This window comes from Spirosoma sp. KCTC 42546 (assembly GCF_006965485.1).
Classification (GTDB): domain Bacteria; phylum Bacteroidota; class Bacteroidia; order Cytophagales; family Spirosomataceae; genus Spirosoma.
The window spans coordinates 6934426-6992096 of sequence record NZ_CP041360.1; the positions used below are offsets into that span (position 1 = coordinate 6934426).

Genomic DNA, 57671 nt, shown 5'->3' on the forward strand with positions numbered 1-57671 from the left:
TAGAATAGGCTTCTATCCGTATTGAGTAGTTCCAATGTATCGAAATTGTTGACAATCTGGCTTTTCGTTTCTATCCACAAGAAGAGTATTCACGTAGTTCAACCTCTCCAAACTTTATAAAATTTGGTAAAACCTTTACAAGCCAATACATCAGGAAGTTGGTGAATGAGGATCATTGGTGCCAACTAGAACTTTATCGCCCACCCGAATGGCTCCTCCGCGAATCACCTTTGCGGTCATTCCGCCGTGCCCACGCATCGCGTTATAACCACCAGGTCCTAAAGCTGTCTCCATTTTGGAGCAGGGATGGCATTGCCCCGTGATCTCAAGAACAGTTTCCCCAATCTGGATTTGGTGATCTTTCAGAGCGAGTAGATTCAGCCCCGATACAACTATATTCCGACGTACCAAGGCTGGGTCAAGTACATCGTGTCCTGTTAAAGCCGCTACAACGGGTAAATGTTCGGCCTGAATAAGCGTTACATGACGATTACCACTTCGCCCGCTGTAGTGGTCGCCAATAATGCCTTTATTGGTAGAGATGGTAATTGCCTCAACTACCTGCACCGGCACACGTCGTTCAGGCCGAATACCGATCCATTCTATCCGACCGGGGCGGGGGAATACGTCAAATAAGTCTTTTATGTTGTTCATCGTCTGACCGGGATTTAGCTGATTTATAGATTAAAACTGATTTTGTCTCAAACTGATTCGCCTGAACGAAGCGCAGTACAAAATCTTGTAAATCTATAAATCAGCTAAATCCCGGTCAGATATAGTTTACGTACGAATTCACAAAAGACCCATCATCAAATAAATCGACGAGGGCGTACCCGGCTGCGGTATGGTGGTACTTGCCAAACCACCAGGCTCCGCTAACAGCACCGTTGCAGAAGTACGAAACACCATTATAATCGACCCGATCTGTTAAATGAATATGGCCGCTGAGGGCGGCCTTTACGTTGGGGTGACGATGAAATAAATCGGTAATACGAACGGTATCGCTATGCATCCAGCGAGCCGGTACACTCCAGCTCTCATCGGAAAAACGTTGTCCATCGAAGAACACGCAAGCCGCCAGAATTGGCACATGGGAGACAATCAGAATTGGTATCTCAGCAGGGGTATTTTTCAGATCATTTTCGAGCCAATGGAACTGTTCATCATCTAAACAAGCCGTATACCAGCTACCATCCGCTTTAGGCTGTACACTATCTAAGACTACAATATGCCAGCCGTTTTGGTCGAGACTATAGTATCGTTTCGTCATAGCCAGCTCGTCCATTGCCCATTGACGACCAGCCTCAAAGCAGATTTTGGTTTCCTGCCGACACCAGATGTCATGATTCCCTACGCAACTCAACAACGGCAAAGCATTCTCACTTTTAAGTACATCCTGGTAGAGCCTCCACTGTCGGCTAACACTATCTTTACTCCGACCGTGGGCTTCCATAATGGCATCGCCCCCGTTAATGATCAAGTCGGGCTTATCGGCTAATCCCTGTACGTGATGCAGGCACTTCTCAAAGCCTTTGGCCGCCCCAACCAGCGGTTGCATGTGTACGTCTGTGAGATGCGCAATCCGTAAAACCCGTTGCTTTGGCTTTACTCCCTGAGCGCTACACAACTGATGACCTGTAAGAGCGATAAAGCCCGCCCCCATTTGCCTGACTATATCCCGGCGCTTCATGCAAGCCTGTATTGGTTTGCGCAAAGTACGGCTGTAGCTATGTCCTGTTGATTATCCGCACTTTATGCTTTTGTTAGGAAATTAGCGGGTTGAGAGAGGGATTTGTTTACATTGTCGGAAACGGGATTTAGCTGATTTAGGGATTTACAGGATTTTGTTTTATAGATTCTTCAAAGATGCGCAGAGCAAAATCAGTTTTAATCCGTAAATCAGCTAAATCCCGGTTCTGACTTATCTACCAAACTTCAGCGTCGTTCCAATTCGGAAGCCCAGACCCTGATACTTTGCATCCTGCCACTGCGAGATGACTTCGACCCGGAAAAAGGGCAGTACCTGCGGAATGAGCCCGTCCAGGCCGTAACCCACTTCGGTATAGTTCTTTGACGCTGGTGTATATAGGTAGTGGACGAATAGATTTTCTTTCAGCCCGATCAATCGCACAAGCGTTAACTGGGTAATGAAAAACTTTCGAAATTCGGCCAGCACGTGCGCTTCGGCAAAATGCCTGCCCGTGCTGTACTGATAATAAGGCAGTAAACGGTAGGTTGATACAACATCGCCCTGCTGGAAGAAAAACTCGTTCCCCGCAAAGTGCTTGAAATCAGGGAAATAAACCTTCCGATCATTTAGGAATGTACCCGCGCTGAGTTGGTAATTCAGTTTACTCCGAATCCCCGTTTCAAACGAATGACTGATGCTCCCCTGTATAAAATCATAATCGACCGCATCGGCAGACCCATCTGATATGCCCTTTCGGTAATTAAGGGTTAATAAAGGTGAGTCATTATCCCGTCGGGCCGTACGCCGGCCGTTGCGTATCGTATACTGAGTTGCGCCCAGTCGGGCCGATGCGGTTAGGTTTAGGATCAGGGCATTGTGCGTAGGGAAACCGGTACTGCCTACCTCAGCGTTGTCAGGGCGGTTTGAGGTGTACATCCGGTTGCGCCAATCAATCCACGGCTTGAGGTCTTCTTTGTAATTCGCCAATTCAGTACGTCGGGCATATTCCAGACTACCCGATAGCGATATCCGGTTCTTAAACGGTGACGCGCTTACACTTAAATTCACAAATTCTTTCTGATAGAGCTTTATGAAATTCTGCTCAAACAGAAGTGTTGTCAGCGAGTTCAGAAACGGACTAATAGGGTTATCTGGATTAAACTGGTACAGGTATCGGCCACCCGTCAAACCTACCTTCGTCGATTTGTACTGATAACTAGCCTGTCCATAGCCTACCAATGCCTTCCGGCCAAACTGATAGCGGCCTGTACCACCAATGTTCCACTCGCCCAGCGGAATTTGCCGGAATCGGCTCACGGAATCCACTCGCTTCCGATAACGCAGATTTAAGGCTCCCTCCACACTATACCCCTCTACGGTATTGTATTCAATGCGGGTAAGTGGGCTGGTGTATAGCAGAGAAGTCTGTTTCGATAATCGCCATGTATGCCCAAATAGTACCTGATCAAACCCAAACTTATTCGGCGATTTTTTCTTTTGGGTGGAATCCCGCTTGGCGAGTCCACGCTGGGTTGTATCAACAGTACCAGGCACCTTTATCTCACGTGTTAAACCAAGGCTGTCGGCTTTTCGGTAGCTTTTGATTTCGGCAGTAGTTAATGGAACAGACCGTAACGAATCCCAGTACACATTGGAGCGTTTGCGCGCCAGTGAATCAACAACCAGCGAATCATCACGCACAACGGTCACATCTTCTTTCCGATTCTTGCGCGCCTGTTTCTCCTGCTTTTCGTATTCTTTCACCATCTGACGAAGGTTTTTCGTCGAGAACTCCTTTTGTTTCTTCACTAGCTCATCGAAGTTCTTGCCTTTGATGTCGCCTTTGGCCAGAACCTGAGCCGGTGGTGCTTTCTTCTCGTCGGCCACCTCAATGTCCTCCACGAACGCAGGATTTACCACGAATTCACTGAACGTCAGGCTCCTGATGTAATAACCAGTAGCTTTTATGCCCAGATACGAGCCTTTGCCTTCATAACGCTGGTTGGTTGGCATCCAGACGCCCTGTACCGGACTGCATATGTGGCGCATCGTAAACGAAATACCAATATTGTTTACGGTTTCAAGTTGCAGGCTATGAATGGCCCAGGTATTTTCAATAATGTAGATGGTTCCTCGAAACACTCCTTCTCCATATTGCCGGGGCGTTACCTGAATTTTGCTCACTTCTACCGTTCGTCCATCGGGTCCAGGCTCACGGAATGTGCCTTTGTACTCAAATTTGTAGTAGGCAAACGCTTTCGGCGACAAGGGAGATACAGCACCTGCAACGGTTGGACTATAGAAACTAGCATTGAAAAACTGGCTTGGGTTCAGAAAATCGCCCTGCGAGTTACGATTGGCAATAATCCGCTGGCGATAGGTATTGGGCTGACTAAACGATACTTCCGCTACGGTTTCATTCAGCAAGGGGACACCCACTTTGAAATTGGCCTCTTTCTCGGCTTCTTTTAATTGTTTCCGAAAAGCCATTTCGGCCAGATTTGGGAGGTCGATGACGGTAAAAGACGACTTTGTATAAACCCGCGCCTTAAATCGTTGTACCTGAAGCTGATGAAATCGACTTTTGGCAATAGCCCGACGCATAATGGTATAAGCAGGATCTTCGTTTCCCGCTTTAGTCTGTACCTCAGCCAGGCGTAATGCCTGCTCTTCCAGCGTTGCGTCTAGCGTGGTAAAGCCAGCTTCTATTTCTGCTGATTTCTGGATAGTCTGAAAACCCAGATATTGAAAAACAATATCATATTTACCGGGTGCCAGCACGATTTCATAACGGCCTTCTGCATTGGTGATGGTGCCGTTTTTAGTGCCCTTCACAATCACTGCCGCAAACGGCAATGCCTCTCCCTGGGCATTTTTAACCGTGCCCCGAAGGCCAGTTTGTGCTTGTCCACCTATTGAATAAAAGCAGGCAACCAGAATAAGTAATATGGACTTCATGCAGCTATAAGCTTTGTTAATAACGCGAATGTATTCGTTTAATGAAGGATGCGCTGCTTTTTTTGATGAATGACTATTTTCATCCACAAGCAGAACTACTTAGCTTTTAAAGGCAAGATGCAATTAAGCGCGCTAACGTTGGCTGCACTTTTGTTAAAAAACTATAATCTGTCTTACGTATCTTGCTTCAAACTCCTCACAATCTGACTTGTATGCAAAAATCAGTATACTTCTTCCTCAAATTATTCATTTTTTCACTAGTTCTCACCTCCGCCATTGCCCAGTCATCTTCGCCATCCATTGTCTTACCCGAACGCGAACGGGCGCGGATCATCGACGAAATTCTGGACGATCGGTTCACTAATTTTTTACCCCAGCTCATGCGTCGCGAGGGGATCGACATGTGGGTTATTATCTCCCGAGAGTATAACGAAGATCCCGTTTTGCGGACCATGTTGCCGAGCACCTGGCTTTCGGCTCGCCGACGAACGATTATCGTCTTCTTCGATACTGGGAAAGAACGGCCCGCCGATGCGGTTGAGAAACTGGCCATTGCCCGTTACGATGTGGGCAACTTGCTAAAAGGAGCTTGGGACATCGACGTTCGACCAAACCAGTGGGAAGCGCTGGCAAAGATTATTGAGGACCGTAAGCCGAAAAAGATTGGACTGAATATGTCTACCAACTACGCGCATGCGGATGGGCTCTCTTTTTCGGAACACGATGAATTTGTAAAAAAACTACCTGCCGACTACCAAAAACGGATTGTATCGGCGGAGAAATTGGCTGTTGGCTGGCTCGAAACCCGAACCGAAAAAGAGATGGCTATTTACCCGCTCATCTGTCGGTTATCGCACCAGATTATTCAGGAAGGATTTTCGGAGCAGGTCATTCAGCCTGGTGTTACCACCACAGATGATGTGGTTTGGTGGTTCCGCCAGCGGATTACCAATCTTGGCCTGGATACCTGGTTTCACCCAACGGTAGATGTGCAACGCTCCGATAAGGAGGACTTCAATCATCTCCGTACATTCTCCAAGCGCCCGGATAAACAAGTGATCATGCCGGGCGATTTGCTCCATGTTGATTTTGGCATTACCTACCTCCGCCTGAATACAGATCAGCAACAACACGCCTACGTGCTGCGTCCCGGCGAAACGGACATTCCTGAATCCATCAAAACGGCGTTCAAACAGGGGAATCGCCTACAGGATATCCTAACGGAACAATTCAAGATGGGAAAGACAGGGAATCAGATGCTGTTGGCGGCTTTGGACCAATCGAAAAAAGAAGGAATTAATGGCACCATTTACACGCACCCAATCGGTGTTCATGGTCACGCAGCTGGTCCAACCATTGGTTTGTGGGATCAGCAGAAAGGCGTTCCTGGCCCCGGCGACTACCCGCTCCTTGCCAATACGGCCTATTCCATCGAGCTCAACGCTGCCGTCGAAATTCCTGAATGGAAAAAAGTAGTGCGTATTATGCTCGAAGAAGACGGCTTTTTCGACGGCCAAACATTCCGCTATATTGATGGTCGGCAAACGGAGATTTATACCATTCCGAGAAAGTTGGGGTATGTGAAGTAACGAATGAGACGCAAGGGATTGCAAATCCCTCACGTCAGCAATCTTAGCCGTGGTGTCGGTTACTTCTAACCGACACGTTAGGTTTCTCAAAACCTACTGTAATTCGTTAGGTTTTGAGAAACCTAAAATGTCAGATGTTAGCATCTGACATCACTATGGGACTTCAATTCCTTGCGTTTCTACATTACTTCACCGGCGCACCATCCCGAATTTCTTCTGTGGCGGTTGTAATGAGCGAATCCCCTTCGGTTAACTGACCGAAGATTTCGATTTTATTGTCGGCTTCCAATCCTTTTTTCACAGGTACCCACTCCGCTTTATGATCCTTAACCCGGATCACGAAAACGCCCGTCGTTGCGTTAACGATAGCCGATTTCGGCACAACAAACGTACTCGTTTTCGTAGGTAGTGGCAGGTTTACTTCAGCTACCATACCGGGTAGCAGCTTCTTATCATTGTTGATCACATCCACTTCAACCCGCTCCGACCGTAAGCGTTTGTCGAGCGCGCCCGATAAGCGTTTTATCTGGCCGGTAAATTTCTTATCGGGAAATGTTTTGACCGTAAAGCTCACTTCATCATTCTGATCAACATAGCCCGTGTAGGCTTCAGGGACCGAAATAACCAAACGAAGCCTCTTTTGCTCGGTCAATACAAACAAGGGAAATTCTGACCCTTTGCCTGATGGTCCGATGTAGGCACCTGTGCTGGCATTACGGGCACTGATAATTCCGTTGAACGGCGCTCTGATTTCCAGGTATTTCTTTAAATCGGCCACTTCGCGGTAAGCCGATTTAGCCGCTTCCAGTTGGGCGAGGTCGGCATTACGTTTCGCCAAGGCGAGATCAACATCATTCTTTGAAACGGCACCGGAGAATTTGCTGGCCTCTAAAACCCGCTCATAATTAGCCTTACTGCCAATGGAAACGGCCTCCTGTGCTTTAAGGCGCGATTCCGCAGAACTTAATTGGGCGCTTAGCTCAGGTGCTTCGGCTAACGCCAGTAATTGGCCCTGTTTCACTTCAGACCCAACATCCACATTCAGCGATTTAATAAAGCCGCTCACTTTAGCGTAAATATCTACATCGCGAAATGCAACCAATTCACCGGGGATGTGCAGGGAAGAAGAGAGCTTACCTTTTTTCAATGAAAATACCTCAGCAGCGGCCACTGGCGCATCAGCCGTTTCGGCTTCTTTCGCTTCTGCTTTGCTTTCGGAAGAATGACAATTCGTTAGCACACTGGCCAGCAGCAGACCGCCTGTAAGGATAAGCAGACCACGCACTGGTTTATTGATTAGCCGTTTCATACGAGGGAGAAATGTAATATTTACTGTCTTTATCTTCGGGATCAAGCGACACCGATTCGGTTGTTGTTTTGCCCTGTACCCAGGCAAAGGCCAATGGTAGAATGAATAAGGCCGCAAACGTTGAGGCAATCAGACCACCGATAACAGCCCGGCCCAGCGGTGCTGCCTGCGAGCCGCCTTCGCCTAAACCCGATGCCATGGGAATCATACCAACTACCATGGCTACGCTGGTCATCAGAATAGGCCGCATACGCAACGACGCGGCTTCTCGTGCCGATAGCATGGCATTCCCATTTTTCATTCGCAGTTCTTCGGCATTGGTCACCATCAGGACGGCGTTGGAGATGGATACCCCCACCGACATAATCATACCCATGTAGGATTGAAGATTGAGCGTTGAGCCGGTCAACATCAACAGCGTCAATGAACCGACCAATACCGCAGGCACCGTACACAAAACAACCAGGGATACCTTGAATGACTGGAAGTTGGCCGCCAGCATCAGGAAAATAACGACGATGGCAGTGATCAGACCTGTTTGCAGACTATCAAGGGTGTCGATAAGTACCTGAGTTAACCCCTGCATTTTCACGGTTAAACCACGAGGCAGTTCGCCGAGCGAGTCGATGGCTTTCTGAACATCGCGGGCTGCGGTGCCTAAGTCGATATCATTCAGGTTGGCCGTTACAGACAGTACTGGTATGGCACCAATGTTATCATTCTCCCCATAAGTCGTTCCTTGTTGAAGAGTCGCCACATCGCTCAGAACCGGGCGATTTGAATTTGGCAAAACCGGTATTTCGCCTAAATCATTGACACTGGTCATTTGACCTTCTGGAACCTGCACCTGCACGGTATAGGATTGACTCGATTTCGGGTCGATCCAGACGCTCTTCTCCGTATAGCGCGACGACGATGTAGCAGCAATCAATGAACGGGAAATCGCCGATATATCGGTGCCTAGCTGAGCGGCCCGTGTCCGGTCAATGTTTATATTAATAGCGGGAGATTTCGTAGCCTGACCAATCTGAACATCCCGCAGATAGGGGATTCTGTTCAGTTTAGCGATTACCTTATTGGCATATTCTTCGTTCTGCTGTTTGTTCTTTCCAGACAGTTTAACTTCAATAGGCGTTGGTGAACCCTGGCTGAGAATCTTGTCTGTCAATTCAATGGGTTCAAACGAAAGCTTGACATCAGGCAGCGCCTTTTTCATGCTGGCTCTGAATTTATCTTTCAACTGATCCAGATCAACATCGTAATCTTCTTTCAGACTTACCTGCAAAACACCTTCCTGTGGTCCGGCCATGAACAGGTAAATGGGGCTCGTTGAAAACTGGGCTCCGTGCATCCCAACCATAGCTGACGTAATCTCAATATTTTCCTTGCCAACCAATTGATTCAGTACATCAATCGTTTTCAGCATCGTGGCTTCGGTCTTTTCGAGTCGGGTACCGTCGGGTTTGCGAATACGAACCTGAAACTGCCCTCCGCTTACTTTTGGCAATACATCGCGACCAATAGAGGTAATAAGTAAAAGCGCAATACCCAATGAACCAGCCACATAGATCAAGACAATAGGCTTACGATAGACAAGCGTACGGCCAATGAATCGCACAAAACGCGCCCTAATCCGCTCGAAGAAACTGATCTTACCATCGTTATCGAGGTCGATACGGTGCGCTAGCTTTTTCTTTTCCTGTAGTATATCATCCTGACTGTGGTTACCATTTACAGGTAGTTTTCCATTAGGTTTAATCAACTGCCCATTTGCCTCCTGACTGTGGCTCCCATTTAGACCTGCTTTTCCATTACTAACCGGATGGTGTTCTTTCATCATCCAGTTGGCCAAAACCGGCACTAAGGTTTGCGCCATTAGATACGATGTGATCATTGAGAAACCAATGGCCAAAGCAAGTGGCAGGAACAACGCCCCCGGAATACCCGTCATCGTAAATGCGGGCGCAAATACGGCAAGAATACAGAACAGAATCAGCAGTTTTGAAAAGGCAATTTCTTTACAGGCATCCCAAATAGCTAAGGCCTTGGGTTTACCCATATCCATATGCTGGTGAATATTCTCGATCGTTACGGTACTCTCATCGACCAGAATCCCGATGGCGAGCGAGAGACCACTCAACGTCATAATATTAATCGTCTGTCCAAATAATGACAGGAACAAAACCCCCGAAATAATACAGGTTGGGATGGTAATGATTACGATCAAAGCGCCACGCACATCACCCAGAAAGAGTAGTACCATCAGCCCCGTTAGAATGGCACCAATAGCTCCTTCCGTCATCAGGCTTTCTACGGCGTTGATTACATATACCGATTGGTCGAAGGTGTAGGTCAGCTTTACATCTTCCGGTAATAGAGCCTGAAAACGGGGCAGGGCAGCTTTCAGATTCTGAACAACCTCCCAGGTAGACGCATCCGCCGACTTGGTGATGGGTAAATACACGGAGCGCTTTCCATTGACCAATACGTAGCCCTGGGTAATATCGGCCCCATCTTCAATAGTGGCAACATCTTTCAGATACAGGTTTTGAACCGTTCCGGTATAGAGTGGAATATCGCCGAAATCCTGAATATTCTTGACGGTTGTATTCGCGGGGGTAAAGTAATTGAAGTCGCCAATGCGCACGTTTCCGGCAGGCGTTGCCTGGTTATTGATCCGTAAAGCAGCCACCAGTTGATCGGGCGTCAGATTATGCGCCCGCAACAGCTCAGGGTCTGCTTTAATAACAATGGAACGAGCATTACCTCCAAACGGAGCGGGCGATACCAGACCTGGAATAGACGTGAACCCGGACCGGATATAGACGTTGGCCAGATCCTGCAACTCATTATTACTGCGTTTCGGGCTGCTGAGTACTAATTGACCAACTGGTAAGGTAGAGGCATCGAAACGCAAAATAAAGGGTGGCTGTGAGCCGGGCGGGAAACTGGACTGGGCCCGGTTCGAATACGCAGATACCTCGGCAGCCGCCTGCGCCATGTTTGTACCTTCGTAAAACGACAGCTTCAAGAGCGTAATGCCCTGAATATTTTTCGTTTCAATACTCTTTACCCCCGACACGTAGAGTAACAGGTTCACATACTGTTTCCCAAAAAACGACTCCATCTGGTTGGGTGTATACCCACCAAATGGCTGCGAAATGTAAATGACCGGTAAATTCAGGTTTGGAAAAATATCAATCTTGATCGAACGAACGGCACCAATGCCGAAGTAGAATAAGCTGGCTACGATAACCAGAATCGTAATTGGCTTCCGTAACGCAGAGCGGATTAAATTCATCTTAAATTAAATTCATCTTAAATTCTTAACTCGGTTGAGCTAATCACACGATTTCCTTTTCAACGTTCCTCTAATTCAAAAAGGAGAATCCGACAAAACCCAATTTTTTCCATAATACATCACATACACAGATATATTACAGGGAAAGTTAACGAATTTGTCTGGTAATTTCACTGGTCTCATTGCGCTCTTTCAGAGGTATTTACGCGATGGCCTATTGAGCAATCTATCCAATTGCTATGTCATATCTAAGTAAAAACACCTACGAATACGGCCTTATTTTAATCAATAAAGTGTTGTATAAATCAGGCAAAAGCTAATAAAGGTTGACCTTACAACCCGCCTGTTTTTCAAGTAGTTTAGTCAAGAAAACTACCCAACTAAATCAGCTATTTATTTTTATACCTGCTGGTTTATCCAGCTTAATGATATACAAAAAAAGTGTCGGGTTCTTCAACCCGACACCGCTGTAAACCGAACACCGTACGTTGACTAAGCCAACCGGTTGATACAGTTCAAATCTTCGAACGCAATTTTCAGGCGTTGCACCATGCTTTCTTCGCCTTTACGCAGCCACACACGTGGATCATAATATTTTTTGTTGGGCGAATCAGAGCCTTCGGGGTTACCCAACTGCGATTGCAGATAACCTTCTTTCGACTTGTAGTATTTCAGGATACCTTCCCACATAGCCCATTGCATATCGGTATCGAGGTTCATTTTCACCGCTCCGTAGCGGATAGCTTCCCGGATTTCTTCGCGGCTCGAGCCTGATCCACCGTGGAATACGAAGTTCACAGGCAGTGGTCCCGTATTATAGTGCTCCTGAATGTATTTCTGCGAATTGTCCAGAATGATCGGCGACAGCTTCACGTTACCTGGCTTATATACGCCATGCACGTTTCCAAAAGCAGCAGCAATGGTGAAGTTCGGCGAGATTTTGCTCAGTTCTTCGTAGGCATAAGCCACTTCCGAAGGCTGCGTGTAGAGTTTAGAATCGTCAACATCGGAGTTGTCAACACCATCTTCTTCACCACCGGTAACGCCCAATTCAATTTCGAGGGTCATGCCAATTTTTGCCATCCGCTCAAAGTATTTCGAGCAGATTTCGATGTTCTCTTCAATCGGCTCTTCCGACAGATCAAGCATGTGCGACGAATACAGGGGCTTTCCTGTTTGATCAAAATGCTTTTCGCCAGCGGCCAGCAGACCATCAATCCAGGGCAGGAGTTTCTTCGCGCAGTGGTCGGTGTGCAGAATCACGGGTACGCCATAAATTTCGGCTACGTGGTGAACATGCAAAGCACCTGAAATGGAGCCAGCAATGGCCGCTTGTTGTTTATCGTTAGGCAGGCTTTTGCCAGCATAGAAAATACCACCACCATTCGAGAACTGAACAATAACCGGGGAATTTACAGCTTTAGCTGTTTCCAGTACGGCATTTACAGAGTCAGTACCGACAACGTTGACGGCAGGCAGGGCGTAATCATTTTCGTTGGCGTGACGGAAAAGTTCGGTAACGCCTTCGCCGGTTACAACGCCGGGGGCAAAACGGGTGGCTGCTTCGCTCATAATTAGGGATTATTTTTGGATTCGTTCAAGAAATAGTTTACCGAAAGTTCGACCGGCTAACCTATTTGATTTCAGTGGGTAAAGTTGGGAATATTAGCGGAATATTGCTACGATCTGTTGATATTGCCCCATCTACAATCCAGTTCATCGAATGACCTGAATGATACCCTCTCTGGTAAACGAATCCGGAAAGTCAATGCCTTTCCCATTGAGTCGATACACATACAAACCGCTCGTAACAGGCTGGCCACCATAGGTACCATCCCAGGTTGTCCAGCCCCCTAGCGACGATACACCATCGGTGACCTTATAGATCTGTTCGCCCCAGCGATTATAAATGGTTAGCGTCATATGCTCGGCCCCCGAGCCATAAATAACCAGCGCTTCGTTCATTCCGTCCTGATTGGGCGTAAACGCATCGGGAATAGTAACAACGGGCGGCATGGGAGGGCAGTTGGCAGTAACCTTTACGGAATCAATTGCCTGGCAACCAGCGGATGTACGCACCATTACTGTGTAGGTACCGTAGGTGTATACCTTTAAAAGTCGATCAGCTCCAATTGGTTTTCCGCCACTTGTCCAGGTATAGATTACGTCCGGCAACAAACCAGCATCCAGTTCCTGATAGCCATTGCTGGTGCTAGCCAAACAAGTAGTTATCTGGTGCGAGCCTAGTTGTAGCTTGGGAATAGGATTAAGCGCTACCGTAACCGCAGTCTCGCTTTTACATCCCGTAGTTGTACTAGATGCCGTTAGCTGATATTGCCCACTTTGTCGCGCCAGGGCAGTTGTTCCCGTTATAGAACTGCCATCCGGGAATTGCCAGCGAAAGGCATCCCAATCGGTGGTAGGAACAGCCCGCAGGCTGAGCGTATCCCCGCAAGCTGAGCGAGTTGATGTCGTCAACTGAAAAGGTGCGGGTGCTGTAAACGTGGCCGTTACTTCTTTTTCAGCAAAGCAGGTGGCATCGTCGGGATCGGTGACCCGCACCCGGTACGTTTGGCTGCCACTAATGCCAGACACCGTTAACGAATCCAGTCGATCACGAGCGGATGTAATGCCAAATCCGGTCCATTGAAAGCTCCCCCCGCTCGCATGGGCATTAAGTAAAAACGTACCACAGGAGTCAGGAACGAGTTTAGCGGTAGGATTTGCCTCAACCAGAATAACCCGAATCTCATTGGAAGTTACCTGTATGTCCTGGCATTTCGTTTCGCGCACCTTCAGGCTATACGTCCCCGTTTTAGCGGGCGTCAGTGTGGGCTTATTGCCACCCGCAACGGCAACGCCATCAACATACCACTGATAAATCAGGTAATTGGGATCGAGGTTAATAATCTTCGATTCCAGTAAAAAATTATTGCAGCCACCCGGTTTTTTAAGCGAGATGCTGACCTCAGGTGGCAGTTGTTTTACTTCGTCGATCACAAACGGCATACCCGCCAACGCTTTTCTGCCACTCAGACTAACAGCCTGTGACACCAACCCGCACCCGGTTCCAGACTGATTGGGTTGATTAATGGTTAACAAATAGTTTTCTCCGGGCAGGGCTCCATAGATTTTATCATCAGGCCCTAGTTGTAAAGCGCCAATCCCTTTTGAATAGCTAGTTTGAGCCTGCACCGTCAGCGTTGTGTTAACGGATAAACCAGCCACGTTGATCTGGTAAATCTTTTTACTGAACATGGTAGAAAGATAAAGCAGGCTGTTATCCGGCGAGAACTCCAGTCCATAAGCGCCAACTGTTTCAGCGCTTTCCAGTTTTACGGGATTGGAGATAGCACCCGTTTTATTATCAAAATCGAATACTTCCAGAAACCCGCCCTGAATACTATCCGAAACCGCAACCGCCAGCTTTTTACCATCGTGCGACGGTTTCATATAGCCTTTATTCTGTTGCCGTGTTCCATGTCCTGCGCCAGACAGGGATTGATGCGTACTGCCAACTTTATATACCGTAGGCGTCAGGATCAGGCCGTTGTCATTGAGCAGGTAAACCCGGAACGTATTACTCCCGAATTCATGGGTAATAATCCAGTGATTCAGGTTGTTACAATGCTTGATTACCGTAATTTTTTCTGTGGAAGGCAACAACAGTGGCTTATTTTTATAGGTTAGCCCCCCTAGTCCAGATCCCAGATTCATATCAACATACGCGTACTGCATTCCGGTATTCTGGTTCTGAGTACCCAGCGAAAACACATAAAATTGTTTGGTACTGTTCTGATAGGGCACGATTAGTACCGATTGTGTTGTCTGACTATTGCCTCCCAAGCCCGTAGCACCGGGCATGACTTCGTGATTTCGGTTCCAGATGGTACTGCCGTCGGTGTAAAAAAGTAGTTGACCGTTCTCATCCGACATGCTGGCACATCCTTCCATAGAACGCAATTTTCCATCCGTTACAGCCTGAGGAGTTCCACCATTGAAGGTAACCCCTGCCCCATCGCCAAAATACCAGTTGGAATAGCTTTTAACAGGTTGTGCGTTTACGGGAATCCAGAGGCAACAGAGCGGTAGCAGGAGCATGAATAGGCCTGTTACACCTAGTCGCCCTAACCGAGGTTGGTAAAAGAAGTCTTTCACGTATATCGCTGAGTAAACTTGACCAAAAGGAAGTATGAGCAAAGACAACCTGAAATTGAATTTCTACTTATCAACGTATGACCCTTTTCCGGAAAAATTAGTTGGAGGCTGTAGGCATTAAATTTATCGGCAGAAGTGAATTCTGATGGTAGTTTACCAGATACTATTTACTTGCTATTACAAAACCCGAAAACTAGTAGTTACTCTTTCCCTGAACCATTTTTTCTACCAACTTTGAGCTACTAAACTAAACCCGCTGAATTCTTGAAAACTCTCTTCTTCTGCCCCATGTGGGGTATGGAAAACCTGTCGTATACGGAGGCCGCCAAACGAGTAAAAGCAGCCGGCTACGACGGCATGGAAATTGCCGCTGGGCCAGACAAACGAAATGAAGCCGTTCAGGTCATGCATGATAACGGTCTGGAGCTCATCCTAATGGCCTTTGGGGGCGGGAGCAATTTCGCGGAACACAAGAAAAAGTACCAGGATGATCTGCTGAACATTGCGTCGTACAAACCTTTGTTCATCAACGCGCATACAGGTCACGATTACTTTACCTTCGAGCAAAATGCTGAGTTGATTCAGACGGCCGCAGCGGTTCAGGCACAAACTGGCGTTCGTATTCTACACGAAACCCATCGGGGTCGATTCTCCTACAGTGCACCGGCCATTCAATACTACCTGCTCAAACTACCAGACATGCGCCTTACCGCCGATTATTCGCATTGGGTGAATGTGGCCGAATCGTATCTGGCAGATCAGGCCGGGAACGTGAACCGCGCTATTGCCGTCAGCGACCACATCCATTGCCGGGTGGGCCATCCGGAAGGACCGCAGGTAAACGATCCGCGCGCACCCGAGTGGAAAGACGCCCTCGAAAGTCATGCCAAGTGGTGGGATGCCATCCGCGATCGGCTACAGAAAGCCAACACCCCAACCCTAACCATCACCTGCGAATTTGGCCCGGCGGGGTATCTACCCACCTTGCCCTACACCCAGCAACCCGTTGCTAGTCAGTGGGATGTAAATGTGTTTATGAAGGACTATTTGAAAAAAAGATGGCAGGTATAAGGAGTTACGGTTTGTGATTTACGGGTTACGTTCGTTTACAGTATGATTTTTGCTCTAGATCATAAACTATAGTACCTGCGGGTTGAAAATTTGCAAAAGGTATATGAAAGGAATGTTTTTTAGACAGGATTAAACAGGATTTTTGGGCAATTGAAATCCTGTTTAATCCTGTCCAAAGAATAAGACACAATCTGTGCCCATACTCAGCCAACTAAAACTTGTCCTGCACCCTTCGTAATTCGTACTGCGTAAATCGTAAATTTGAGTATATGATTCGTATCCTATACATACTCTGTCTGTTGTTGATTGTTGCCTTCCAACCCGTGCGGGCGCAACTGGAACAGTCATTACGTATTGAAATCCCCTCCGACCCAGACGAAGCTGAATCGTTCGATGTAACTCCGCTGAACGAACGGGGTGTCCTGATGACCATTCGGACGGGCGGTTTTTATGATACGACGCCTGCAACACTCAATTTCAAGAAATACGACATTAATCTAAAATTGCTCTGGCAAACGTCGTTTAAGCAGGATATAAAATATAAATCTGTGTCAACGTACAACAACGACCAGTACGTTTACCACCTTTTCCGTGAATACGATACGGATCAGTTTCAATTCCTTCGGCTGCATCTCGATGATGGTGTCATAGAGACATACGAAGGTCGCTTAATCGACCAGTTTGATATTCATCAATTCAAAGTTATGGGCGGTCAGGCCTATGTGGGTGGCTACCATCACGGGAGGCCCGTTGTCATGGCGTTCTCTTTCTTCGACCAGTCTACTAAGGTCCTGCCTGGCATGTATGTTAATCGAATGGAAATCAGCAGTCTGGAAATTGATGAAGCCAGACAGGAAGTTAACGTGCTGGTCCACTCGCTTAAGCGTCATTGCAAATTCTCGATCAGAACCTATAATTACGACAGCAAATTACTCCGCACACTGGATTTCGACGGAGCTGAAAATGCGCTTGTCTCGGGAAAACTGTTACCCGTCAATGACCATGAGTCGCTCTTAGTAGGTAACTATTCAACCGACTGCACCCCCTATTCGCAGGGCATTTATGTAACCCGCATTCGACATGGGGAATCTGGCAATACCGCTACTGATGAACCGACTACCGAGATTCAGTACATTGAATTCTCACAGCTCCAGAATTTCTTCAATTATTTAAAACCCAATCGTCAGCAAAAGCTGCTGGCACGGGCAAAAAAGAAGAAAGATGAAGGTAAAGATTACAAATTCCGCTACCGGCTGCTGGTTCACGATTTGCAACCAACGGCTGATGGACTCACATTGGTAGCCGAAGTATATTTCCCACAATATCGGGGTAGTGCCTTAGGATATGGTGGCTATTTACGTGGAGCCGACCGGTATGAGGGGTATCGGTACACGCACGCCTTCATCTGCGGCTTCGACAAACAAGGAAAACTCCTTTGGGATAACTGCTTCCCAATTAAAGAACTGCTCAGTACTGACCTGACCGAAATGGTACAGGTATCGCAACAGGGCGACCGCATGGTACTAGCTTACCCTAGTGATGGAGAGATTACGACTGAGGTAATTCAGGGGAATAAAATTCTGAAAGAAACTGAGAAGTTCAAGCTCCTGACCAATGCAGAGAATGAAAAAGTAACGTTCTCAGCGCAGGATAACCTGATGGCGTGGTACGGTCGTCACTTTATAGCCTGTGGTTTTCAGAAAATTGCTCCATCCAAACACGTTTCCACCCAACGGGAAGTGTTTTACCTGAACAAGCTGACCTATAGCGAGGAAAATCAGCCAGCGAAATCAACCAGCGTTAAGACCCGAAAAAGCGACGGATCAGAACGATAAGCAGGTTCAGGATAATACTAACCACAATGCAAGTAACAATAGGAAAATAGAAACCACCCCCATTTTTCCCTTCTATACGAATATCGCCCGGCAAACGGCCTAACCAGCCTAGTTTGTCGCCAAAAAAGTACACGATCAGGCCAATTAAGACAATGACAGCTCCGGCTAGTATGATGTATTTACCGATTGATGGGTTCATAGTAGTAGAATGACAAAAAACAGGCTTCTAAAATAAATACAATATTAATAACCCCTCACTTGCTTTTTCGGTAATTTCTCCTTAATTTTGCACCAGATTTTACAAGCGACATCCGTCGCGTCTCTGTTACTCTCCTTTTTACACGCTGAGTTTAGGTCTGACAGAGCCAATGTACGGATGTACAGGATGGGTTTCTGGGTGGACGCTTCATGAGTGAAGCTTTTGCGCGTGGGCTAATCGTCAATCGGTCGTATCGGTATAAGCCGCAGAGTCGGCACCGGTCGTTGTTCGTTTCCCCCTTTTGATGAGGGCGGGGGAAAATTGGGTCCTAGTTGGGTCGTTGGGCAGCTTCGTTCGTTGGGCAATTCTCGCAATATCGCGCCGTTCACTGGCACACACTCGTCTTCGTTTGGATGATTTATTTTATTTAATCATTTCCAATTAATGAAAACGAAAACAACCAAAGCCGTTGATCAAAACGATCTTCTGGATATTGAAAAAGTAGCAGCCGAAATGGCCGCTAGCGCAGTTTCTCCCGTTACTGAAGTTAAAACGGCGAAAGTCCCTAAAAAGAAAGTTGCTAAACCAGGCATCGAACTTACACCAGAAATCAATGCGGAAGATACTGCCGTTGAGACCGTTGTTGAAGGCATTGCCGATAAAGTAGTTATCGTTGCGGATGCGCCTGTTACAACGGAAGCTGAAGCAATAACACCCGTTACCACTAACGCTCCCGTAGTGGAAGTGGCTCCTAAAGTTGATCCAAATCAAATTTTATTCTCTAGTTTAGCTATTTCGCCCGAACTATTACAAGCCGTAACCGACATGGGCTTTATCAGCCCATCGCCGATTCAGGCCGAAGCGATTCCACCCATTCTGGCTGGTCGCGATGTGATTGGACAGGCGCAAACCGGAACAGGCAAAACAGCTGCGTTTGGTATTCCTGCACTTGAACTGATTGATGTTCAGGATCGCTCGGTACAAACGCTGATCCTCTGCCCTACCCGCGAATTAGCGTTACAGGTAGCCGAAGAAATTAAGAAACTGGCCAAACACAAGCGGGGCGTTCGTATCGAAGCGATCTACGGTGGTGATTCCATCGAACGGCAGATTCGGTCGCTCAAAAGCGGTGTTCATATCGTAATTGGTACGCCAGGTCGTGTTATGGATCACATGGAGCGTAACACCCTCAAACTCGACAACGTTAAGATGATGATTCTTGACGAAGCCGATGAGATGCTGGACATGGGCTTCCGTGAAGATATTGAAAGCATTTTACAGGACATGCCCGAAGAACGGCAGACGATCCTGTTCTCGGCCACGATGTCGAAACCAATTATGCAGATCACGCAAAAATTCCTGCAGGATCCTGTGCTGGTGAAAGTGGTTAAGAAAGAATTGACCAACATCAACATTGAGCAGGTCTATTTTGAAGTGAAACCAAAAGCGAAAGTTGAGGTAATGTGCCGTCTGATCGACATGTACGACCTGAAACTGCTGCTGGTATTCTGTAACACCAAACGTAAGGTTGACGAAATCGTAGAAGATCTGCAAATCCGTGGTTATCAGGCAGAAGGCTTGCATGGTGATCTGCGCCAGTCGCAACGGACCAACGTAATGAGCAAGTTCCGGGCCGGTACAACCAGTATTCTGGTAGCTACCGACGTAGCCGCTCGGGGTATCGACGTTGACGATGTAGATGCCGTTATTAACTTCGACATTCCGCTCGACGAAGAATATTATGTACACCGCATTGGCCGGACGGGCCGCGCTGGCAAATCGGGCCGGGCGTTCTCGATGGTGGGTCGCGATGAGAAATATCGTTTCCGCGAAATTCAGTCGTACACGAAAGTACGGGTTGAAAAAGGTGTAATCCCATCCTTTGAAGATATCGTTGGTGTGCGTAAGGCTCGTTTCATCGAGCAATTGCAAGAGACGATTAAGGAAAGCAAAGACCTGAATCTGTACGACGATTTACTGACGCAACTGCATCATACCGGCTTCTCGACCGAACAGATCGTAGCAGCCCTGGTGAAACGCAGCATGGGTCTGGAGAAAAACGAATTCGCTGATCAAAATCTAGGCCTTGAAGATGATCGCCGTCGTGAAGAACGAGGTCGTGGAAATGACCGTTACGCTGATCGTGGACGCGGTGAAGGCGGTGGCCGTTTCGAGGACCGTCGGGGTGGTGGCAATCGCTTTGGCGAACGCGACGACCGGGGGGCACGTTTTGGCCGTAATGACGGACCAGAGCGCCCACGTTTTGCCGATCGGGATCGTAATGAGCGTTCAGGCCGTGATGGTGAGCGCAAGCCTTATTTCGATCGGGACGACAAACGGGTTCCCCGCGAGCGTGAAGCCAATATGACCCGCCTGATGGTGAGCATTGGCCGCAAGGACTTCGTTCGTCCGGGCGATATTGTAGGTGCCATTGCCGGTGAAGCCAATATTCCAGGCAACAGCATCGGAAGCATCGACATCTTCGACAAATTCACGTATGTGGACGTACCGAAAGATGTTGCCAACCGCGTTGTTGACGTAATGGAAGGGAACACGATTAAAGGTCGCCGGGTAAATATTGAAATTGCACGGTAAGCACTAATTTCTGAGTTCATAAAAAACGCCAGGCTGTTTCGACAGCCTGGCGTTTTTGTTTTTATCAATTTGAAGATCCTACCGATGCAACGTCTTGACTGTAGCCTTGTCTTTGTGAGTAAGTAGCGTGGAGCACGGTGCATGGAGTTAGGTTTAACCCCGCTCCATGCACCGTGCTCCACGCCAAACCCCAAACATATGCTACGCAGCTACATCAAAATCGCCTGGCGCAACCTCTGGAAAAACAAGACGTTCTCCTTCATCAACATTCTGGGACTTGCCTTAGGTATGGCCTGTAGCCTGCTCATTATGATCTGGGTACAGGATGAACGACATATGGACAGGTTCCATAAAAACGATAGTCGTCTTTACCGGGTGATGGAAAATCAACACTACACGGGCGTTGTCAATACGTTTGCTTCCACACCGGGCATTCTAGCCGAAAACATCGTTAAAGACATTCCAGAGATCCAGATGGCCAGCCAGATGCTTTGGGAGAATACCCCCTTATTTACAGTGGGGAATACCTTTGAGAAAGAAAAAGGACGCTTTGTACAGGGAGATTTTTTGACGATGTTCTCATTTCCACTCAAAGAAGGCAACCCCAAAACAGCACTCAAACGCCCCGATGGACTGGTCATCTCCCAGAAACTAGCCGACAAATATTTTAAAGGGCAGGACCCAATGGGCAAAACTGTTCGGATTGACAATACCGACGATGTAATGGTAACCGGCATATTGGCCGACATGCCAGAATCGTCCTCGCTGAAGTTCGATTTCCTGATGAGCTATGACCGCTGGCAAAAAACCAATAAATGGGCAAGAGAATGGGGGAACAATGGTCCCCGCTGTTATGTATTACTGGCCCAGAATGCATCTGTCGATAAGGTAAATGCCAAGATTAAAACCTACATCAAGACTAAGAACAAAAACAGTAATGTTGAGCTGTTTCTGCAAAATTACGGTGAGTCGTACCTGTATTCGAATTGGGATGCGGGCAAGCAAAACGGAGGCCGGATCGAGTACGTAAAAACATTCTCCATTGTCGCCATTTTTATTCTGGCCATTGCCTGCATCAATTTCATGAACCTAGCCACGGCTCGCTCTGTCAAACGATCCAAAGAAGTGGGGGTTAGGAAAGTAGTTGGCGCTTACAGAAACAGCCTGATTGGTCAATTCCTTGGTGAGTCGATGCTCATCACTCTGCTATCCCTGGTATTCTCGGTGTTGATCGTTCTGCTCATATTACCCGTCTTTAATACCCTAACTGAGAAGCACCTTTCGCTCGATTTTTCCAATCCCACATTCCTATTGCTACTTCTTGCGTTAGCGGTTCTAACAGGTCTTGTATCGGGAAGTTATCCCGCTCTGTTTATGTCGTCGTTGAATCCCGTGGTCATCCTGAAAGGAGCGCTGAAATTTAAAGCGAGTGCTACCTATTTTCGCAAGGGGTTGGTAGTCCTTCAGTTTGGGCTTTCCATCATGCTGATTTTGGGTACCATTGTCGTATATCGCCAGATTCAGTTTATTCAAACCAAAAATCTCGGCTACGACCGCGAAGGGCTGCTTTATATGCCGTTAGAAGGAGATTTAGCCAAAAATTTCCAAACGTTCCGGCAGGAATTGGAACGAGAACCGGGCATTAAGTCGGTCACCTGTGCTCAATCGGACCCACTCGAAGTAGGTAGTTCGACGCAGGGCGTTAAGTGGCCTGGAAAAGATACCACCCAACTGATACTCTTCAGCCAGAATGCTATTTCGTACGATTATGTAAAAACGATGGGCATTAAACTGCTCGATGGTCGCGACTTTTCGCCCGACTTTAGCACCGACACAAGCAACTACCTCATTAACGAAGCCGCTGCCCGAAAAATGGGTTACAAAACACCCGTGGGCAAGGAAATGACCATGTGGGATAAAAAAGGAAAGATCATTGGCCTAATGAAAGACTTTCACTATAACTCCCTTCATTCGGCCATTGAACCATTGATTTTACATTTACAGCGTGGCGTCAATGATACAACCAATTACTGGGGAAGTGTATTAGTCCGCACACAAGCGGGGCAAACGAAACAGGCTGTCGCGAGTCTGGAAGCTAGTTTTAAGAAATTCAATCCGCACTTCCCGTTCAAATACTCCTTTACCGATCAGGAATTCGCGAACTTGTACAAGGCAGAAAACACGGTTAGCAAGCTTTCAAGTTATTTTGCTTTTCTGGCCATTTTCATTTCCTGCCTGGGCCTGTTTGGATTAGCCACGTTCACCGCCGAGCAACGTACGAAAGAAATTGGCATTCGAAAAGTACTGGGGGCCAGCGTTCCCAACCTCATCGGCATGTTGTCGAAAGAGTTCATTCTCTTAGTGCTACTGGCAGCCTTCATTGCGTTTCCGCTGGGTTGGTATTTTTTAAGCGGCTGGCTCGAAAAATACGCTTATCGGATCAACCTGGAGTGGTGGTATTTTCTCGTAGCCATCATGTCGGCGGTACTGATCGCCTTGTTCACCGTTAGTTTCCAAAGCATCAAAGCTGCGCTGATGGACCCGGTGAAGAGTTTACGAACCGAATAATGTAGAGACGCAAGTATGCGTCTCTACTCGTAATAATAGCCGAAGATGATTCCCATTTCATCCTCGCTGGTCAGGCCAAAACTGACAGCTTTCGTTGTGGTGTTGTTGTACGTAATTTCGGAAGTGAGCCCTTCGCCTTTCAGTAGGCTGATGGGCGTTGCGAACGTGATTATATCAGGATGTTCCCAGTCCGTTGAGGTATAAACCACCTCACCGTCACGCGTGCCGCCTTTGATTTTTATGACAAACTTCTCACCTAGCTTGTGCATATGAGAGGTTAGCGTCAGAACCTTACGAGGCTTATCGAACGTAAATGATTTCGTCATTGTAACGCGCGTATTGGCCGGAAGCGTAAGATTTGTATTACTCAGATTTAGGGTCTGCACAACCTTCTGTACAGTCGACTTATCAACTGTGTACAAATTTATCTGTGCTTCGCCTTTCATAACTGTTGTCGTTTTATTGACAAAGTGCGAATTCAGATCGAGCGATGCTCCAGCCGGAATAAGCAGAGCGGTTCCGGCCGGAAACACATAATCCTGATACTGAGCCTGCGAACCAGCGAAATACACATGGTTCGACATGGAAATAGCCGTCAATAGATTAAGTGAATTATCCGGGTTACGGAGATCACGAATGTCATTTAGATTCGGGAGGGTACTTTTATTCTGAAAATCGTACGCAACAAAATGGTGGCTTCCACTGCGCATCTTGGTTTCGTACCGATTCACATAAATGTCCTGCGTATTACCAACCAGCCGACGCGTAAATAGCTCCCGCTCAAAGTTTGGCTGGATATCGAACAAAGGTACAGCCATCTGAAAACCCACTCCAACTGCCGGAACGGGTAAGGGTTCATAGGTAGTTACCGTAATCGTTTTATCATCTAACAATTTGGCATCGGCTACACTGTCTGTCTTAGGCGCTCCCGCTTCAATCCAACGCCGAACAAACTCAATTTGCCCATCAGGTAGGGTTGCACCACCTAACGGCATTGGATTACCATACTGCTTCCCCGAATGGTGACCAGCCGAAATATTCAATTTATGGTATAGTAAGCTTTCCAGCGATGCAAACGCTTTTACCCGCTTGAGACCATCTGCTTTGGCATCACTATTTTTAGGATCAACGCCCACTAAGTTTTCGTAAGCGACACCCGCAGCCAGTACAAGCCCATGTTGGATGAATGTGGCGTCTTTTTCGGACAAATGGCAGCCCGATGTAGCGCAGGAAGGGGTTAGTATCTTCTGCTGAATCAGATCGAAAGAGGCCATTTTAGCAGGATCTGGAGAGTCTGTAGCCGATTTAGTACAAGACACCAGATTCAGCAGCACAGCCGAAACACCAATACTCAGGCCTAAGCGCGTATAAGTCAGGAAGTTCATAATTGGTTTAGGCACAAATGTCCTTTCGAAAGATAACGTAATTCGAAAGAATTTCCGTTAACTATTCATTAAAACTGTAGGACAAAATCCTGTTTCGGCTGTTCCTGCCGAAAGAAAACCAAGCCTACCCAGAACAAATCAACGGTTACGCTGACGCTTGAGTGTGCTTTTATATAGGCCCATGCCTGCTCCATTTCTGCCGACCAATGAATGTCGTCGAATACAAAAACGGTATCATTATGGATATTCGTCAGGCATGTTTCAAAATAACGTACAGTGGGTTCGTAGCGGTGATTGGCATCGAAAAAGACAAAGTCAATTGGCGCTAGGTTGACCACCGCAGAAGCCAGTGTTTCGTCTAGGTTACCCACAACGATATCCACATTCTGAACACCTAAGTGGGTGAAATTCTGCCGGGCAATGGCCGCGGTTTCCGGGCAACCTTCAAACGTGAGTACATGCCCATTGCATGATTTTGTCGCTTCGGCCAGATAAGCGGTCGTCATCCCCAATGATGTCCCCAGATCAACAATTGTCTTCGACTGAAACCGCTGAATAAGCCGGAATAACAACCGACCAAAGCGGGCGGGCTTCTGGGAATTACGGGCAATATCACCAATCGTCCGTTGGCGGGATGGATTCACTTTAGAACCCGCACCAAAATCAGCAATCGTAATGAGCTGTTTGCTCTTACGAAGTTCCTTTCGTAGTGCCTGAATAGGGGTAAATACCGTATTCGAAGCCCGTTTAGCCCGAATAACCTCTGTGTATAAGGAAAAGAGAAAAGGGGAATGAAGCGAATGTTCGTCGCGGGCGCGACTTAGGTAACGAAGATAAGCGGTAATCAAAATGAATAATAGATAATGACTAATGGATAATGAAGGCTAGCAGCTCTACATGAATGTCAATGGAGCCAATCATTACTCATTGACCATTGTTCATTATCCATTGTACATTAATTTAACTTATAAGGTACAACCATCGTAAATTCGGGAATACCAATGCGGAGTTGTTTCCCGTCAATCATCCGTTCGACCAGATACGTACCCGTCATTTTCCCGATACTGGACCGAAGGTTACAGCCCGATACGTATTCATGCACCTCGCCTGGCTCCAGGACAGGCTGTAGCCCCACAACACCTTCGCCTTCAACTTCGCGAACCGTTCCGTTCGAGTCAAAGATCAACCAATGACGACGGAGCAACTGAATAGTATAGTCGCTGGCGTTTTCAATGGTAATACGGTAGGTAAATACGTAATGGGCCTGAAGCGGACTTGAGTAATCGGCCTGATACTCGGTCTTCACGCTAACTTTTACGCCTTCTGTGACTGACGAAACCATAAATTTAGTATCGTTTGCAACCTTAAAACGAAAATTAAGTTGATTAGTTTTGTTACGCAAGAACTGCCATGAAAATATTTTCAAGGATCAGGTTCTAGCGCTCGTAGGCGTATAATGCCTTATCACCTTTATCAGTTCCCTTCATGAACGTATCCATTGCCGAATCGTGGAAAATCCACCTGCAAGCTGAATTCAACAAACCTTATTTCATTGAACTTGCCGAGTTTATTCGGCATGAATATAGTACGCAACGTGTTTTTCCGCCCGGCCGATTGATTTTCAATGCCTTTGACAAATGTAGTTTTGATAACACGCGCGTTGTTATTCTTGGTCAGGACCCATACCATGGCGAAGGGCAAGCCAACGGCCTCGCCTTTTCGGTAGCCGACGGAATCACGAAGCCCCCCTCATTAATCAATATATTTAAGGAAATACAGGACGACCTGGGCAAACCGGTGCCTAAGTCTGGGAATCTCGAACGCTGGGCCAGTCAGGGTGTTATGCTATTAAACGCTACCCTTACCGTGCGTGCAGGGCAGGCGGGGTCACATCAGGGGAAAGGCTGGGAAACGTTCACGGATGCGGTTATCAAACTAATCTCCGACGAAAAACGCCACGTTGTTTTTATGCTTTGGGGCGCTTATGCTCAAAAAAAAGGCGCAATCATCGACGGCAAAAAGCACTTGATTCTGAAAGCCAAGCACCCCTCCCCTATGGCGGCTAATTATGGTGGCTGGTTTGGCACCAAACACTTCAGTCAGGCCAATGCATACCTGGAGAGCAATGGACTGGCTCCTATTGAATGGTAGGTTTACGGTAGTCGGTTTATAGCTTTCAGTGTATGTAGACCAGCGCGAACAATACTGAGATATCGGCCATCATAAACCATATACCGAAAATCAGTGCGACTTATAATCTGTTTGTAAACCTGTGCAGATCCAGTTAGCCAGCGCCTGCCGATTATCGGCGAGTAAAAAACGCTGTTGATCTTTTCCATTACGGATATTTCCCAACTCAATAAAAACGGTAGGCGGGTGGCTATTTTTAACCACATACAAACTACTCCGATCCGATACGGTGCCTAAATAATTACGCGTAGGCTGGCTGCGCTTGTAGCCAGATTGGAAACTTTTATGAATATGTTTAGCTAACTTTTTTCCCACCTTACTATTTTCATGGTGGTAGAAAAAGACGTCAATGTTCTGGCCTTCGCTTCGGCTATCGACATGAATAGTCACCATACGCTGGTAAGCCTCCCGATGTTTTGCGTGTAATTTATTGACGGCATCCGTACCCTGACGCAGCCGCAAGGTCTGGTTTAATGGAATCGTTTGATTAGGATAGGTAACCTCATCATGATCCAATTTTAATACACTCCCATCTCGAATTCCATCATTCGGATCACGGACAATCATGTAGGTAGTAGCGCCGTGCTCCATGAGGGCGCGAGCTAATCGGATCGTTACGTCATAGGCATACTCATCTTCAGGCAACACATATTTCCCGTACCGCCCAATGGCACCAGGATCTGGCCCGCCATGTCCCGAAACCAAATAATATACCGCCCCTTTCAGTTTCTGATCTTTAACGGTCACATGAGTTGATCCCGGTAACGACGTGGGCAATAGAGAATTTCTCTTTTTTTCAGCCTTTGCTGCGTTCAGTGTCTTACTCGATTTATGACGGACTAACCGCATCTTACGGCTTACAGATGCTTTTCGAAGCGTTTTCGCTACTCGGCTCTTACTATGATTTGTCCGGGCAATAGCGTGACTACCTTTTCCTTTGGCCAACGCCAAATGAGATTCTCCAGGACTCAGCATTAAAATCAGGAATATTACAGTCCAGATACAGTTGCCGTCATTCGATTTCATAACTAAAAAATTGTCAACGTATAGACTTATAAACGAGTCAATTAGTCACCAAATTATGCGTAAGCCAAACCCCCAGATTTGCGACAACGTGCGTAGGCAAATCTGGGGGTTTAGCTTATCGTATGCTTCAGTCTTGTTAATCAATCGTCCGGAACAGGCGATTCCATCGGATTTTATTCCAGATGTTAGCCGGATTAGGGTCGAGTGACATCCAGACAAATACGGCTTTACCCACGATGTGATCTTCAGGGACAAATCCCCAGAATCGCGAATCAAGTGAGTTGTCGCGGTTATCGCCCATCATGAAGTAGTAATCCTGTTTGAACGTATAGGAGGTTATTGACTTCCCGTCGATTTTAATGCTCGTTGGCGCTACTTCAACCTTGTCGTTTCCTTCATAGAGTTGAATAACTGGTCCGTATAGGGCAATAGTCTGCGCATTAAGCTGAATCGTTACGTCTTTTTTCGGAATCGTGATTGGGCCAAAGTTATCGTGGTTCCATTTGAACGTTGGTGTGCCGTAAATCATAGGAGCCATTTCACCCGGCTTTTCAGACATTGGTTCAATGCCTTTCACCCAATCAAATCCCTTGAACTTAGCAATTACCTCCTGAGTGGTATTAACGCTGTAACCCACCATTGTTGAGGTTTTGGTCGAGTCGTTATATTGCTCCAGTGGCTTCCAGTTTTCCGTTGGCTGGCTGGGGTCACGATAATCATTTACGATATCGTACTTACGGAAGAAATTCGCATCCAGCACTTCTGTCGTTTTAATGAAATACTTCTGCTCAGAGCGCGGAGGAGTGGGAAATGGTTTTCCGTTCACAAACACCTCGCGTTGCCGTACTTCCAGTACATCGCCTGGAATACCAATGCACCGTTTGATGTAGTTGGTTTTCAGGTCAACGGGATAATCAATATTGTCGTTCAGGTATTTAGGTGGCACATTGAATACAACGACATCGCCATTCTTAACGTGGGTAAAACCGGGTAGCCGATACGATGGCAACTGAATAGCTGTACTGTAGGATGGAATATCCGTTCCCCAAATTTTCTGGTGGGTAAGCGGAACCTGTAGGGGTGTTCGAGGAGTACGGGTGCCGTAATGCAGCTTGCTTACGAACAGGAAATCGCCAACCATCAGGCTGTTTTCCATCGAGGGGGTTGGAATGGTGAAGGCTTCCATAAACAGCCACCGAATCAACGTAGCAGCCACGACGGCAAATAAGACGGAATCGAACCACTCCCGAATGGGCGATTTCTTCGCTTTAGCCGGTTGCACTTCGGCTCTGGTTTTAACTTCAGACATATTTACTACTGATGAATTATGACGGGGTGGCATCGGCATCCGACGCCCACGCGGTGATAAATGAGGTATCGAAACTATAAGACTCCTGTAAATCAGTAACGAAATTACGAAGATATGGCGATTTTATTGGGCCATTTATGCATAATTCATCATTACCCCAGTAAGTCATCCATGCCAAACACGCCCTCACGGCCCACCAGCCACTCGGCAGCAACCACGGCGCCAAGCGCAAATCCCTGCCGACTGTGGGCCGTATGGGTAATTTCTATTCGATCCACATCCGATTCGTACCGAACGGTGTGCGTACCGGGCACGGTTCCTTCGCGTAATGACTCAATTTCGATGGCATCATCACCCACAGGGGTGGGTTCGTGCCCATATTCATTGTTGATCCAGCGACGCTTGGTGGGCAAGTGCTCCATTACACCCTCCGCCAGTGTGATGGCCGTTCCGCTTGGGGCATCCTTCTTTTCGGTATGATGAATTTCGGTCATCGACACATGATACGATGGATAGTTCCGCATGAACTGCGCCAACGTTTTATTCAACCGAAAAAATAGGTTAACCCCTATGCTATAGTTGGATGCATAGAAAAACGCGCCTTTGTTATCTCGGCATAAGGCTTCAATTTCCGTGCGGTGACTGAGCCAGCCCGTTGTCCCACAAACTACTGGCCACCCCCGCTCCAGACAATAGGTTATATTTTCGGCCGCCGACTCTGGTGAGCTGAATTCAATAACGACATCAACCTCATCAGGTTCCAGATTGGCTAAATCTGCGTGATTATCGGCATCAATGCGTCCTGCGATCTGGTGCCCCCGTCCGAGCGCAATCTGCTCGATCGTTTTACCCATTTTGCCGTAGCCGAGTAGTAGAATGTTCATAGATAGAGGGAGGAGGGAAGAAGGAGGAAGGAAGAAAGGGAGAATAATAGATAGTATTACTTTTCCCTTTCCTCCTTCCTCCCTTTTCTCCTCTTATAATTCATTTAAATGTAAAGGCTACCCGCACGCCTGGCACAAAACCCGATCCAGGCACGGGCAGTATGTTGGGTTCAACGAGCATCGAGATGTCGTCGGTTAAATCAAAAGTTTTTAAATGAGCCGCTACATTGGCTTCCACAATACTGACGGCATACAAAACTACGGACAACAGAATATTTAAATCCCGATAACGTCGATAGGTGTCATAAGCATTCTTAGCACCCGCCGATGTATAAAAGTATTGCTGACCAATAAGGACTTTGTCTGGTAGTGGCTTGTATTCAGCATCTACAGTAAGCGCCTGTGTGATCCCAGTCGGAAATAAAGTAGGATCCAGAGTAACAGGGTACGCTGGCGCTACAAGCTCCTTGTAGAGTAGCCGGCGATATCCCACTTCTGCTTCTTGCGCAAGAGCTCGGTATCTGACGAATAGATAACCCATTACACCATAGCCAGCGTACACAAAGGGCATTTTATAATACTGTCGATTGTAGGCCTGGCCCAACGCAAGCACAGGAATGAGTGCGCGTATGGTTGCCTTTTTGGGGACAATCTTATGAATTTGGGCTTCCTGCTTTGCCGTTACACGGAGTGTGTCGGGACCGTCCAATGAGGTTGAATCATCATCTGGCGTCAGTACAGATTTACCCACCTGAACCGGTACACCATTTCGTCGGATGGTGTTAGGAATGGTATCGGTCGCCGAGCGCACTTGCCGGGTCGAGTCAATAGCAACTGGTGTCAGTGCTGGCTTGATAGCAGGGCGCTGCGCAAAGAGCGGTCCGGCCATTAACAGCAACAATAGGAAAACAACGAATGAGGTTGAAAACGGCTTCATAAACAGACAACGTACAAGACTTCTCTGGTTCGTCCGTTTGATCCCCCTTTTAAAGTAATTTAACACGATTGCGTCTACGAGCTTAGCTCTGCGAGTTCAGTACCTCCAGAATTTTAGTCAGTTCTTCCTGAGAAGTAAACGGAATCTTAATTTCACCCTTATGTTTCTCATCGGCTTTTATGGATACGCGGGTACCAAAAAGCGACGACAATTTAAACTGAAGACTCCGCATTTCCTGTTTGGGTAGGGTAACTCGCCGGGTACTTGTCAGTTCGTGCGCATCGTCAGATAGATTCCGAACGGCTTCTTCAACTTTACGTACCGACCATTCTTCATCAACAGCCTTCGTAAAAAGCCGGATTTGAGCGTCGGGATTTTCAATATTGATAATAGCCCGGGCATGGCCCATCGAAATCTTATTGTCACGAAGCGACGCCTGAATAACCGGGGGTAACTTCAGCAATCGGATGTAGTTATTAACGGTTGTACGGTTTTTACCAACGCGTTCGCCGAGCTCTTCCTGCTTCAGGCTGCACTCGGTAATGAGTCGCTGATAACTAAGGGCAATTTCAATGGCATTGAGGTTTTCACGCTGAATGTTCTCGATCAACGCCATTTCCAGCATCTGCTGGTCATTGGCCGTACGAACATAAGCCGGAATACTTGTCAGACCCGCAATCTTAGACGCCTGCAAACGGCGTTCACCCGCAATAAGCTGATACCGCTCTTTCCCTAACTGCCGAACCGTAATGGGCTGAATAATACCCTGAGTTCGAATGGAGTCAGCGAGTTCCTGAAGCGCTTCAACATCGAATCGGGTTCGGGGTTGAAACGGGTTTGTTTCAATCAGTGCCAAGCCAATTTCGGTCATGGTACTAATCGACTCAAACGGCGACGGCTTCGACTGCCGACTAACCGATTCGCTATCGTGCAATAAGGCACCCAAGCCACGGCCCAATCCTATCATCTTCTTATTCGGTGCTTTGGTGTTTGCGTTGTCCATGTACTTATGGATTTACGATTTACGAATTACGAATTACGATGTGTGTCGCGTAAGCCTAAATCACACATCGTAATTCGTAATTCGTAAATTCTTATGCTTCCTGCGGCATCAAGCCATTCTTAATCAGAATCTCTCGGGCCAGGTTCAGATAACTGACGGCTCCTTTGCTGTCGGCATCCTGCGCCAGGGCCGGAACGCCAAAGCTGGGCGATTCGCTCAGCCGAATGTTACGCGGAATGATGGTACTGAATACCATCTGCTGGAAGTGGCTCGTGACTTCGCCTACAACCTGATTTGACAGACGAACACGCAAATCATACATCGTCAGCAAAATGCCTTCAATAGCCAGATGTGTGTTTAGCCGCGACTGAATAATCTTTATGGTATTGAGCAGTTTGCCCAACCCTTCGAGCGCAAAATACTCGCACTGAACCGGAATAATGACCGAGTCAGCGGCAGTCAGGCTATTGATCGTAATGAGACCTAATGAAGGCGAGCAGTCAATAATGATGAAGTCGTAGTCGTCCCGAATGCTATCGAGCGTTGTCTTCATCTTATCCTCCCGGTTCTGAAGGTTGATCATTTCGATCTCAGCCCCGACCAGGTCGATATGGGACGGCAGCAAATCCAGATTCGGAAAGTCCGTCTGAATAATAGCGTCCTGAGGGCGAACCCCCTCGACCATACATTCGTAAATGCTGTTCTCGATTTCTTTCGGATTGTAACCTAACCCTGACGTGGAGTTCGCCTGTGGATCAGCATCAACAATGAGCGTCTGAAATTCGAGGGCGGCCAAACTGGCGGCCAAATTGATTGTTGTCGTAGTTTTACCGACGCCCCCCTTTTGGTTGGCGATAGCAATGACTTTACCCATGGGTCTGTGCGTTGCAGTCCCAAAGATGCCGGATAGTTTCCACGAAAGCAAGAACTGTTCCACGGAATGTTCCACAAAATTTAATTAGCTATGCTTCGCACTGATACTCAGTAGCTAATCAAAAAGGTTCATACTAACTTAATCTGACGATGTAGTAGCAATTGCCAACAGCCGGGTAGTTTAGCTACTCAATCCATCATTCACATCTATCCCTCTTTCATAACTAAGGGGCAGAAGCCCTATATTTATCCTCTCGATTCTGTCACTGTAACTTCTATGAAAATCAACATTACACCAGTTGCTTACGGGCTATTGATTCTATTCAGCTTGTTCGCGCTGGAAGGCTGTCACCGATTCAGCCCCATTACCTCAATCAGTAGCTCTTCATCGGGCTATAAGATTCCAACGGATGACAGTACCTTATATAGTAACAGCTCTCCGTTTCTGATGCCTTATAATCGAATCATCGACGCAGCCGGGAAGTCAGTCAGTTTTGGCGATGCCAGTTTTGAAAACCACAGCCTGGATGCGGTGCTGCTGCCGGATAAGAAAACCCTGGCTGTAGAAGACCGGTATGGTGTCGCTTTTTTCGATGTGAAACAGCAACAGCTCATTTCGCGATGGGATTACAACAAAGGTTCGAGCGTTCGAGGTAGTATGAGTTCCTTCTCGGGCATTAAAGCGATTGTTTACCACGACTCAACCTACATTTTCTGGGGAGCGGGCGGCCGAGGAAAGCCAAACTCCTACGTAATGCAGGCCGTTTGGGACGGCACTCGCGCCCGCCTGGTTCGGACAATTCCATTCGAGGCTATTGCTCCGGCAACTATTGCACTACCCAACGAAGTCGTGGTTAAGGAAGAAGCGGGCGAACTCTATTTATATACAGTCTTGAATGGCAACAATCAATTTGTTAAAGTCAGGGTAAAAGACCAACGGGTTGTCTGGACGGCTCCAACCGGCGTTGCCCCCTTCGGCCTGACGATCCTTGGCGATAAAGCCTATATCACGAACTGGGCAGGACCAGTTCCTGATGCAACGAACGGCTTCAAAACCGCCGGTGTGCCCTGGGGAAGTGCCTACATTGACCCGAAGACGGGAGCTATGGCGCGGGGAACAGTGTCGATCATTGATATAAAGCAGGGAAAAGTAGAAAAGGAATTATCCGTTGGGCTACACCCAAATGCCATCATTAGCAGTCCTGACCAGCGATTCTTATATGTAGCTAATGGCAACAGCGATTATGTATCCGTTATTGATGCTCAGGCTCAACAGGTAACTGACTCGATTTTTGTGGGTTTATTCAATCGAGGCAATGGGTATATCGGTAGTACGCCAAATGCCTTAGCTATTAACCCGGAAGGGACTACGCTCTACGTAGCGAATGGGATGGATAACGCACTGTGCGTTATTTCCCTGGGTAGTAAAGCAGCTACTGCGGGTACAGGCAGCCCCCAAATTAAGGGGTACATTCCAACCCAGGCCTACCCATCGGGCATTGTCCTGAATGGCAATGAACTCTACGTAACTAATCTGGAAGCGGTTGGGGCACGCGTGGCCAACCCTGTTGATCAGGGCGGGCAAGGAAAAAACCCGACGAAAAAAGAGTTGAAAGCCTACAACTCTCACAAACAGCTGGCCTCTATCTCCTTTATTCCTGTACCAGATGAGACGCAGTTAGCAGCCTTCACCGAAAAGGTAAAACAGCAGAGTCTTCAGTTTCGGCTGGCGCTAACCGAGCAGGTTCCCCGACCAGGCGTAGCGCCCAAACCCGTGCCCGAACGAATCGGCGAGCCGTCAGTCTTTAAACACGTTCTGTATATTATTAAAGAGAACCGCACCTACGATCAGGTTCTGGGCGATATGCCACAAGGAAGTGGAATGGCCGATTTGTGCATATTTGGCGATAGCATAACTCCCAATCAACACCGGATTGCCCGCAATTACCTGTTGCTCGATAACTACCATGTTTCCGGCAAATCGTCGGCCGAAGGGCACCACTGGGCCAGTGCGGCTATGGTTACCGACTATACCGAGAAGAGCGTGCGGGCCTGGTTCAGAAGTTATCCGCACGTCTTGTACGATGCGATGGTCTACGACAAAAAAGGCCTGATCTGGAATAACGCGCTCGATCACGGCAAAACGGTTCGCTTATACGGCGAAGCCTGCACCTGTCACTTCGATGAGAAACAATACGACTGGCGACGGTTGTATGAACTGCGCCAGGAAAACAAGCCCTTTTCCTTTACAAACACCACGACTATTTCCCGGGTTAGACCTGTGCTTTCGAAGAACTTTCCGGGTTGCGATGATGAAAGCATCAGCGACCAGATGCGCGCCGATGCCTTTATCAATGAGCTAAATGAAACAGCTGCCAACCCAAACGCCGACTTGCCGAACCTGATGGTGATGTCGTTGCCTAACGATCATACGGCCGGAACAAACCCAGCCTTCCCAGTACCGAGAGCGATGGTTGCCGATAACGACTTAGCCGTAGGCCGAATTGTGGATGCGATCACGCACAGTCGCTTTGCCGCATCGACCGTCATTTTTATTACGGAAGATGACTCACAGGCGGGTTGGGATCATATATCGGCCTACCGAACCACGGGCTATATTGTCAGTCCCTACTCGCGATTGCAAAAAACCGTTCATACCAATTATAATCAGACGTCCATGGTTCGAACGATGGAGCAGATTCTGGGCTTACCACCAATGAATATCCTGGATGCCACCGCTCTGCCCATGTTTGATTGCTTTTCCGACAATCCGGATCTGTCCTTTAAATATAACGTACTGCCTAATCGCGTTAATTTGAACCTCATGAATCCATCGCCAACAGGATTAAAAGGCTCAGCACTGCGTTTTGCCAACCTCTCTAAACGGCATGGCTTTTTCCTGATTGATCGGGGGCATGATGATCTGCTGAATCGAATTCTATGGTTTACGGCAAAAGGCAAAAAACGCTACCCCGCTGAATTGGCGGGCGCAGAAGAGGATGACGACGATGATGATTAGTAAGGATATAGTGCTAAAGCCTTTAGCTAACTAGCCTAACTATTTTTTACCACAGAGGCACAGACAACGCAGCGTTATGATCAATAGACAGCTCTGTGTTCTCTGTGCCTCTGTGGTAAAACTTAAGGTAGATGAATACCTTCAGCACCATTGCGTACTACTTTCATTTCGCAAATTCAACTTTATTGTCATGGCCAACTACTCAACACTTCGTTACGGATTTAGCCTGTTTTTACTGCTTGCTACAGCGATCAGTTGTCATCGGCAAAGCAATTCCTCCCAGTCATCGGAAGAAGCCGAAACCTATAAAAAGCTGGCGGCTAATCGAGTTAATTTACCGAATGGCTGGTCCTTAACTCCGCCTGGCCGTAGTCTTGACCTGGATGATTTACCATTGAATCTGGTCGTTTCTCCTTCTAAAAAATACCTGGCAGTTACGAACAATGGACAGAGTACCCAAAGCATTACCCTGATTGATGCCAGCACAGAACAAATCCTGGATACTGCTAAAGTTGGAAAATCCTATTTAGGGCTGGCCTTTAGCGCCGACGAACAGCGATTGTATGCCTCGGGTGGCAATGACAATAAAATCCTGGTCTATAAAATCGAGAATCAAAAACTGGTGCCCGACGAGCCAATCGTATTAGGCAAACCCTGGCCGGTTAAAATTTCTCCCACAGGTCTGTGCGTCGATGAGGCAAAAAACCGAATCTACATTGTCACAAAAGAAGATAGCTCGCTCTACATTGCCGATACCCAAACCAAAAAAGTTCTTTTTAAACTGAATCTGGGTGCTGCAGCCTATACCTGTTTATTGTCGCCGGATAAGAATGAACTGTTTGTCTCACTCTGGGGCGGCTCGAAGGTGCTGGTCATTAATGTGAATACGCCAGCGATAACGGCTGAAATTGCGACCAATAAGAACCCGAATGATCTGTTGCTCACACACGATGGCAAGTATCTGTTTGTGGCAAACGGCAATGACAATACGGTGGCCCTGCTTGATGTAGCAAAGCGCCAGATAATCGAAACTCTGACCACTTCGCTCTTTCCCAATGCACCCCTTGGCACTACGCCCAATGGCCTGGCTCTGAGCGATGATGAAAATACGCTCTATATCGCCAATGCCGATAACAACTGTCTGGCCGTTTTCGATGTAAGCCGGAAAGGACATAGCCAGTCAAGCGGCTTTATCCCTACAGGCTGGTATCCAACGTCGGTTAAAGTCATTGGCTCTACGATCTTCGTTACTAACGGAAAAGGATTCTCCTCGAAAGCCAATCCCCGAGGCCCCAACCCGGTGCGAACGCGGACCCCACAACAAGTTGGCCCTAACCCCCAGGCAAACCCCGGACCTGTGCAGTACATAGCTGGCTTATTCAAAGGTACGCTCTCGATTATTGACACGCCCGATTCCGAAATCCTGGCGGCTTACTCGCGGCTGGTTTATGCCAATACACCCTACACAAAAAACAAAGAGTTACAGGCGGAAGGCGAAGCGGGCAACCCAATTCCAATGCAGGTGGGTGGGAGCGGCATGTCGTCCCAGTCGCCCATCAAGTATGTGTTCTATATCATCAAGGAGAACCGAACCTACGATCAGATTTTAGGGGATATGAAAGAAGGCAATGGTGACCCGGCACTTTGTCTGTTCCCTGAAAAAGTGACCCCCAACCAGCACGCTTTAGCCAAAGAATTTGTGCTGCTGGACAACTTTTACGTCGATGCGGAAGTCAGTGCGGATGGACACAACTGGTCATCGGCGGCTTATGCCAATGATTATGTTGAAAAAAACTGGGTAACCAGTTATGGCGGTCGGGGTGGTACCTATGATTACGAAGGTCAGAAAGAAATTGCCCACCCACGCGACGGGTTCATTTGGGACCATTGCCAGCGGGCGGGTATTTCGTTCCGAAGTTACGGCTGGTTTGTAGATGGCAAACCCAATATTAAAGTTTTGGATGGCCATTACTGCCCTGATTTCAAAGGATTTAATCTGGGGTATATGGATGCCAGGCGGGAAGAAGCCTGGGAGCAGGATTTTGATGCATTGGTAGCTACCGGAAAATTACCCAGACTCAACACGCTACGCCTGGGAAATGACCATACATCGGGAGCCAAAGTTGGCCTGCCCACCCCGGATGCCGCCGTTGCCGACAATGATTTAGCCGTTGGGAGAATGGTGGAGCACCTTTCTAAAAGCCCGATCTGGAACGAATCGGTGGTGTTTATTTTAGAGGATGATGCCCAAAACGGTCCCGACCATGTGGATGCACACCGCTCAATTGCGTTTATAGCTGGTGGGTTTGTAAAACGCGGCTATATCGATCATACGATGTATTCCACGTCGGGTATGCTCCGAACGATGGAGCTAATTCTAGGTCTGAAACCCATGAGTCAGTACGATGCGGCTGCTACGCCCATGTGGCGCTGTTTCAACAAAAAAGCAGATTCGACACCGTTTACCGCCCGACCAGCCGGTGTCGATATCAATGAGAAAAACGTAGCGATCAACACCAACTCGAAACGTTCGTCGCTCTTTAACCTGACCCACCCTGACGATATTGACGACCTTATTTTCAGCGAGATTGTGTGGCAAACTGTGCGCGGCCCCAAGAGTGTTATGCCTGCCCCACGCCGGGGAGCTTTTGTTCGTTTAGGGAAAGCGGGCGACGAAGAAGAGGACGATGATGACGATTAAATCCATCAAGAAATAAGAAGAACCCCTGTAAACCCAATTTTCATGCATTATTTCACTCATTTTTTACTCCTTCTTATTCTCCGTACTGCCGTTCCCCAAACGGCACCACCCCGACTCATTATCCGTGGTGACGACATGGGGTATGCACACGGGGGCAATGAAGCACTTGTAAAATGCTATAAAGAAGGGATCGAAACATCCATCGAAGTGCTTGTCCCTTCGCCCTGGTTCCCGGAAGCCGTTCAACTACTGACCGAAAATCCAACGGTCGACGTGGGTATTCATTTGACGCTTAGCAGCGAATGGGATAATATCAAATGGAGACCCGTATCCGATTGCCCCAGCCTGAAAGATGCTGACGGGTATTTTTATCCCATGATTTACCCGAATAAAAACTATCCCAAACGTTCAGTTGTGGAAAACAACTGGCAACTGGCCGATGTCGAAAAGGAGTTTCGGGCGCAGATCGAACTGGCCTTAAAAAAGATACCCCGTATTAGTCATATTTCGGGCCACATGGGCTGTACAGGTATGGGAGACGATGTAAAAACGTTAGTCAAAAAACTGGCGAAAGAATATAAAATCGACATTATGCCCAATGAATTGGGAGTAGCCAACATAAGCTATGTGGGTGCGCATGCCACCTCGCAGGAGAAAATAGAAAGCTTTATAAAGATGCTCGAAAGCCTGGAAGCAGGCAAAACGTATCTGTTTGTCGACCACCCTGGGCTCGATACGCCAGAACTTCGGGCTATCCATCATATTGGCTACGAGCAGGTCGCCATTGATCGTCAGGGTGTAACCGATTGCTGGACAAACCCCCAGGTGAAAGCACTCATTAAAACCAAAGGCATTCAGTTGATAAGCTATAAAGACCTGGCGAGGTAGGTTAAAGAGCGAAAGCGTGAATGAGTGAAAGAGCGAATACTATGGGATGGCTCCGCTCTTTCACTCATTCACGCTTTCGCTCTTTAATTCACGCCCACACCTTCGTTCCCTCGGTGCAATTTCGGCACATCTCAATTTCGGAGCGGGACCGGAACAGGGTTTGTCGGAAGTCCTGGTAAGCTGAGCCATGCCAAAGGTCGGCGAAGGATTGGGTTTGTAAATCGCCGAGCCGGTGGTGAGCATCTTTGTCGAAGCAGCAAGGCACCACAAGGCCATCCCAGGTTATGACGCAGGAGTGCCACATTTTCCAGCAGTGATCGCCAAAACCGTTTTTGATTTTATAGGTTCCGTCAGTTTGAGGAGCATATCGGCTATACTGATCCAGGGTTGGAATCAGGTCGGAACCCTGTTCGTATTCGTAAATCTGAGCCGTTTTGAGTCCTACTTCATCCACGCCCAGTTCTCGGGCAAGCTTTTTCACTTCAGCAATCTGATGCTCATTGGGCTTCACCACCAGAAATTGAAAAACGACATGGGGCGTCCGGGATTTCAGTTCTTTTTTCCAGCGCAGGATGTTCTTCGTACCTTCGAGCACTTTTTCCAGCTTCCCTCCTACCCTGTACTGCTGATACACTTCCTGCGTGGTGCCGTCAATAGAAATGATTAACCGATCCAATCCCGACTCCACCGTTTTGCGGGCGTTAGCATCTGTGAGGTAGTGCGCATTGGTGCTCGTGGCTGTATAAATATTGCGCTCGGTAGCATAGCGCACCAAATCCAGAAACTGCGGATGCAAATAGGGTTCGCCCTGAAAGTAAAAGATCAGGTACAGTAGGGTTTCGTGGAGTTCGTCAATAGTGCGTTTGTAAAGTTCTTCGCCCAGCATACCCGTTGGGCGGGTAAACGACCGCAGTCCACTTGGGCATTCGGGGCAACGCAGGTTACAACTCGTAGTTGGCTCAAACGAGATGGACATGGGTAATCCACGCTGCCTGGGGTTACCCGTCTGTTTGGCAACGTAATAGCTCGACAGCACTTTAAGCGCATTAGCTACCCGTTTGGGTGTCAGTTTAGAAGCAAAATTAAGGCCGTCGAGTAGGTTGCGATTCATTAGGTAAAGGTAACACGCAATAGACTAGTTTTAGCTTAATGAATCGGTCGCTACTCCCTGACTTTTCTGGTTTTCCAGCTTGTAAACCCGGCAACCTTCCTCCTCAAAAACCACCTCACCCTTAGGCAGTTTCGTCATTATATTTGGTAAACTCGCTGTCATACCAGCGGCAAAAACGTAGCCTGTTGGGCTATCATGCGTCCAGGCAATGTAATCTTCCTCACCTGGTGCAACCAGCCATTGAGTCTCTTTACCCACAATTTCAGGCCAGATGCTTTCGGCAAATTTCCGCATGCGTAAGATGACAGAAAACTGATCGGCGTTTTGCCCCCAGGCAAATGGACCGTGGGTCACTTTATCGGGCTGGCGATCGTCCTCGATCCGGAAAACGTACAGTTTAGTATATTCTTCATTAGCGCCACGGTCTTCGTGTAGATTCCGAACCTCAAAACCTAACCCTACATAACTAGGCATATCCGTTAGAAACAGCGCTGTGAAATAGCGAAACAGATTACCAGTACGATAGAACTCATCGAAACGGGGATCGTCTTTATCCGCCGTCATCACGGTAAAATTAGGGGCGAACCGGCGTGTTTTCAGGTACCTGTAATAATCCGAAAACTGACGCTTGAACTCGGCTGATCCAACCACAATGGACTGCAAATCCCCCAATGTTGAATCGGCCTCTATGGCATCGAGATGATCGAGTTCATTCCCATAACCCATTGTATCGGGTGGAGCCAGAAAGGTCTCAGCAAAAAATGCATAATAAGGAACCTCCTTCGACTGTACGTATTTTTTGATTGCCCGAAGTGGATCATAATAGTCATCAACCATGGCGGGCACGCCCTCGGGTCGCATTTGCACATGAGCCATGTCGCCCCGCATGAAATCGAAGTTATAGGCGCGTTGACAATCATACACTTTACGGCAAATGTAGTCCCAGGCCGGTCGGTTTGGCCGATCGAAATCAAGCTCCCAATTCTGGTTATTGTCTTTGGATTCGTAAAAGCGGTATCGTGCTAACGGGCCAAACACCCGCGACATAGCCTGAGGCTTATCGAACGCGTACTGATACCAGATTTGCCCGTATTCATCGAGCGTATAATCGTCTTTATCAATGTGCAGTCCACGATACGGGGGAGCCATCGTCATCGGCAATGTTTCAAAGCCCTGTTCCGTGAGGTGCCGAATCAGAGCTATCCGCCGGTTCAGTCGTCCACCATAATCATGTGGATTACCAAACAAAATACGAAAACGCTGATCATCTATCAGTATGCCGATGTCCGTCGAGAAAAAAACGTCTTTGGCAAACGTTAATGGTGTCCCATCCGCGGCACCACGATACTTCAGAAACTGCCAGATAGCCTCTTCAACATACCGATACACAAAGCTGGAATAATCAGCCAGTTCGTCGGGTTTGCCTGATTTCACATCCCGCTGAACCCATTCGAACAAGGCAGGGCAAGCCAGCACCATTTCCGAAAACCGATCCGTATGCGGAATTACATCCATGCCCACCGTGCGGCCCATGGCGTGAAGCAGGTTCGTAACTACTTTAAGCTGCTTTTCAACGGTATCCAGAGCGGGAACGAAACTGGCCAGCGCTACATCAAAAAACTCCGGGTTGATTTGCCAGCTCACCATGCCATACAAGCTACCAACTACGCCCGGCTCCCAAATAGGCAACAGATGAATACTGTCGTGACTAGCTGGTAAGGTAAGCGCATAGTTAATAATAGCCCAAAACGAGCCTATGGTCCGGACGTTTACCCCAACCATATTACTCTGTTTAAGCCACGAGCCATCTGAATAAATTTTGGCAGGGCTATCAATGGTTTCAGCCGGATTTAAGGCCCGGCGCAACGTATCGTTACCTAATCGCTTATGCAGAATTTCAAGCGTTTGATAGACCGAAAAACGCACAGCGGTTTGGGGCAACAAATTAGGAATGAACGACAAACGCCCCGATTGATAGGTGTCTGTGTACAGGCTGTACTGTTGATTCCAGTCGGCTTGTAAGTTGCTGATCGAGTTCGCCATGGGGCAAATGTAAACGCACTTTTTATAAAACCAAATGCCGTTATTTTGTGTCGTTCTGACACCTGAGCAGTCTGTTTTGCGCGGTTCAGCTTAGTATGTTCGCAGCACTTTCAGCCGATGATTCTTATTGATACGAATGTGCGGATTACTGATCAGGTGAAACAGAATACCACTAAGAACTAATGTACCAACTACGGGCAGCGTATTACTGTAAAAGCCTCGATTGTTCACCACATCGGCCAGTAAATATACCCCTCCGGCAATTGGGAAGAGGGTTCCAGCAGCTGTTATGAACGGAATCCGCCGGTGAAGCATAACCGTTTTTATTTCATCGAACCGGAAAGTTACAGGTTCGTCACGGTTCATCACTTCGTTGGCCATCAGGATACTGAAGGTGCTATCTGTTACATCATACAATTGCTCATTGTATTTTTCCCCCCGCGCCTTAAAGTGAAGTTCATCGCCAATAAAATAACGATACCGCCGGAAGCCGCCCAGAGTGTGGTTTACATCGAGAGCCAGGTAGCGTGAGGGGCGCAGCAATGCCGCATACGCAGTACCCTTTCGTTGCAGAAGTTGTTCGGTCGTAAGCGTATCCTGTGGCTGCGCATACACAACTAAACCAGTAAAAAAACAAGCCAGAACCAGACAGGAGCGAAAAAGCATAGTGGGTAAGAAACAAATGAGGTGGTTGGGTAATAAAGCCAAAACTACCTCATTTGTTTCTTAAAAAAATGTTAAGATGACACTTCGCTTACCCGGCTAGTCTTCTCCTCTTAACTCCATTAATTACTGTCGATCGTTTTCTGGCTGTTCACATCCTCAATTTGCTCACGTTTGGCAATGATGCGCTTATCGTGACCCAACGCCCGGCCGCACCTGTGCAAAGGCAAATTCAGTACACACGCAAGTGGCGGTGATCATCCGAAAAATCGTTATACGTACAGAATAATGAGGTGGTATAGCTCCTATACAGGAATGGAACGTTTAATTATTTGGGGAAACCGATGAAATAATTAGTCGGCTTACAGAACTTTGCGCCCATGATTACTGCCGAACAACTCCGAACGTTTACCGAACAAATCTTTATAGCTATCGGCTGCTCTGAGACCGATGCCCGTTTAGCCGCCGATGTACTCGTTAGCGCCGACTTGCGGGGTGTTGACTCGCATGGTGTAGCGCGTCTGCCTGGCTACGTCCGGCTCTACGACCTTGAGCGCATCAACCCTAAGCCGCACATGCGAATTGTACACGAGACCCCCTCAACAGCTGTTGTTGACGGCGACCGCGGACTGGGTCTTGTTGTAGGTCCGTGGGCTATGCAGGTGGCTATTGACAAAGCGAAAATTGCCGGAACCGGCTGGGTGGCGGTACGTAACTCCAATCACTTCGGCATTGCCGGTTACCATGCCCTGTTAGCTTCCGAGCACGACATGATTGGGCAGGCCATGACACATGCGGCTCCACTTGTAGCACCTACGTTTTCGCTGGATAAACTCCTGGGTACGAATCCGATTGCCGTGGCCATACCGGCAGCTACAGAACCCACTTTTCTGGCCGATTTTGCATCGACGGCAGTTGCGTATGGCAAACTCGAGATTTTACAGCGTAAGGGGCAGGACATTCCCCTGGGCTGGGCACAAAACTCAGAGGGTCAACCCACTAACGATGCCAACGCGATTCGGAATGGGGGCGCCCTCTTACCCCTCGGCACCGACCGTGAACATGGTTCTCACAAAGGCTACGGGCTGGGAGCCATTGTTGATATTTTTTCGGGCGTGCTATCAGGCGCGAACTACGGCCCTTGGGTTCCGCCCTTTGCCACGGCAGGCTTCATGCAGGCCAATGAGGGCGTGGGCGTAGGAACGGGGCACTTTTTTGGGGCAATGCGGATTGATGCGTTCCGTCCTGCCGACGAGTTTAAAACCCATATGGATACCTGGATTCAACGATTCCGGCAGGCAAAAGCCGTTGAGGGCAAACAGGTACTGATTCCCGGTGATCCCGAGCGCATGATGGAAGCCGAACGATTAGCCAATGGAATTCCAGTAGTAGAACCCGTGATAAAAAGCTTAGAGGTGTTAGGCGAACGCTTTGGGGTTAAATTGTAAAAATGGCCCGCAGATTAGGCTGATTTATTATGATTTACGCGGATAAAAATCATAATAAATCAGCCTAATCTGCGTCATCTGCGTGCTATACCTACCATTAATTTTTCAAAACCAAATCCATATGAATTACCGAAAACTCGGCAAAACAGGCTTTACTAGTTCCGAGATTAGCCTTGGCACCTGGCAAGTGGGTGGCAAATGGGGCGATCCCTTCAGCCATGACAATGCCGACCGTATTCTTAACGAAGCCGTTGATGCCGGGATTAATTTCATCGACACGGCCGATGTGTATGGCGATGGCGAAAGCGAGAAAGCCGTTGGGCGGCTGGTGCGTTCGCGCTCCGAACAAATTTTTGTGGCTACCAAATGTGGCCGTCGACTGCAACCGCATACCAACGAAGCGTATCAGCCCAAGGCACTCCGCAACTTCGTGGACGACAGCCTGCGAAACATGGGGCTTGAAACCCTCGACCTGATTCAACTACATTGCCCCCCAACGGACGTATATTATCGACCGGAAATTTTTGAGCTATTTGATCGACTAAAAGACGAAGGGAAAATTCAGCACCTGGGCGTCAGCGTTGAGAAAGTAGAAGAAGGACTGAAAGCCATCGAATTCCCGAACGTAACCACGGTGCAGATCATTTTCAATATGTTCCGGCAGCGGCCAGCCGAACTGTTTTTTAGTGAAGCCAGCCGTAGGGATGTGGGTATTATTGTTCGGGTACCGCTGGCGAGTGGGCTATTAACCGGTACGTTCAGTCCGGAAACTCACTTTTCAGCCAGCGACCATCGTACGTTTAATAGGCAGGGTGAGGCTTTCGATAAAGGTGAAACGTTTTCAGGCGTCGATTATGCCACTGGTTTAGCCGCCGTCGATGAGCTAAAAGCCGTTTTCTCGAATGATAGTAATTTAGCACCCGATGCGCTCCGCTGGATTCTTACCTTCGATGCCGTGAGCTGCATAATCCCGGGGGCGTCAAAACCAGCCCACCTGACATCAAATCTGCAAGCGATGGAACGCCCGGCTCCTTCGCCAGAACAGATGGCCGCCGTAAAACGCATCTACGACGAGCGCATCAAAAATCCAGTGCATTACCTGTGGTAAATTATACATTTTAGCTTGTGTAGATTCTATTGATTCTGTAAAGAGTGCAGAATTAATAGAATCTACACAAGCTAGCCTGGTCGCCACAAGTTCTGGTTAATTCCGCCCAAAATAAACCTGGAATCCTAAACTAAAATTCAGGGCTTTAGGAATATTTGGTGTTAGCGCGTTTGTCGTACCGCCGAGATAGCTATTAATAGCGCCTATATCACCCCCTGTATAAGCCAATGCCATATCGAAGCTAACGTGTCTGTTCATAAAGAAAGCAACTCCCCCCGTTACACTATAAATGGGATCAGTACTTGTTGAGGAGGCAGAACCATTAACTGATGCAGATGTATTGACAATACCTACAGATGCGCCAAGGAACGGTTTCACCTGAGAGGGGCCAATATAATACCGCAGGAAAGGAGCTATCCCGATCTGAGTTAGTTTGCTATTGTCAGCCCCAAGATGATAAAAGGGTATCCCAGCCCCAACGACCAGTCCATTACTGATAAACCAGCCATAGGTTGGCTGAAGGCTGATAATTGTTGCTTTATTTGTATTACCTGAGGTTGGAATAATTATATTGGCAACATTAACGCCCATCAGGCGATTACCCTTCTCCGTTTGAGCCATTGCGCTCGAAAACCCTGCAATAACCAGAGCGATTGTACAGACGATTGCTTTCATAACGTGCATATATGTTTAGTGTAATGAACATATAGCAAGACAATACAACTGCTTTTTTGTTTGTACAAGCGCACCAAAATTCAACAAAAAAGGCCCGATCAGAGATCAGGCCTTTACGCAATAAACAGAAAATCAATTACTTATCGCTTACCAATCAGCGCTTTCTTGAACGTACCGTCAGAACTGAACAATAATACGCCACGCTTATTGTCGGCCGTAGTAATCGACACAACGTAATCGCTGGTTGTGCTATCCTGCCCCGCTTTGTTGATCGTTGCGCCTGCATAGTTGGTTGTGATGTAGGCCGTAATAGCCGCTGGCAGACTGGATACGGCCACTTCTGTCAGAGTAGAACCAGGACCACCCGGACGACCATGATGCGTGCTATCACCTACGGCTGGTTTGGGATGGTGAAGCGAATCGCCATGCATGTGACGAAGCGAGTCGCCGGGTGCATGATGAAGAGAATCACCGGGCGCATGATGATGCGTTGAATCTCCACGCGCGTGACCAAATCGCATCTCAGCCTCTTTCACAAATGTTCCATCTGCCTTGAAGAGCAATAGTTTTAGCGAGTTATTCACCGTAATGGCAACCAGAAAATTGCCATCCGCATCTGTCCGGGCATCTTTGATGGTTGCCCCCGCATAGTTCGTTGTAATGTAGGTGGTAACGGCAGCTGGCAAGCTCGACACAGCGACTACAGTCAGGTTATGCGGTCCAGTAAGTGAACTACTGGTAACTCCACTCGTCCGGGCTGATGCATCATCCGTGGGATCAACGGCAGTCTTGTTGCAGGCATTCAACCCCACGACCAAAGCCACCACACAACTGAACACAAGCAATGTTTTCATACGTATCATCGGTTGGTTTTGTTAAAAAAATAAAACGAAAAAATAAGAGAGCACCAGCTTCGTTTTCTGGCACATCTCTCCTTACGTGATGACTATGCATAGCGTTGCAATGATCAAAAAAAAGAATACTAAAACGAGTAAATTGAGCAGATAGGGCCATATATGCCTGAAATAACAATATGGATCGACTAGGTAGTTAGTGGCCTTTCGCCTACAACCCAACCCAAAAAAAGGTAAGCTCAAGCAAGTAGCATTTATAGTAAAAACCGACATCCGCCTAATTCTGGCTACATTGGGACTAAAAGGCTTTTTTGTGAAAAGCGGGGCAATGCGTTATAAATCTTTACTTTTATAGCGTTTTATTTGCACAACGATTCGGTATTCCATATTCTATTTGGCCATTCTGCCAATTGTAAATATATTGTTCCATGAAAAAACAAAAAACCCGCCAGGCTCAGTCACAATCACTCAATGGTATGACACAATCGCAGGGTCAATCTGCGGCCAATTTTTCCTTTACAGATTATCAGACTGAGGATTTTTTTGATGAGATGTTTGCCAACGAGACGCAGGTGCGGGCCGGGTACGTCCCTTTTCAGCAGCGTGTTGAGCAACTCACCCGTGAGGACCTTATTGGTCGGCAGCACGCGGCCGAACGTGCGTTGATGAGCATGGGTATTACGTTCAATGTGTATTCGGAAGGCGAAGGCACGGAGCGGATTATGCCAATTGACATTATTCCCCGTGTAATTGAATCGGCCGAATGGAACCGGCTGGAAGAGGGTTTAATTCAGCGCATCAAGGCCATCAATATGTTCCTGGATGATGTATACAACGAGCAACGGATCCTGAACGACGGCGTTGTACCCCGCGATCTGATCGAGTCCAGTAAATCATTTCTGCCGGCCTGTCTGGGTGTACGCCCACCTAAAGGCATCTGGTGCCATATTACGGGTACCGATCTGATTCGGGGTGACGATGGGACAATGATGGTACTTGAAGATAACCTCCGTTGCCCATCGGGAGTATCTTACATGCTTGAAAACCGCGAGTTGATCAAACAGACTTTTCCCGAAGTACTCACTCAAACAGGTGTTCGGCCCGTATCTGATTACCCAATGCGTCTGCTCCAGATGCTTCAGTTCATTGCCGATCGCCCTAACCCGACAGTGGTTGTACTGACGCCCGGCATTTATAACTCGGCTTATTTTGAGCACTCCTATCTGGCCCAGCAAATGGGTGTTGAACTGGTTGAAGCCCGTGATCTTGTTGTATCAGGTGGGTATGTAAAAATGCGTACTACCAAAGGGTTTCAGATCGTAGACGTGATTTACCGACGCATCGACGATACATTCCTGGACCCTCAGGCCTTTAACCCAGACTCGATGATTGGGGTACCGGGCATTTTTGAAGTTTACAAAAAAGGGCGGGTGGCGCTGGCTAATGCACCTGGCACAGGTGTTGCCGACGACAAAGTGATTTATGCGTACGTACCCCGTATTATCCAGTATTATCTGGGCGAAGAAGCTATCATTCCAAACGTGCGGACCTACATTTGCCGGGAAGAAGACGATTGTAAATATGTGCTGGAAAATATTGAGCAGTTAGTTGTTAAAGAAGCGAACGAAGCAGGTGGATACGGCATGCTCATCGGGCCAAAAGCCACACCCGAAGAACATGAATTGTTTCGCCAGAAAATAAAGGAAAATCCCCGTAACTACATTGCTCAGCCAACCATCTCGCTCTCCCGGGTACCGTGCATAGTGGGTGACCATGCCGAGGGCCGTCACGTAGATCTGCGCCCCTACATTCTCTATGGCGATGGCGTCAATGTCATTCCGGGTGGCCTGACACGCGTGGCGCTTCGCAAAGGGTCGCTGGTTGTCAACTCTTCGCAGGGCGGGGGTGGTAAGGATACGTGGGTGCTGTATTAAGTTTGAAGTTTGTAGTTCGGGGTTTGACGTTCTTCGGGAACCAACGTCAAACCCCGAACTACAAACTTCAAACGTATAACTCCTTACCTTTACATCCCCAACTACTCAAAACCTGCTTTGCCGGATCTAAGTATCATAATTGTCAATTACAAAACCCCTCAGCTGATTCTTGATTGTCTGACTTCGGTTCATACCTATACCCAATCCATCAGTTTTGAGGTATTAGTCATTGATAATCAGTCAAACGATACCAGCCAGACCATTATCCAGGCATCTTTCCCAACAGTACGCTGGTTTCAGATGGGATACAATTCGGGCTTCGCACGAGCGAATAACCTGGGTATCCGGCAGGCACAGGGTCGATTTATTCTCCTTCTCAATTCCGATACACTTCTGATCGACGATGTTTTGGGGCATTGTGTTCAGGTACTGGATAAGCAACCTGATGTTGCCGCCGTTAGTGCACTACAATTACAGGCCAACCGTCAGATTCGCCCAAACCTCTATACAACCTTTGGGCAAATGCGCCGGGCATTCTACATTTTGCCCGGTGGCGAAGCTTCTGAACGATTTCTGAATCGGCTAATGCCTGATCCACACTATGCAGACCCTAACCAGGTCGAGTGGCTCTCAGGTGCTTTTCTGATGACTCGTCCTGCTGTCATTGCTAAAGCGGGCATGCTGGACGAGAGTTTTTTTATGTACGGGGAAGATGTAGAATGGGGGTATCGACTTGGGAAGCAGGGCCGACTACTGTTACTACGGGATCAGAAATTTGTGCATCTGGAATATGGCAGTAGTGAAGACAATCAGCAACATATTGTCACGCATATTAACCGCTTCAAATCGCAGGTTCAGGTATCGCAGTTACTATGGGTCCGAAAGCAGTATGGGATTGGTGCTTATCTGGTACTCATGCTGCATTATATCCTGATGATTCCCGTTGTATTCATCTGGAAAATAGCCGTTAATCTTCGCGATCGTCGGCGGCCCTGGGCAGATCTGGGCAACCAGTGGGCATTTACGAAACAGGTGGGTATCTTTCTGCGATTTTTCTGGAAAACGCTGCTTAATAAACCTGGATTTTATAAAGTCTGACAGCTCGCCAGAGGAAACACTAAAAGGGATACACTTTTTGGTACTGAAATCGTTGTAGTTGAAAACGGGATAATTTTATGCGGTTTGTTTACACTATTGGACTGATGGGCCTTTTTTTGGGCGCGGTGCTGTGTCCCACCAGTAGTCAGGCCACACACGTGCGGGCTGGGGAGATTACCACCAAACGGATTTCTCAAACCTCACTTACTTACCAGATTACTTTTACCGCTTATTTCGATGAGCTAGGGGGTAGAGCAGCATCTAACCAGGCGGAGTCATACACGATTTGTTTTGGTGATGGATCCACAGCCGAAGTCAAGCGAAGCATTCGAAAGGCGATCAATGGTAACACCTCATCCATTGACGTTTATACCACAACGCATACCTATCCGGGGCCGGGCGTGTATACCATTGGTGTTACCGTTCAAAACCGAAATCAGGGAACAATCAATTTACCTCCACCGGGTGAGTCACAGAATATTGCCTTTTTCGTATCGACAACGATTTTGATCAATGCAGCCCTGCTGACCAACTCCACCCCCGTCATGCTCAACCCACCCCTGGACTCAGGACGCGTGGGCCAGAAGTTCTGCCACAACCCAGCCGCCTTCGATGCCGATGGCGATAGCCTTGCCTACCGACTCAGTGTTCCCAAAACGTCCCTAACAACCAGCGGTTGCTCTGGACGAGATATCCCTGTCTATCAGACCCCAACTCGATTTAGTACCGCCAGTGAAGCGGGGGGCACCCCCACCTTTACCATCAATCCCATCACCGGCGAACTCTGCTGGGATGCTCCGGGCCAGATAGGACAGTACAACTTTGCCTTCATCATTGAAGAATGGCGCAACGGCGTGCTCATCGGGGAGATCACCCGCGATATGCAGATCATCGTCACCGATAGCCCCAACAAACGACCCCTCATTGCCCCCATCCCCGACCTATGCGTCGAGGCAGGCACCCTCATCACCCAACCCGTCACGGCCACCGACCCCGATGGGCAACGCGTCATCATCACCGGTTTCGGGGGCGTTTTCAACGTCGGCCAGGATGGACTCGCCCTGGCACCGGGCGAGCTGATCCAGCCCGCCTACGCCCGACTCATCAACGGGGGCATACCCCAGCCCCAGCCCGCCACGGCCACCTTCTCCTGGCAAACCAACTGCAACCAGCTCCGCGACGCCCCCTACGATGTGACCTTCAAGGTCAATGATGTGCCCAACAAACCCACCCCCTCGCTGGTTTCCTTCCAGACCTTCCGCATCCAACTGGTGGGACCTGCCATCAAGAACCTCACCGCACGGCCCACCGCCACGGCCAACGGCCGGGCCATCCAGCTCACCTGGGATGCCTACGCCTGCGGAACGGCGGGCACCACCATCACCATCTACCGAAAAGAAGGCTGTGAGGACAAGCCCCTGGGGCCCTGTGAGACAGGCGTGCCCGCAGGCTACACCAAGATCGCCACCGTGCCCAGCACCGCCACCACCTACACCGACACGACCACCCTCAAACGGGGCGTCTCCTACGCCTACCGGCTGGTGGCCGTCTACCCCGATGTCAATGGGGGCTTCAATGGAGGAGTGAGCCTGGCTTCCAACAAAGCCTGTCTGGAACTACCCCTGCTGGCACCCGTCATCACCCAGGTCACCGTCGATTCGACCAGCGCCACCGGCCAGATCACCGTCCGATGGACTCGTCCCCTGGGCCTCAACCCCGCCGACCTATCCGGTCCCTACCAGTACCGACTCCAGCGAGCCACCGATCTGAACGGCACCAACTTCGTGCCCATCGCGACCATCAACACCACCCTGCTGCCGACAGCCCCCGATACCATTTACGTTGATCGAGGAACACCCACCTCAACCCTCAACACGGCGAACAGTGCCTATCGCTACCGGCTGGAGTTCTACTACACCAACAACGGCACCCTGACCCGGCTCGATGTGACCGATGCGGCCTCCTCCGTTCGACTAGCTGCTGCCCCAGCCAACCGACAGATCGTTCTCTCCTGGCAGGCCAACACCCCCTGGTCTAACGATAACCAGACCCACGACATCTACCGGTCCCGGTCGGGTCCCAATGGACCCTTCAACAAAATCCGGGAAGTACGGGTGAGCACTCCCACCTACACCTTCACCGATGATGGCTCGGACACCTATGTGGTTGATGGCAACACCAGCCGGGTGCTCTCAGCCGACTCTTCCTACTGCTACCGGGTGATGACCCGGGGCCAGTACACCGATACCCAACTGAGCCGACTGGGCATCCTGCAAAACTACAGCCAGATCCTCTGTGCCCAGCCCGGCGACACCACCCGCCCCTGTCCGCCCAACCTGAGTGTCGACTCCTTGAACTGTGCCAGTCTGAGTACCGAAAGCCTCTGTGATCAGACCAGCTTCACCAACAAGCTGACTTGGACACCCGGCTCGGGTCCCACCTGCGATCCCAACATTGCCAGCTACAAGATCTATTATGGCCGCTACCGCACCGACACGCTGGGCGTGCTCAGTAGTGTGGATGCCCCCACCATGAAGTATGATCACAGTGGCTTGTCGACCGTAGCGGGTTGTTACTATGTGACGGCGGTCAGCAAGCGGGGCTTGGAGAGCAGCCCTTCCAACCAGGTGTGTGTGGATGCGTGCCCCAGTTTTGTGTTGCCCAATGTGTTCACCCCCAATGGGGATGGCAAGAATGATGTGTTTGCGCCGTTGCACTGTCCGCGGTTCGTCTCCAGTGTTAGTTTTGTGGTTTACAACCGGTGGGGTGCCAAGCTGTACGAGACGAGTGGAGCGACTCTGGCCTGGGATGGCAGGAGCAGTGATGGGGTGGACCTACCCACGGGCTTGTATTATTACCAGGCCAGTGTGCGTTTTGCCCTGCTGGACAAGAACGCTCTCCCCCAGATCATCAAGGGATGGGTTCAGATCCTGCGGGAAGGCGTATCGGCCAGATAGAGGTAACTAAGTGGAGTGGGTGGAGTGGGTGCAATAGGGACAGAGAAACCGACTGCATGCATTCCACCCACTCCACTTAGTTACTAATTTGCCATTAACACCTATCAAAAAGGGATACACTTTTTGGTACTGAAATCGTTGTAATTGAAAACGGGATAATTTTATGCGGTTCGTTTACACTATTGGGCTTTGGGGGCTTTTTTTAGGCATTGTACTATTTCCCTCTATAACTCAGGCCACACACGTGCGGGCTGGGGAGATTACCACCAAACGGATTTCTCAAACCTCACTCACCTATCTGGTTACGTTTACAGCCTATTACGATGAAGTAAAAGGCCGACAGGCGGCTGATCAGGCTGAACCTTATACCTTTTGTTTTGGAGATGGCTCTACCTTGGAAGTTAAACGGAGTCGTCGTCAATATATCAACGGTCGCACATCGTCAGTCAACTCCTACACGGCTATTCATACCTATCCGGGGCCGGGCGTGTATACCATTGGCATAACCGTGCCCAACCGAAACGCGGACACAAAAAATTTACCCCCTCCTGCTACATCTGATCAAATTCGTTTTTTCGTATCGACAACGATTTTGATCAATGCAGCCCTACTGACCAACTCCACCCCCGTCATGCTCAACCCACCCCTGGACTCAGGACGTGTGGGCCAGAAGTTCTGCCACAACCCAGCCGCCTTCGATGCCGATGGCGATAGCCTTGCCTACCGACTCAGTGTTCCCAAAACCTCATTGACAGATAACGGCTGTATTGGTAGAGACATTCCGGTGTATCAAGACCCAACCCGATTTAGCACGTCCAGTGAAGCGGGAGGCACACCCACCTTTACCATCAATCCCATCACCGGCGAACTCTGCTGGGATGCTCCGGGAGAAATAGGCCAATTTAACTTTGCGTTCATCATTGAGGAATGGCGCAACGGGGTGCTCATCGGGGAGATCACCCGCGACATGCAGATCATCGTCACCGATAGCCCCAACAAACGGCCCCTCATTGCCCCCATCCCCGACCTATGCGTCGAGGCAGGCACCCTCATCACCCAACCCGTCACGGCCACCGACCCCGATGGGCAACGCGTCATCATCACCGGTTTCGGGGGCGTTTTCAACGTCGGCCAGGATGGACTCGCCCTGGCACCGGGCGAGCTGATCCAGCCCGCCTACGCCCGACTCATCAACGGGGGCATACCCCAGCCCCAGCCCGCCACGGCCACCTTCTCCTGGCAAACCAACTGCAACCAGCTCCGCGACGCCCCCTACGATGTGACCTTCAAGGTCAATGATGTGCCCAACAAACCCACCCCCTCGCTGGTTTCCTTCCAGACCTTCCGCATCCAGCTGGTGGGACCTGCCATCAAAAATCTGACGGCAAGACCAACTGTGGCTGCCAACGGGCGAGCTGTCCAGCTCAGCTGGGATGCTTATACCTGCGGAAACACGGGCACCACCATCACCATCTACCGCAAAGCAGGTTGTCAGGTCGATGACTTGCCACCGTGCGTCACGGGTGTACCAGCAGGGTATACCAAAATAGCAGAGGTCGCTAGTACAGCCACTTCCTATATCGACACTACTACCCTTAATCGGGGAGGCAGTTACAGCTATCGGGTCGTAGCCGTCTATCCAGATGTCAATGGTGGATTCAATGGTGGCGTCAGCCTCTCTTCGAACAAAGCCTGTTTGGAGTTACCGCTATTGTCACCCGTCATCACACAGGTGACCGTCGATTCGACCAGCGCCAATGGACAAATCACTGTCAAATGGACCCGACCTCTCGGACTCAACCCCTCCGACCTATCCGGTCCCTACCAGTACCGACTCCAGCGAGCCACCGATCTGAACGGCACCAACTTCGTGCCCATCGCGACCATCAACACCACCCTGCTGCCGACAGCCCCCGATACCATTTACGTTGATCGAGGAACACCCACCTCAACCCTCAACACGGCGAACAGTGCCTATCGCTACCGGCTGGAGTTCTACTACACCAACAACGGCACCCTGACCCGGCTCGATGTGACCGATGCGGCCTCCTCCGTTCGACTAGCTGCTGCCCCAGCCAACCGCCAGATCGTTCTCTCCTGGCAGGCCAACACCCCCTGGTCCAATGACAACCAGACCCACGACATCTACCGGTCCCGATCAGGTCCCAATGGACCCTTCAACAAAATCCGGGAAGTACGGGTGAGCACTCCCACCTACACCTTCACCGATGATGGCTCGGACACGTTCCTGGCCGATGGCAACACCAGCCGGGTGCTCTCAGCCGACTCTTCCTACTGCTACCGGGTGATGACCCGGGGCCAGTACACCGATACCCAACTGAGCCGACTGGGCATCCTGCAAAACTACAGCCAGATCCTCTGTGCCCAGCCCGGCGACACCACCCGCCCCTGTCCGCCCAACCTGAGTGTCGACTCCTTGAACTGTGCCAGTCTGAGTACCGAAAGCCTCTGTGATCAGACCAGCTTCACCAACAAGCTGACTTGGACACCCGGCTCGGGTCCCACCTGTGATCCTAACATTGCCAGCTACAAGATCTATTATGGCCGCTACCGCACCGACACGCTGGGCGTGCTCAGTAGTGTGGATGCCCCCACCATGAAGTATGATCACAGTGGCTTGTCGACCGTAGCGGGTTGTTACTATGTGACGGCGGTCAGCAAGCGGGGCTTGGAGAGCAGCCCTTCCAACCAGGTGTGTGTGGATGCGTGCCCCAGTTTTGTGTTGCCCAATGTGTTCACCCCCAATGGGGATGGCAAGAATGATGTGTTTGCGCCGTTGCACTGTCCGCGGTTCGTCTCCAGTGTTAGTTTTGTGGTTTACAACCGGTGGGGTGCCAAGCTGTACGAGACGAGTGGAGCGACTCTGGCCTGGGATGGCAGGAGCAGTGATGGGGTGGACCTACCTACGGGCTTGTATTATTACCAGGCCAGTGTGCGTTTTGCCCTGCTGGACAAGAACGCTCCCCCCCAGATCATCAAGGGATGGGTCCAGATCCTGCGGGAAGGCGTATCGGCCAGGTAAGGAGAAAGGGAGGAAGGAGAAAAGGGAGGAGAGGGAGTAGGGGGAGGAAAGGGAGAGAGGACTAATTTGCCACTCTTTTATCCCATTCCTCCCCCTACTGCCTCTCCTCCTTTCCTCCTCTTATTTCATATTATGATATACCGTCTGAACGTCGTCGTCCTCTTCGATGCGTTCGATGAGTTTTTCGACATCGGCAACTTCTTCGTCGGTTAATTCTTTGTAATCGTTCGGAATACGCTCAAATTCAGCCTGTTTGATTTCGTAGCCTTTTTCTTCGAGGAACTTCTGAATGCTTCCGAAAGCGGTGAACTCGCCATAGATGACGTACTGGTTTGTATCCTCGTCAAGTTCAATGTCGTCTCCCCCAACGTCGATCAGTTCAAGTTCTAACTCTTCCTGGTCAATACCTTCTGCCGGAATCCGGAATACCGATTTACGATCGAACATGAAGTCGAGCATGCCTTGTGTGCCCAGACTACCGCCCAGTTTGTTCAGGTAGCTGCGCACATTGGCAACCGTCCGGTTGTGGTTGTCGGTAGCGGTTTCAATTACGAGCGCAATGCCGTGTGGGGCATAGGCTTCGTATACGATTTCTTTGTAATCCTCTTGATCCTTCGACGAGGCTTTTTTGATGGCCCGGTCTACGTTTTCCTTCGGCATGTTAGCCGCTTTGGCATTCTGGATAATAGCCCGAAGCCGGCCGTTGCTATCCGGATCAGGACCGCCACTTTTGACGGCCATCACGATGTCTTTTCCGATGCGGGTAAATGTCTTGGCCATTTGCCCCCATCGTTTCATTTTCCGGGCTTTCCGGTATTCAAATGCGCGTCCCATTGTTTTAATGAATAATGTAAAATGGAGAATGTAAAATGACAATATGCAAATTGGCATTAGCCATTATTCATTGTTCATTATACATTTAGTATCTCCTGTTGATTAAAAATTGATAAATCTACCTGCCCTCGCATCAAGTCCTCAAAGGTCTCGCGCTGGCGAATTACGTAGGGCTTGCCTTCGTAAACCAGTACTTCGGCAGGGCGAAAGCGGGCGTTATAATTCGATGACATGCTGAAACCATAGGCTCCGGCATTCTCAAACGACAGCACATCTCCCGGCCGAACTTCAGGCAAGGGGCGATCTGTGGCAAACGTATCTGTCTCGCAGATATAGCCCACCACGTTGTAGGTTTTCGTCGAGCCTGTTGGATTCGAGATGTTTTTGATGTCGTGATACGAATCGTACATCATGG

At 48.7% G+C, this 57671-nt stretch carries 39 protein-coding genes (1 of these 39 running past the window's edge); 15 read left to right on the plus strand and 24 right to left on the minus strand.

Annotated elements, in window-relative coordinates; translation table 11 throughout:
* Positions 1-150 precede the first annotated feature (150 nt).
* The 3 genes from EXU85_RS28325 to EXU85_RS28335 all read right to left on the minus strand — a co-directional run bounded on the left by EXU85_RS28325 (position 151) and on the right by EXU85_RS28335 (position 4648).
* Entirely contained in the window at positions 151-654 is a 504-nt protein-coding gene (locus EXU85_RS28325) for an MOSC domain-containing protein (protein ID WP_142775311.1), read from the minus strand.
* A 115-nt stretch (positions 655-769) separates the two neighbouring features.
* Positions 770-1690 carry a metallophosphoesterase gene (locus tag EXU85_RS28330; RefSeq protein WP_142776866.1) on the minus strand — a complete coding sequence of 307 codons (921 nt, stop codon included), beginning with the start codon at positions 1688-1690 and terminating at the stop codon, positions 770-772.
* A 231-nt stretch (positions 1691-1921) separates the two neighbouring features.
* Positions 1922-4648: a DUF5686 and carboxypeptidase regulatory-like domain-containing protein gene (locus tag EXU85_RS28335; protein ID WP_142775312.1), complete on the minus strand. Its 2727-nt coding sequence runs from the start codon at positions 4646-4648 to the stop codon at positions 1922-1924.
* Positions 4649-4860: 212 nt separating this feature from the next.
* Between EXU85_RS28335 and EXU85_RS28340 the strand changes: the two genes are divergently transcribed.
* Positions 4861-6237, plus strand: a complete 1377-nt coding sequence (locus tag EXU85_RS28340; protein ID WP_142775313.1) for a M24 family metallopeptidase — start codon at positions 4861-4863, stop codon at positions 6235-6237.
* Between the two features lie 184 nt (positions 6238-6421).
* Here the strand turns inward: EXU85_RS28340 and EXU85_RS28345 are convergent, their stop codons facing one another.
* The 4 genes from EXU85_RS28345 to EXU85_RS28360 form a co-directional block, all read right to left on the minus strand.
* Positions 6422-7546, minus strand: coding sequence for an efflux RND transporter periplasmic adaptor subunit (locus EXU85_RS28345; RefSeq protein WP_142775314.1), 1125 nt, complete (start codon positions 7544-7546; stop codon positions 6422-6424).
* Positions 7527-10847, minus strand: coding sequence for an efflux RND transporter permease subunit (locus tag EXU85_RS28350; RefSeq protein ID WP_142775315.1), 3321 nt, complete (start codon positions 10845-10847; stop codon positions 7527-7529). Before EXU85_RS28350 ends, EXU85_RS28345 begins: the two co-directional genes overlap by 20 nt.
* Positions 10848-11339: 492 nt before the next feature.
* Positions 11340-12419 (minus strand): class II fructose-bisphosphate aldolase, encoded by a 1080-nt coding sequence (gene fbaA, locus EXU85_RS28355; protein ID WP_142775316.1) that lies wholly within the window; start codon positions 12417-12419, stop codon positions 11340-11342.
* A gap of 144 nt (positions 12420-12563) precedes the next feature.
* Positions 12564-15005 (minus strand): gliding motility-associated C-terminal domain-containing protein, encoded by a 2442-nt coding sequence (locus tag EXU85_RS28360; RefSeq protein ID WP_246859277.1) that lies wholly within the window; start codon positions 15003-15005, stop codon positions 12564-12566.
* Between the two features lie 264 nt (positions 15006-15269).
* Here EXU85_RS28360 and EXU85_RS28365 point away from each other — a divergent pair, with 264 nt between their 5' ends.
* Together EXU85_RS28365 and EXU85_RS28370 are read left to right on the plus strand one after the other, a co-directional pair.
* Positions 15270-16076, plus strand: a complete 807-nt coding sequence (locus tag EXU85_RS28365) for a sugar phosphate isomerase/epimerase (RefSeq protein WP_246859279.1) — start codon at positions 15270-15272, stop codon at positions 16074-16076.
* Positions 16077-16345: 269 nt separating this feature from the next.
* Positions 16346-17911: a hypothetical protein gene (locus EXU85_RS28370; protein ID WP_142775317.1), complete on the plus strand. Its 1566-nt coding sequence runs from the start codon at positions 16346-16348 to the stop codon at positions 17909-17911.
* Here the strand turns inward: EXU85_RS28370 and EXU85_RS28375 are convergent.
* Positions 17877-18110 carry a DUF2905 domain-containing protein gene (locus tag EXU85_RS28375; RefSeq protein WP_142775318.1) on the minus strand — a complete coding sequence of 78 codons (234 nt, stop codon included), beginning with the start codon at positions 18108-18110 and terminating at the stop codon, positions 17877-17879. The two genes, EXU85_RS28370 and EXU85_RS28375, sit on opposite strands and share 35 nt — an antisense overlap.
* Positions 18111-18554: 444 nt before the next feature.
* On the opposite strand from EXU85_RS28375, the gene EXU85_RS28380 reads away from it, so the two are divergent.
* Both EXU85_RS28380 and EXU85_RS28385 read left to right on the plus strand, forming a co-directional pair.
* A complete protein-coding gene (locus EXU85_RS28380; protein WP_142775319.1) occupies positions 18555-20705 on the plus strand; it encodes a DEAD/DEAH box helicase in 2151 nt (716 codons plus the stop codon).
* Positions 20706-20903: 198 nt separating this feature from the next.
* A complete protein-coding gene (locus EXU85_RS28385; protein WP_142775320.1) occupies positions 20904-23273 on the plus strand; it encodes an ABC transporter permease in 2370 nt (789 codons plus the stop codon).
* A 23-nt stretch (positions 23274-23296) separates the two neighbouring features.
* Here the strand turns inward: EXU85_RS28385 and EXU85_RS28390 are convergent, their stop codons facing one another.
* From EXU85_RS28390 to apaG, 3 genes are all read right to left on the minus strand, one after another.
* Entirely contained in the window at positions 23297-24658 is a 1362-nt protein-coding gene (locus EXU85_RS28390) for a hypothetical protein (protein WP_142775321.1), read from the minus strand.
* 68 nt (positions 24659-24726) lie between these two features.
* Positions 24727-25506, minus strand: a complete 780-nt coding sequence (locus tag EXU85_RS28395; RefSeq protein WP_142775322.1) for an O-methyltransferase — start codon at positions 25504-25506, stop codon at positions 24727-24729.
* Positions 25507-25613: 107 nt separating this feature from the next.
* Entirely contained in the window at positions 25614-26000 is a 387-nt protein-coding gene (gene apaG, locus EXU85_RS28400; protein ID WP_111344227.1) for a Co2+/Mg2+ efflux protein ApaG, read from the minus strand.
* 143 nt (positions 26001-26143) lie between these two features.
* Here apaG and ung point away from each other — a divergent pair, with 143 nt between their 5' ends.
* On the plus strand, positions 26144-26809 hold the full coding sequence (gene ung, locus EXU85_RS28405) for a uracil-DNA glycosylase (RefSeq protein ID WP_142775323.1): 666 nt from the start codon (positions 26144-26146) through the stop codon (positions 26807-26809).
* A gap of 90 nt (positions 26810-26899) precedes the next feature.
* On the opposite strand, the gene EXU85_RS28410 is transcribed toward ung, so the two are convergent.
* The 6 genes from EXU85_RS28410 to EXU85_RS28435 form a co-directional block, all read right to left on the minus strand.
* Positions 26900-27874, minus strand: coding sequence for an N-acetylmuramoyl-L-alanine amidase (locus EXU85_RS28410; RefSeq protein ID WP_246859280.1), 975 nt, complete (start codon positions 27872-27874; stop codon positions 26900-26902).
* 136 nt (positions 27875-28010) lie between these two features.
* Complete coding sequence (gene lepB / locus EXU85_RS28415; protein WP_142775324.1) at positions 28011-29183, minus strand: signal peptidase I; 1173 nt, start codon at positions 29181-29183, stop codon at positions 28011-28013.
* 152 nt (positions 29184-29335) lie between these two features.
* Positions 29336-30067: a 4-hydroxy-tetrahydrodipicolinate reductase gene (gene dapB / locus EXU85_RS28420; protein ID WP_142775325.1), complete on the minus strand. Its 732-nt coding sequence runs from the start codon at positions 30065-30067 to the stop codon at positions 29336-29338.
* A 100-nt stretch (positions 30068-30167) separates the two neighbouring features.
* Entirely contained in the window at positions 30168-31004 is an 837-nt protein-coding gene (locus tag EXU85_RS28425; protein WP_142775326.1) for a DUF5683 domain-containing protein, read from the minus strand.
* An 82-nt stretch (positions 31005-31086) separates the two neighbouring features.
* Positions 31087-32007 carry a ParB/RepB/Spo0J family partition protein gene (locus EXU85_RS28430; protein WP_142775327.1) on the minus strand — a complete coding sequence of 307 codons (921 nt, stop codon included), beginning with the start codon at positions 32005-32007 and terminating at the stop codon, positions 31087-31089.
* A gap of 91 nt (positions 32008-32098) precedes the next feature.
* On the minus strand, positions 32099-32881 hold the full coding sequence (locus tag EXU85_RS28435) for a ParA family protein (RefSeq protein ID WP_142775328.1): 783 nt from the start codon (positions 32879-32881) through the stop codon (positions 32099-32101).
* A 276-nt stretch (positions 32882-33157) separates the two neighbouring features.
* Between EXU85_RS28435 and EXU85_RS28440 the strand changes: the two genes are divergently transcribed.
* The 3 genes from EXU85_RS28440 (at position 33158) to EXU85_RS28450 (ending at position 39488) form a co-directional block, all read left to right on the plus strand.
* A complete protein-coding gene (locus EXU85_RS28440; protein ID WP_142775329.1) occupies positions 33158-35899 on the plus strand; it encodes an alkaline phosphatase family protein in 2742 nt (913 codons plus the stop codon).
* 190 nt (positions 35900-36089) lie between these two features.
* On the plus strand, positions 36090-38600 hold the full coding sequence (locus EXU85_RS28445; protein WP_142775330.1) for an alkaline phosphatase family protein: 2511 nt from the start codon (positions 36090-36092) through the stop codon (positions 38598-38600).
* Positions 38601-38642: 42 nt separating this feature from the next.
* Positions 38643-39488, plus strand: a complete 846-nt coding sequence (locus tag EXU85_RS28450; RefSeq protein WP_142775331.1) for a polysaccharide deacetylase family protein — start codon at positions 38643-38645, stop codon at positions 39486-39488.
* Between the two features lie 88 nt (positions 39489-39576).
* On the opposite strand, the gene EXU85_RS28455 is transcribed toward EXU85_RS28450, so the two are convergent.
* From EXU85_RS28455 to EXU85_RS28465, 3 genes are all read right to left on the minus strand, one after another.
* The gene (locus tag EXU85_RS28455; RefSeq protein WP_142775332.1) at positions 39577-40599 is read right to left on the minus strand and encodes an SPASM domain-containing protein; all 1023 of its coding nucleotides are present in this window, start codon (positions 40597-40599) and stop codon (positions 39577-39579) included.
* 30 nt (positions 40600-40629) lie between these two features.
* On the minus strand, positions 40630-42642 hold the full coding sequence (locus EXU85_RS28460; RefSeq protein ID WP_142775333.1) for a hypothetical protein: 2013 nt from the start codon (positions 42640-42642) through the stop codon (positions 40630-40632).
* A gap of 90 nt (positions 42643-42732) precedes the next feature.
* Positions 42733-43308, minus strand: a complete 576-nt coding sequence (locus EXU85_RS28465; protein WP_142775334.1) for a hypothetical protein — start codon at positions 43306-43308, stop codon at positions 42733-42735.
* A gap of 377 nt (positions 43309-43685) precedes the next feature.
* Here EXU85_RS28465 and EXU85_RS28470 point away from each other — a divergent pair, with 377 nt between their 5' ends.
* Both EXU85_RS28470 and EXU85_RS28475 read left to right on the plus strand, forming a co-directional pair.
* Positions 43686-44753: an Ldh family oxidoreductase gene (locus EXU85_RS28470; RefSeq protein WP_142775335.1), complete on the plus strand. Its 1068-nt coding sequence runs from the start codon at positions 43686-43688 to the stop codon at positions 44751-44753.
* 121 nt (positions 44754-44874) lie between these two features.
* Positions 44875-45861 carry an aldo/keto reductase gene (locus EXU85_RS28475; RefSeq protein ID WP_142775336.1) on the plus strand — a complete coding sequence of 329 codons (987 nt, stop codon included), beginning with the start codon at positions 44875-44877 and terminating at the stop codon, positions 45859-45861.
* Between the two features lie 96 nt (positions 45862-45957).
* Here EXU85_RS28475 and EXU85_RS28480 read toward each other — a convergent pair whose 3' ends face one another.
* Together EXU85_RS28480 and EXU85_RS28485 are read right to left on the minus strand one after the other, a co-directional pair.
* On the minus strand, positions 45958-46536 hold the full coding sequence (locus EXU85_RS28480) for an outer membrane beta-barrel protein (RefSeq protein WP_168207878.1): 579 nt from the start codon (positions 46534-46536) through the stop codon (positions 45958-45960).
* Between the two features lie 140 nt (positions 46537-46676).
* Positions 46677-47390 carry a PepSY-like domain-containing protein gene (locus EXU85_RS28485; RefSeq protein ID WP_142775338.1) on the minus strand — a complete coding sequence of 238 codons (714 nt, stop codon included), beginning with the start codon at positions 47388-47390 and terminating at the stop codon, positions 46677-46679.
* 428 nt (positions 47391-47818) lie between these two features.
* Here EXU85_RS28485 and EXU85_RS28490 point away from each other — a divergent pair, with 428 nt between their 5' ends.
* The 4 genes from EXU85_RS28490 to EXU85_RS28505 all read left to right on the plus strand — a co-directional run bounded on the left by EXU85_RS28490 (position 47819) and on the right by EXU85_RS28505 (position 56422).
* The gene (locus EXU85_RS28490; protein ID WP_142775339.1) at positions 47819-49324 is read left to right on the plus strand and encodes a circularly permuted type 2 ATP-grasp protein; all 1506 of its coding nucleotides are present in this window, start codon (positions 47819-47821) and stop codon (positions 49322-49324) included.
* Between the two features lie 117 nt (positions 49325-49441).
* On the plus strand, positions 49442-50422 hold the full coding sequence (locus EXU85_RS28495; RefSeq protein ID WP_142775340.1) for a glycosyltransferase family 2 protein: 981 nt from the start codon (positions 49442-49444) through the stop codon (positions 50420-50422).
* A gap of 77 nt (positions 50423-50499) precedes the next feature.
* Positions 50500-53379 carry a gliding motility-associated C-terminal domain-containing protein gene (locus EXU85_RS28500; protein ID WP_142775341.1) on the plus strand — a complete coding sequence of 960 codons (2880 nt, stop codon included), beginning with the start codon at positions 50500-50502 and terminating at the stop codon, positions 53377-53379.
* A 163-nt stretch (positions 53380-53542) separates the two neighbouring features.
* The gene (locus EXU85_RS28505) at positions 53543-56422 is read left to right on the plus strand and encodes a gliding motility-associated C-terminal domain-containing protein (RefSeq protein ID WP_142775342.1); all 2880 of its coding nucleotides are present in this window, start codon (positions 53543-53545) and stop codon (positions 56420-56422) included.
* Between the two features lie 120 nt (positions 56423-56542).
* Here EXU85_RS28505 and EXU85_RS28510 read toward each other — a convergent pair whose 3' ends face one another.
* Entirely contained in the window at positions 56543-57256 is a 714-nt protein-coding gene (locus EXU85_RS28510) for a YebC/PmpR family DNA-binding transcriptional regulator (protein ID WP_142775343.1), read from the minus strand.
* A gap of 77 nt (positions 57257-57333) precedes the next feature.
* A protein-coding gene (gene lysA, locus EXU85_RS28515) for a diaminopimelate decarboxylase (RefSeq protein ID WP_142775344.1) crosses the window boundary here: on the minus strand, positions 57334-57671 show its 3' portion. Its footprint extends 922 nt past the window's final position; only the last 338 of its 1260 coding nucleotides appear in the window; its start codon lies beyond the right edge, outside the window; it ends in the stop codon at positions 57334-57336.

What these genes read in the sequence shown, in the direction of transcription:
- EXU85_RS28425 (WP_142775326.1), bottom strand. Translation starts at nt 31,004, where the DNA reads ATGAAGCCGTTTTCAACCTCATTCGTTGTTTTCCTATTGTTGCTGTTA.
- EXU85_RS28490 (WP_142775339.1), top strand. Translation starts at nt 47,819, where the DNA reads ATGAAAAAACAAAAAACCCGCCAGGCTCAGTCACAATCACTCAATGGT.
- EXU85_RS28500 (WP_142775341.1), top strand. Translation starts at nt 50,500, where the DNA reads ATGCGGTTTGTTTACACTATTGGACTGATGGGCCTTTTTTTGGGCGCG.
- EXU85_RS28480 (WP_168207878.1), bottom strand. Translation starts at nt 46,536, where the DNA reads ATGAAAGCAATCGTCTGTACAATCGCTCTGGTTATTGCAGGGTTTTCG.
- EXU85_RS28345 (WP_142775314.1), bottom strand. Translation starts at nt 7,546, where the DNA reads ATGAAACGGCTAATCAATAAACCAGTGCGTGGTCTGCTTATCCTTACA.
- EXU85_RS28440 (WP_142775329.1), top strand. Translation starts at nt 33,158, where the DNA reads ATGAAAATCAACATTACACCAGTTGCTTACGGGCTATTGATTCTATTC.
- EXU85_RS28445 (WP_142775330.1), top strand. Translation starts at nt 36,090, where the DNA reads ATGGCCAACTACTCAACACTTCGTTACGGATTTAGCCTGTTTTTACTG.
- EXU85_RS28465 (WP_142775334.1), bottom strand. Translation starts at nt 43,308, where the DNA reads ATGCTTTTTCGCTCCTGTCTGGTTCTGGCTTGTTTTTTTACTGGTTTA.
- EXU85_RS28380 (WP_142775319.1), top strand. Translation starts at nt 18,555, where the DNA reads ATGAAAACGAAAACAACCAAAGCCGTTGATCAAAACGATCTTCTGGAT.
- EXU85_RS28335 (WP_142775312.1), bottom strand. Translation starts at nt 4,648, where the DNA reads ATGAAGTCCATATTACTTATTCTGGTTGCCTGCTTTTATTCAATAGGT.
- apaG (WP_111344227.1), bottom strand. Translation starts at nt 26,000, where the DNA reads ATGGTTTCGTCAGTCACAGAAGGCGTAAAAGTTAGCGTGAAGACCGAG.
- EXU85_RS28455 (WP_142775332.1), bottom strand. Translation starts at nt 40,599, where the DNA reads ATGAATCGCAACCTACTCGACGGCCTTAATTTTGCTTCTAAACTGACA.
- EXU85_RS28375 (WP_142775318.1), bottom strand. Translation starts at nt 18,110, where the DNA reads ATGAACCCATCAATCGGTAAATACATCATACTAGCCGGAGCTGTCATT.
- fbaA (WP_142775316.1), bottom strand. Translation starts at nt 12,419, where the DNA reads ATGAGCGAAGCAGCCACCCGTTTTGCCCCCGGCGTTGTAACCGGCGAA.
- EXU85_RS28330 (WP_142776866.1), bottom strand. Translation starts at nt 1,690, where the DNA reads ATGAAGCGCCGGGATATAGTCAGGCAAATGGGGGCGGGCTTTATCGCT.
- EXU85_RS28470 (WP_142775335.1), top strand. Translation starts at nt 43,686, where the DNA reads ATGATTACTGCCGAACAACTCCGAACGTTTACCGAACAAATCTTTATA.
- EXU85_RS28390 (WP_142775321.1), bottom strand. Translation starts at nt 24,658, where the DNA reads ATGAACTTCCTGACTTATACGCGCTTAGGCCTGAGTATTGGTGTTTCG.
- EXU85_RS28460 (WP_142775333.1), bottom strand. Translation starts at nt 42,642, where the DNA reads ATGGCGAACTCGATCAGCAACTTACAAGCCGACTGGAATCAACAGTAC.
- EXU85_RS28475 (WP_142775336.1), top strand. Translation starts at nt 44,875, where the DNA reads ATGAATTACCGAAAACTCGGCAAAACAGGCTTTACTAGTTCCGAGATT.
- ung (WP_142775323.1), top strand. Translation starts at nt 26,144, where the DNA reads ATGAACGTATCCATTGCCGAATCGTGGAAAATCCACCTGCAAGCTGAA.
- EXU85_RS28340 (WP_142775313.1), top strand. Translation starts at nt 4,861, where the DNA reads ATGCAAAAATCAGTATACTTCTTCCTCAAATTATTCATTTTTTCACTA.
- dapB (WP_142775325.1), bottom strand. Translation starts at nt 30,067, where the DNA reads ATGAACATTCTACTACTCGGCTACGGCAAAATGGGTAAAACGATCGAG.
- EXU85_RS28350 (WP_142775315.1), bottom strand. Translation starts at nt 10,847, where the DNA reads ATGAATTTAATCCGCTCTGCGTTACGGAAGCCAATTACGATTCTGGTT.
- EXU85_RS28385 (WP_142775320.1), top strand. Translation starts at nt 20,904, where the DNA reads ATGCTACGCAGCTACATCAAAATCGCCTGGCGCAACCTCTGGAAAAAC.
- EXU85_RS28450 (WP_142775331.1), top strand. Translation starts at nt 38,643, where the DNA reads ATGCATTATTTCACTCATTTTTTACTCCTTCTTATTCTCCGTACTGCC.
- EXU85_RS28370 (WP_142775317.1), top strand. Translation starts at nt 16,346, where the DNA reads ATGATTCGTATCCTATACATACTCTGTCTGTTGTTGATTGTTGCCTTC.
- EXU85_RS28505 (WP_142775342.1), top strand. Translation starts at nt 53,543, where the DNA reads ATGCGGTTCGTTTACACTATTGGGCTTTGGGGGCTTTTTTTAGGCATT.
- EXU85_RS28410 (WP_246859280.1), bottom strand. Translation starts at nt 27,874, where the DNA reads ATGAAATCGAATGACGGCAACTGTATCTGGACTGTAATATTCCTGATT.
- EXU85_RS28510 (WP_142775343.1), bottom strand. Translation starts at nt 57,256, where the DNA reads ATGGGACGCGCATTTGAATACCGGAAAGCCCGGAAAATGAAACGATGG.
- EXU85_RS28430 (WP_142775327.1), bottom strand. Translation starts at nt 32,007, where the DNA reads ATGGACAACGCAAACACCAAAGCACCGAATAAGAAGATGATAGGATTG.
- EXU85_RS28435 (WP_142775328.1), bottom strand. Translation starts at nt 32,881, where the DNA reads ATGGGTAAAGTCATTGCTATCGCCAACCAAAAGGGGGGCGTCGGTAAA.
- EXU85_RS28325 (WP_142775311.1), bottom strand. Translation starts at nt 654, where the DNA reads ATGAACAACATAAAAGACTTATTTGACGTATTCCCCCGCCCCGGTCGG.
- EXU85_RS28485 (WP_142775338.1), bottom strand. Translation starts at nt 47,390, where the DNA reads ATGAAAACATTGCTTGTGTTCAGTTGTGTGGTGGCTTTGGTCGTGGGG.
- lepB (WP_142775324.1), bottom strand. Translation starts at nt 29,183, where the DNA reads ATGTCTGAAGTTAAAACCAGAGCCGAAGTGCAACCGGCTAAAGCGAAG.